Origin of the sequence: Parabacteroides sp. 52 (genome assembly GCF_010500925.1) — a bacterium.
Taxonomy (GTDB): Bacteria; Bacteroidota; Bacteroidia; order Bacteroidales; family Tannerellaceae; genus QVMG01.
In genome coordinates, this window is the sequence record NZ_QVMG01000007.1 from 1 (window position 1) to 57671 (window position 57671).

General features: G+C 41.6%; 50 protein-coding genes, 1 pseudogene and 1 CRISPR repeat array (1 of these 52 running past the window's edge). Of the genes and pseudogenes, 13 read left to right on the forward strand and 38 right to left on the reverse strand.

What is annotated here, in order from left to right:
- The 9 genes and pseudogenes from D0T51_RS05700 to D0T51_RS05740 all read right to left on the reverse strand — a co-directional run.
- Nucleotides 1-566, reverse strand: a pseudogene (locus D0T51_RS05700) (IS21 family transposase); the annotation flags it as partial.
- Between the two features lie 456 nt (nt 567-1022).
- A complete protein-coding gene (locus D0T51_RS05705; RefSeq protein WP_163726442.1) occupies nt 1023-2060 on the reverse strand; it encodes a TIR domain-containing protein in 1038 nt (345 codons plus the stop codon).
- A 111-nt stretch (nt 2061-2171) separates the two neighbouring features.
- A complete protein-coding gene (locus D0T51_RS05710) occupies nt 2172-2453 on the reverse strand; it encodes a helix-turn-helix domain-containing protein (protein ID WP_163726445.1) in 282 nt (93 codons plus the stop codon).
- 13 nt (nt 2454-2466) lie between these two features.
- Nucleotides 2467-2745: a DUF3876 domain-containing protein gene (locus D0T51_RS05715; RefSeq protein WP_163726448.1), complete on the reverse strand. Its 279-nt coding sequence runs from the start codon at nt 2743-2745 to the stop codon at nt 2467-2469.
- Nucleotides 2746-2750: 5 nt separating this feature from the next.
- Nucleotides 2751-3026 carry a helix-turn-helix domain-containing protein gene (locus tag D0T51_RS05720; protein ID WP_203583329.1) on the reverse strand — a complete coding sequence of 92 codons (276 nt, stop codon included), beginning with the start codon at nt 3024-3026 and terminating at the stop codon, nt 2751-2753.
- A gap of 300 nt (nt 3027-3326) precedes the next feature.
- The gene (locus D0T51_RS05725; protein ID WP_163726451.1) at nt 3327-4271 is read right to left on the reverse strand and encodes a DUF5712 family protein; all 945 of its coding nucleotides are present in this window, start codon (nt 4269-4271) and stop codon (nt 3327-3329) included.
- Between the two features lie 3 nt (nt 4272-4274).
- Complete coding sequence (locus D0T51_RS05730) at nt 4275-4901, reverse strand: BfmA/BtgA family mobilization protein (RefSeq protein ID WP_163726454.1); 627 nt, start codon at nt 4899-4901, stop codon at nt 4275-4277.
- Between the two features lie 302 nt (nt 4902-5203).
- Nucleotides 5204-5560, reverse strand: a complete 357-nt coding sequence (locus D0T51_RS05735) for a helix-turn-helix domain-containing protein (RefSeq protein WP_163726457.1) — start codon at nt 5558-5560, stop codon at nt 5204-5206.
- Nucleotides 5561-5718: 158 nt separating this feature from the next.
- On the reverse strand, nt 5719-6105 hold the full coding sequence (locus D0T51_RS05740) for a hypothetical protein (protein ID WP_163726460.1): 387 nt from the start codon (nt 6103-6105) through the stop codon (nt 5719-5721).
- A gap of 359 nt (nt 6106-6464) precedes the next feature.
- Here D0T51_RS05740 and D0T51_RS05745 point away from each other — a divergent pair, with 359 nt between their 5' ends.
- Nucleotides 6465-7229: a LuxR C-terminal-related transcriptional regulator gene (locus D0T51_RS05745; RefSeq protein WP_163726463.1), complete on the forward strand. Its 765-nt coding sequence runs from the start codon at nt 6465-6467 to the stop codon at nt 7227-7229.
- Here D0T51_RS05745 and D0T51_RS05750 read toward each other — a convergent pair.
- The gene (locus tag D0T51_RS05750; RefSeq protein ID WP_163726465.1) at nt 7226-7810 is read right to left on the reverse strand and encodes a phosphoglycerate mutase family protein; all 585 of its coding nucleotides are present in this window, start codon (nt 7808-7810) and stop codon (nt 7226-7228) included. The two genes, D0T51_RS05745 and D0T51_RS05750, sit on opposite strands and share 4 nt — an antisense overlap.
- Before the next feature lie 137 nt (nt 7811-7947).
- Here D0T51_RS05750 and D0T51_RS05755 point away from each other — a divergent pair, with 137 nt between their 5' ends.
- Nucleotides 7948-10008, forward strand: a complete 2061-nt coding sequence (locus D0T51_RS05755) for a UvrD-helicase domain-containing protein (RefSeq protein WP_163726467.1) — start codon at nt 7948-7950, stop codon at nt 10006-10008.
- 418 nt (nt 10009-10426) lie between these two features.
- Here D0T51_RS05755 and D0T51_RS05760 read toward each other — a convergent pair whose 3' ends face one another.
- Genes D0T51_RS05760 through D0T51_RS05770 form a run of 3 tightly spaced genes read right to left on the reverse strand, consistent with a single transcriptional unit; the run spans nt 10427 to nt 16030 of the window.
- Complete coding sequence (locus D0T51_RS05760; RefSeq protein WP_163726469.1) at nt 10427-11815, reverse strand: TolC family protein; 1389 nt, start codon at nt 11813-11815, stop codon at nt 10427-10429.
- A complete protein-coding gene (locus D0T51_RS05765) occupies nt 11793-14966 on the reverse strand; it encodes an efflux RND transporter permease subunit (protein WP_203583330.1) in 3174 nt (1057 codons plus the stop codon). Before D0T51_RS05765 ends, D0T51_RS05760 begins: the two co-directional genes overlap by 23 nt.
- Nucleotides 14963-16030, reverse strand: a complete 1068-nt coding sequence (locus D0T51_RS05770) for an efflux RND transporter periplasmic adaptor subunit (protein ID WP_163726471.1) — start codon at nt 16028-16030, stop codon at nt 14963-14965. Before D0T51_RS05770 ends, D0T51_RS05765 begins: the two co-directional genes overlap by 4 nt.
- A gap of 167 nt (nt 16031-16197) precedes the next feature.
- Between D0T51_RS05770 and D0T51_RS05775 the strand changes: the two genes are divergently transcribed.
- The 5 genes from D0T51_RS05775 (at nt 16198) to D0T51_RS05795 (ending at nt 21954) form a co-directional block, all read left to right on the forward strand.
- Entirely contained in the window at nt 16198-17076 is an 879-nt protein-coding gene (locus D0T51_RS05775) for a helix-turn-helix domain-containing protein (protein ID WP_163726473.1), read from the forward strand.
- A 193-nt stretch (nt 17077-17269) separates the two neighbouring features.
- Nucleotides 17270-19189, forward strand: coding sequence for a molecular chaperone DnaK (gene dnaK, locus D0T51_RS05780; protein ID WP_163726474.1), 1920 nt, complete (start codon nt 17270-17272; stop codon nt 19187-19189).
- Nucleotides 19190-19388: 199 nt separating this feature from the next.
- Nucleotides 19389-19946 (forward strand): helix-turn-helix domain-containing protein, encoded by a 558-nt coding sequence (locus D0T51_RS05785; RefSeq protein ID WP_203583331.1) that lies wholly within the window; start codon nt 19389-19391, stop codon nt 19944-19946.
- 11 nt (nt 19947-19957) lie between these two features.
- Nucleotides 19958-21217: a site-specific integrase gene (locus D0T51_RS05790; protein ID WP_163726476.1), complete on the forward strand. Its 1260-nt coding sequence runs from the start codon at nt 19958-19960 to the stop codon at nt 21215-21217.
- On the forward strand, nt 21214-21954 hold the full coding sequence (locus D0T51_RS05795; protein ID WP_163726478.1) for a hypothetical protein: 741 nt from the start codon (nt 21214-21216) through the stop codon (nt 21952-21954). Before D0T51_RS05790 ends, D0T51_RS05795 begins: the two co-directional genes overlap by 4 nt.
- Nucleotides 21955-22225: 271 nt before the next feature.
- Nucleotides 22226-23036: direct repeats of the CRISPR family, unit length 29 nt; unit sequence ATTTCAATTCCACAAGGTTCAACTAAAAG.
- A gap of 221 nt (nt 23037-23257) precedes the next feature.
- Here the strand turns inward: D0T51_RS05795 and cas2 are convergent.
- From cas2 to D0T51_RS05840, 9 genes are all read right to left on the reverse strand, one after another.
- Entirely contained in the window at nt 23258-23521 is a 264-nt protein-coding gene (gene cas2 / locus D0T51_RS05800) for a CRISPR-associated endonuclease Cas2 (protein ID WP_163726481.1), read from the reverse strand.
- A 4-nt stretch (nt 23522-23525) separates the two neighbouring features.
- Nucleotides 23526-24542 carry a type I-B CRISPR-associated endonuclease Cas1b gene (gene cas1b, locus D0T51_RS05805; protein WP_163726484.1) on the reverse strand — a complete coding sequence of 339 codons (1017 nt, stop codon included), beginning with the start codon at nt 24540-24542 and terminating at the stop codon, nt 23526-23528.
- On the reverse strand, nt 24539-25054 hold the full coding sequence (cas4, locus tag D0T51_RS05810; protein WP_163726486.1) for a CRISPR-associated protein Cas4: 516 nt from the start codon (nt 25052-25054) through the stop codon (nt 24539-24541). Before cas4 ends, cas1b begins: the two co-directional genes overlap by 4 nt.
- 2 nt (nt 25055-25056) lie before the next feature.
- The gene (gene cas3, locus D0T51_RS05815; RefSeq protein ID WP_163726490.1) at nt 25057-27366 is read right to left on the reverse strand and encodes a CRISPR-associated helicase Cas3'; all 2310 of its coding nucleotides are present in this window, start codon (nt 27364-27366) and stop codon (nt 25057-25059) included.
- Nucleotides 27366-28034: a type I-B CRISPR-associated protein Cas5b gene (gene cas5b, locus D0T51_RS05820; protein WP_163726498.1), complete on the reverse strand. Its 669-nt coding sequence runs from the start codon at nt 28032-28034 to the stop codon at nt 27366-27368. Before cas5b ends, cas3 begins: the two co-directional genes overlap by 1 nt.
- 4 nt (nt 28035-28038) lie before the next feature.
- Nucleotides 28039-29124 carry a type I-B CRISPR-associated protein Cas7/Cst2/DevR gene (gene cas7i, locus D0T51_RS05825; RefSeq protein ID WP_163726500.1) on the reverse strand — a complete coding sequence of 362 codons (1086 nt, stop codon included), beginning with the start codon at nt 29122-29124 and terminating at the stop codon, nt 28039-28041.
- A 19-nt stretch (nt 29125-29143) separates the two neighbouring features.
- Entirely contained in the window at nt 29144-30553 is a 1410-nt protein-coding gene (locus tag D0T51_RS05830; RefSeq protein ID WP_163726503.1) for a type I-B CRISPR-associated protein Cas8b1/Cst1, read from the reverse strand.
- Nucleotides 30546-31340, reverse strand: coding sequence for a CRISPR-associated endoribonuclease Cas6 (gene cas6 / locus D0T51_RS05835; protein ID WP_163726505.1), 795 nt, complete (start codon nt 31338-31340; stop codon nt 30546-30548). Before cas6 ends, D0T51_RS05830 begins: the two co-directional genes overlap by 8 nt.
- Before the next feature lie 110 nt (nt 31341-31450).
- Complete coding sequence (locus tag D0T51_RS05840; RefSeq protein ID WP_163726506.1) at nt 31451-32263, reverse strand: hypothetical protein; 813 nt, start codon at nt 32261-32263, stop codon at nt 31451-31453.
- Nucleotides 32264-32704: 441 nt separating this feature from the next.
- Here D0T51_RS05840 and D0T51_RS05845 point away from each other — a divergent pair, with 441 nt between their 5' ends.
- Complete coding sequence (locus D0T51_RS05845; protein ID WP_163726508.1) at nt 32705-35317, forward strand: DUF5686 and carboxypeptidase regulatory-like domain-containing protein; 2613 nt, start codon at nt 32705-32707, stop codon at nt 35315-35317.
- 60 nt (nt 35318-35377) lie between these two features.
- Here D0T51_RS05845 and D0T51_RS05850 read toward each other — a convergent pair whose 3' ends face one another.
- The 8 genes from D0T51_RS05850 to D0T51_RS05885 form a co-directional block, all read right to left on the reverse strand.
- On the reverse strand, nt 35378-36742 hold the full coding sequence (locus D0T51_RS05850; protein ID WP_163726510.1) for an OmpP1/FadL family transporter: 1365 nt from the start codon (nt 36740-36742) through the stop codon (nt 35378-35380).
- 147 nt (nt 36743-36889) lie between these two features.
- Nucleotides 36890-37702: a bifunctional hydroxymethylpyrimidine kinase/phosphomethylpyrimidine kinase gene (gene thiD / locus D0T51_RS05855; protein WP_163726512.1), complete on the reverse strand. Its 813-nt coding sequence runs from the start codon at nt 37700-37702 to the stop codon at nt 36890-36892.
- Between the two features lie 6 nt (nt 37703-37708).
- Nucleotides 37709-38338 carry a thiamine phosphate synthase gene (gene thiE, locus D0T51_RS05860; protein WP_163726514.1) on the reverse strand — a complete coding sequence of 210 codons (630 nt, stop codon included), beginning with the start codon at nt 38336-38338 and terminating at the stop codon, nt 37709-37711.
- A gap of 8 nt (nt 38339-38346) precedes the next feature.
- Entirely contained in the window at nt 38347-39141 is a 795-nt protein-coding gene (thiM, locus tag D0T51_RS05865; RefSeq protein ID WP_163726517.1) for a hydroxyethylthiazole kinase, read from the reverse strand.
- A gap of 28 nt (nt 39142-39169) precedes the next feature.
- On the reverse strand, nt 39170-39913 hold the full coding sequence (locus D0T51_RS05870) for a shikimate dehydrogenase (RefSeq protein ID WP_163726520.1): 744 nt from the start codon (nt 39911-39913) through the stop codon (nt 39170-39172).
- Nucleotides 39914-39925: 12 nt separating this feature from the next.
- Nucleotides 39926-40672 carry a bifunctional demethylmenaquinone methyltransferase/2-methoxy-6-polyprenyl-1,4-benzoquinol methylase UbiE gene (ubiE, locus tag D0T51_RS05875; RefSeq protein WP_163726524.1) on the reverse strand — a complete coding sequence of 249 codons (747 nt, stop codon included), beginning with the start codon at nt 40670-40672 and terminating at the stop codon, nt 39926-39928.
- A 10-nt stretch (nt 40673-40682) separates the two neighbouring features.
- On the reverse strand, nt 40683-41630 hold the full coding sequence (locus tag D0T51_RS05880; protein ID WP_163726526.1) for a phosphoribosylaminoimidazolesuccinocarboxamide synthase: 948 nt from the start codon (nt 41628-41630) through the stop codon (nt 40683-40685).
- Between the two features lie 12 nt (nt 41631-41642).
- Entirely contained in the window at nt 41643-42635 is a 993-nt protein-coding gene (locus D0T51_RS05885) for a PhoH family protein (RefSeq protein ID WP_163726529.1), read from the reverse strand.
- 161 nt (nt 42636-42796) lie between these two features.
- Here D0T51_RS05885 and queC point away from each other — a divergent pair, with 161 nt between their 5' ends.
- Nucleotides 42797-43456 carry a 7-cyano-7-deazaguanine synthase QueC gene (queC, locus tag D0T51_RS05890; RefSeq protein ID WP_163726533.1) on the forward strand — a complete coding sequence of 220 codons (660 nt, stop codon included), beginning with the start codon at nt 42797-42799 and terminating at the stop codon, nt 43454-43456.
- A 142-nt stretch (nt 43457-43598) separates the two neighbouring features.
- Nucleotides 43599-44057 (forward strand): preQ(1) synthase, encoded by a 459-nt coding sequence (queF, locus tag D0T51_RS05895; RefSeq protein ID WP_163726536.1) that lies wholly within the window; start codon nt 43599-43601, stop codon nt 44055-44057.
- A gap of 3 nt (nt 44058-44060) precedes the next feature.
- Here the strand turns inward: queF and D0T51_RS05900 are convergent, their stop codons facing one another.
- The 4 genes from D0T51_RS05900 to D0T51_RS05915 form a co-directional block, all read right to left on the reverse strand.
- Nucleotides 44061-44600 carry an RNA polymerase sigma factor gene (locus D0T51_RS05900; RefSeq protein WP_163726539.1) on the reverse strand — a complete coding sequence of 180 codons (540 nt, stop codon included), beginning with the start codon at nt 44598-44600 and terminating at the stop codon, nt 44061-44063.
- 55 nt (nt 44601-44655) lie between these two features.
- Nucleotides 44656-46422 (reverse strand): RagB/SusD family nutrient uptake outer membrane protein, encoded by a 1767-nt coding sequence (locus D0T51_RS05905; protein ID WP_163726541.1) that lies wholly within the window; start codon nt 46420-46422, stop codon nt 44656-44658.
- 38 nt (nt 46423-46460) lie between these two features.
- Nucleotides 46461-49949, reverse strand: a complete 3489-nt coding sequence (locus tag D0T51_RS05910; protein WP_239056706.1) for a TonB-dependent receptor — start codon at nt 49947-49949, stop codon at nt 46461-46463.
- A 159-nt stretch (nt 49950-50108) separates the two neighbouring features.
- On the reverse strand, nt 50109-51182 hold the full coding sequence (locus D0T51_RS05915; protein ID WP_163726544.1) for a FecR family protein: 1074 nt from the start codon (nt 51180-51182) through the stop codon (nt 50109-50111).
- A 180-nt stretch (nt 51183-51362) separates the two neighbouring features.
- Here D0T51_RS05915 and D0T51_RS05920 point away from each other — a divergent pair, with 180 nt between their 5' ends.
- Entirely contained in the window at nt 51363-51830 is a 468-nt protein-coding gene (locus tag D0T51_RS05920; protein ID WP_163726547.1) for a DUF456 domain-containing protein, read from the forward strand.
- 20 nt (nt 51831-51850) lie between these two features.
- On the opposite strand, the gene D0T51_RS05925 is transcribed toward D0T51_RS05920, so the two are convergent.
- Entirely contained in the window at nt 51851-52477 is a 627-nt protein-coding gene (locus D0T51_RS05925; RefSeq protein ID WP_163726550.1) for an NUDIX hydrolase N-terminal domain-containing protein, read from the reverse strand.
- Nucleotides 52478-52694: 217 nt separating this feature from the next.
- Between D0T51_RS05925 and D0T51_RS05930 the strand changes: the two genes are divergently transcribed.
- Entirely contained in the window at nt 52695-53327 is a 633-nt protein-coding gene (locus D0T51_RS05930; RefSeq protein ID WP_163726553.1) for a peroxiredoxin, read from the forward strand.
- Nucleotides 53328-53587: 260 nt separating this feature from the next.
- A complete protein-coding gene (locus D0T51_RS05935) occupies nt 53588-54886 on the forward strand; it encodes a M64 family metallopeptidase (protein ID WP_163726556.1) in 1299 nt (432 codons plus the stop codon).
- Between the two features lie 287 nt (nt 54887-55173).
- On the opposite strand, the gene D0T51_RS05940 is transcribed toward D0T51_RS05935, so the two are convergent.
- The 3 genes from D0T51_RS05940 to folB form a co-directional block, all read right to left on the reverse strand.
- On the reverse strand, nt 55174-55818 hold the full coding sequence (locus D0T51_RS05940; RefSeq protein ID WP_163726559.1) for a MarC family protein: 645 nt from the start codon (nt 55816-55818) through the stop codon (nt 55174-55176).
- Between the two features lie 12 nt (nt 55819-55830).
- Nucleotides 55831-57267, reverse strand: coding sequence for a monomeric [FeFe] hydrogenase (locus D0T51_RS05945; RefSeq protein WP_163726561.1), 1437 nt, complete (start codon nt 57265-57267; stop codon nt 55831-55833).
- Nucleotides 57268-57393: 126 nt separating this feature from the next.
- Nucleotides 57394-57671 carry the 3' portion of a dihydroneopterin aldolase gene (gene folB, locus D0T51_RS05950; protein ID WP_163726564.1) on the reverse strand. 88 nt of this gene lie beyond the right edge of the window, so only the last 278 of its 366 coding nucleotides appear in the window; its start codon lies beyond the right edge, outside the window; it ends in the stop codon at nt 57394-57396.

The following is a 57671-nucleotide window of genomic DNA, read 5'->3' on the forward strand; positions in this document are numbered from 1 at the left end:
TCCGGCACAATGGCTTGAGGTACACCTTCAAAATAGAAGAATGCATGCTCACAGGCTGTAATCAAATCTTCCTTCTTTTGGCTATGGACCGCTTCTACATAAGTGAGCTGGCTACAAGGGAGAATGGCTACAAAAACCTCTACTTCGCTAATCTCACCGGTGGAACGGTCCACAAGAGAAAGCTTCTTGCCGGCAAAATCAATAAAAACTTTATCGCCCGCTTTATGTTCCAGGTGCATGATGGGGCGGGAACGCTGTTCATAACGCTGAATGTAACTGTTAAAGCGGGAACGGGCGTAGCCGTCAGGGTGAAGAGTGAGGTATTCCGCGTGTAGCATCTCACGGGTAACTCCTTTTCGTTTAAGACGTTTACAGTAAGATGGAAGCAGTTTCTCCAAATCCTGTTGACGTTTACATACAATCTCCTCTGAGGGCTTCTCATGGAATAGTTCTGCCAGTTCACTGTCGCTAAGTTCCAATGCTTCTTCATAGCTCAATTCCAATGTCTGGAACTTTTGAAGATACTTTTTGATTGTGTTACGGGACATACTGAGCATACTACTCATGGCTTTAGTCCCTTTTCCTTGTGCATAACAACGCAGCACTTGTCGAATCTTTTGCANAGCACTTGTCGAATCTTTTGCATACTAATTTGTTTATTGGCCATAAATCATGTTTTCTTAAAATCTGTTTAAAGGAACAACTTTAAGAAGGCTCAATAACAACTAACAAATGACTCTTTCGAGGGGGGGGCAATTTCAATTGGCAAACGGGGTCAATTTCAATTGGCAGAGAGGATCAGTTTTGATTGGCGAACAGGGGTCAACGAGGAGAGGATTTTCCACCATTCAGGGAAAATATGAACTACCCGAAAATGACGGCAAAATCCATAAAATAGGCAGGAGAAATAGACGGTTTCCTGAAAGGGAGGTCAATGAAAATAATATGTAAATGTCCAAAATAAGAGACGGGCTATAAAGATATAATTCCTCTATAGCCCGTTTTCCTTATTTTGCAAAATGTTATTTATTCTGATATTCTGCCAATTCATCAATATATCTCATTAACATATAGGGCATTTCTTTCATATAAATCATATAGTCTTTTTTGCTTCCATACAATTCCCTCATCATTGGATGTTCGAAGGTAAAATCAAGCATTCCTTTAAAATCATGTATTGCGTCTGCTTTTGATTCTTTATCAGTTTTTGACTTTAATATATCTAATAATTCTTTTCCGGCATCGTATATCCAAGGAAAATCCTGTTTAAAGAAACTTAGCGCAATTAAAAAACCATATGGATTCTTCCCTTCTCTCATGCTGATATGAAGCAATTCTTCAACAAACATCGGTTTAAATCTTTTAGAAATTCTATGTATATCCATTTCAAAATTTCTATCTATTCGATTTATATGTTCTTCCGTAATTTTTTTAAGTTCTTCAAGACTTTCATAAACCTTAGTGTCTGGGTTTCTTAATAATCGTTGATTATTTCTTGACAGGTCTAATATTTCTTCTAAAATTTCAGCCGAATGGGATAAAGCGATATTCTGGTCTTTAGGTTCATCGGGGGCTTCTTCAATATTTTTTATTTTGTTCAATTCTTCCTCTAAAGTTGGATACCATACCTCAAACGCTTTATTTAACCGTGCTTCTGGGATATTCCCTTCTCCACAAGCCTTATTTAGTGTTCCTAATAATTTCTTTATATCTTCCTTTTGAAAAATAGTTGATTGAAATTGCAAAATAGGGCCACTTACTTCCGAACGTTTTATATCAAACAAAAACGGACTGACAAATGAGTTGTCAATAGTTTTAGATAATGCTCCTGCCTCAAAAGATAACCAAGGGGCTTCTAAGTTTTCTCTTGTTACACAGAGTATTCCAAATGTAGAATCTTCAAGTTCTTTAGCTATGTCAGTACTCCACCTTGCCCCTTTATCTATATCTTCAGACGACACATACGGCTCAATAGATTGTATTACAGAAGGAAGCCAATCTCTAAAAACAAGTGCAACCTTATGACTTTGATTTCCTGACCAACTAATAAAAACTTTCATATATACTTTATTTAATATCCATTTGCAAAAATAGTCATAAAAAAAGACTTAGAAGTCATTTCCCAAGCCTTTCTTAAAAAGTTCATTTAAAACAGCTTACTATCAGCAATTCTATTTCGCAAACATCTGTTTCAACCATTTCAACACCTCCGATTCCCGATATAAAATTTTCCCCTTAATCTGAATAAACGGAATTTTGCCCGTATCCCGCCAATCCTGTAACGTTCGAGACGAGATTTGAAGCATCCGGCAAATATCACGATTTGAAAGGAACTTTTCTCCATTCAGTTGCGGAGTACAGTTTTTAAGGGCTTGCCCGATAGTATCCAGTAACTCATCCATAGCAGTGAAGAAAGAAGCTATTTCCGTAGATTTTCTATCTAATATTTCCATTGTGGTATCTTTTTTAGTTCCGTATATAGTCGCCCAATGCGGAGATAGTTAATATATCCAGTTTTATGTCATAGCTGATAGCCGTCCGTTTCAGGTTGTAGTTGATAAAGAAACTGTCTTCATCCTCCTGAATTTCATATGTAGCAGGACTTGCCTGTTTACTCGTCTCGTTCATGTGAATAATGCTAAGCAGATAGCTGCTCCCGCTTCGGTATATGATAACTGTCGGATTCAGGTTTATACTCTCCCAATTACCGACCAACCTATCTAAGTTGATATTTTCTGTTTTCATTGCTGTTATTTCTTAATTTGTGACTGGCTGATTAAATTCTCAATATCCGATACCTTGTAATAACATTTACGCCCAATCTGCGAATAAGGCAGAATACCGTTATCCCTGTATGACTGTAATGTTCTCGGCGATATTTGCAAGAGCCCGCAAACATCACTGTTGCCTAACCATTGTTCTTTATCTTGATTCTCCCCGCATAGACTCTTTATCTGTCGGGTAAAATCTTTAAAACGCCCTTTCATCTGCTCGAACGTTTTGCTTTCAATTGCTATTATATCCATACTAAAATCTGTTTTTACTGATTACTGAAATTATCTTCATTGCAATGAATTTCAGGCAAAGGAAAACAGAATTATGGTTAGTTTTAAGAAATGGGGAGCAATGGCGGAAAGTGGCTACGATTGGCATAAATCAGCAGTTCTAAGCGTATTTCTTCTCTTCGTTTCACAACCTCACGGCGGTAGAAGTTATTCTCGTGCCGTTGGTTATTCTCGCGGGCTTCCGCCCTCCAATCAGGCTGGGAAGCCATGAGCGGGAAATAACCGACATAGGCGCGGGAAATAACTTCGGGAACAACCGCACTACCGCCTGAAACCTCGTTTCGGCTTCTTCTTTATTTTCTTTTTCACAGGAATTTGTTCTTCCTCTTTGCTATTGGTATCAGGAGTAAGCAAGCCTAATGCAGAGGATAAACCCAAATCAGGAAGATTGAAAGATTGTTTATCTTCATTCTTATTTTCTTGATTTACAGACTGTATATTTGAAAGGTTGTCATCTTGTTTATATGCAAACTTGTTTTCAGTCTGGTTTGTCTGCATATCTGCATTTTTTCTTTCATCGGCTACCTGTCGTTCTTGCATGTTGAGTTGTTCGGAGATACTGCCGTTCTTCATCGTGTTGTAGTATTCAAAAGATTCGGTAAGTTCCCGCTTGTAGCCGAATAGCCTGTCAAATCCCTGCTCTGCCTGTTGGAACAGGTTCTTTCTGTCAAAACCGCCCTTAACCGTTCCTTTCTTAGTGTTCTTGTGATTGGTAAGCGGGGATAGTTTTTTCTTATTGGATTGGTCTTTTCGGCTGACAATCAAATGACAGTGCATATTTAGTTCGTTGTTTGACCTGTCACGGCTGAAATGTATCTTACCGTAAAACTTTATATCCTCTGCCGATAGTCCTTTGTTGAAGTTCTTAGCATATTCAGGAATAACCACTTCCCGAATATACCGCTTCATAGCTTCGGCTTGTTCCTGTTCGGTATTGCCCATTGCCCGAAGTTCCTTTTCTGACGGGCTGACATGGATAGCATAAAACTTGGCATCCGTTTTCATTAGTTGCCCGATATTACTGTCTATATCTCTTATAACCTGTGATTTGTAGACATTATCGTCTGTCAGATTGAAAAAGCCCTCTGTATAGATTCCCTGCTCCATGCGTTCCATATCTTCATGTTCTAAATAGTTGCATAGCTTTCGGCTATTGCCTGCATTATTATATGTGCCTTTGGACGGTGGCGGAAAATCTATATTCATGGGTTACTCGTTTATCAGGTCGTTAATCTCGGTTCTTAGGTTCTCTTTGCGTTTACCGTCCATTACTCCGCAGGTTGCCAGTTCCGAATACAGGGAGATTAATTTCAATAGCTTCTGATTATTCCTTTGTTGTACCTGGGTTTGGCTATTAATCGTCTTGGAATGATTGTCAATAGTAGCAGATAGTTTATCAAGGCTTGCGGACTGGTTATTTATTACTACTGCTATTTTGCCGAAATGTTCGTCTAACTTTTTCAGAACATTGACAAGGTTATCTTTTGAGGTGTTTATTTCTAAATTTACTTTTTCCGTCAGGATTCCGACAGCCGTGTCGAACTTAACGGCGATTGAATGGCTTGTTCGTATCATAGGGTTGAGTTGTTCTTCTTCGTAGTGGCGAATGAAGCGGATAATATCATCCTGCCGTTTGTTAATCTTGGATAGTTCCGATTTTACCGATTCGGGAGCATCCGCAGGATTGATATGTGCCTTATCGATGTACCCGAATGCCAGTTTTACAACTTCACTCTTTTTCAGCGAATAGCGTTTACATATCTTTTCTACTAAACGCCCTGTTTCCTTATCTATGGAAACAGTAGTATATATTATCTTTTGAGCTTCATCTTTCATGATAATTACTTTTTAATGGAATTTCATGTTATTAAAAGTCTGATAATTAGCGATAAATACAAAAGGCTAATTATTGGACTAATTATAGCGGTTTAGCATAAAACGCTAAAGCCGAAGGCTTTGCCCCGCAGGGCAAGAGGAAGAACAGGACGAAGTCCAGTTCCCTCTTGCTTAATTTAGCAAAACAAACAGAGCCGATAGGCGAAGTCGTTTCTGCTAAATGCGGAGCTACTTTGAAGGCATAAACTTAAAACAAGCCTTCATTCGCTTGCGCTATTCTGCTTAGAACATAAAAAGCAGAATTATTCCTCTTTTTCGTCTTTTTTATTCTCGTCTTTGGGCTTTGGGCGCTTCTTTTCAAAATCCTGATAGGTTTGAAAATCCATGTGCGAATGCACAAACTCCCGAACATCAGAAGTGCGGTAATAGGTTTTGTGGGCTATCATAAAGAAAGGTAGTTTTTTACTAGAACGATACCGCTGGAGCGTACGATACGACACTTTTAGGAGAAAGGCTAAATCTTGGTTATCGAGCAGTTTCTCGTCTTCGTCAAATACTTCTTTGGTGTTAATGAGCGATTTCAGGTCTTGACCTATACCGTTCAACTTCTTGGACAGCTTTGCCATCCATTTTTCAAAATCTTCATTATTTATATACATGATTTACTTCGTTTTGAAATTAATACTACTTATTTTCAATGCATTGACGAAGCAAAGGAAGGCAGAACGATGAAATAAAAATAGGGGAATAGATCATCTACTCCCCTACATATTATTTATATTTACCTGATTATTAGCAGGTATCAAAAGTGTTAAAATTAAGACTTATACCCCTTATCACTACTTTTCTTATGAATCAAACTCTTTAGTTTGTCTAAAAAACCAGTACGTTTTGTTGGTAATCTCTGCAGAACCTCTTCCTCTTTTTTATAGGTATCACTAATTTGGAAGTTTAGAAAACGTTCAAACCTATTAGTAAGGCGACTTAAAGAAACACTCTTGCCATTAGAGGTTTTTATTCCTGCGAGATAAAAGAGCCCTGTGATAACCTCCATAATATCAACATAGGAAATGATATCTGTATCTAAATATAAATCCGATGTTGAGGAATTACTCTTTGTATTAAAGAATTTTGGATACATCATTTGCTTCTCCAATAACGCCAACTCAGAATTTACAAAAGTAATGCCCTTTTGAATATACATTTTTTTAATTGCATTTTCCCCCCTGCCCGCAAAGAGGTGATGATCCTAACGAATCAAACTCGATACGAGAAAGATTCAATATCCGAAAAAAATCAGAGTAGTTTAGTTCGGATTGACTAAGGGTTACTACTTGTGTTACAAAATCTTCATAGGCGCTTTGCATTTCTTCGTTTGTGACTTGTGAAGGTTCAGACAATAGCCTGAATAACTCCAATTCTAAATGTTTCCACATAAGCAAATTATTTATAAGGTGAATAAATCTGATTTTATATGCTTGTCAGTGGATTTTTTTAGTGGCACTTCAAATATATTATAAGTTTTCCACCCAATAAATGGCTATTTGTAGCTATCTTTGCACTATGATTTCCAAGAATATAACACCCGGAGAACTATGGTCAAGACAGCAAATCAGCAGTCTTGATGTTGACTATGATTTATGGAGTAAGAAGCGGAAAGCTATACAGGAATTTTCCCGGATGAGCCAAAGCTGCATCTTTACCGTGGATGTATTTAAGGAGAGATATGATTTTGCTTCTGATAATTTCTCTACTGTTTTAGGATATAACCCAACATGGATAAAAACGATAAGGAAACAGGGTGATGTGTTGGAAGATAGAATACATCCGGATGATCGCGTTCAACTATTGGAATACCAAATTGAGCATGGACAGTTTATTTATTCGCTTCCACAGGAAGAAAGGAATGACTATCAGCAGATGTTTCAGTATAGAATACTGAATGCTAAAGGGCAGTATGTAAATGTAATCAGCCGACAGCAGGTTCTTGAAAAAGACAGGAATGGTAAGGCTTGGATTATTATGGGAGTTGTAGATATATCTCCCGACCAGACATTTACCGAAAGAATCAAGCGAACGGTTATTAATAGTAAGACTGGCGAGATATTTGCTCCGGCATTCACTCCGGCAGAGAAACAGTTAACTAACCGGGAAAAAGAGATACTTCTGTTAATTCGTCAGGGTTTTCTAAGTAAAGAAATTGCAGATAGACTGAATATCAGTATTTATACGGTTAATAATCACCGAAAGAATATATTGGCTAAACTGGATGTTGATAATGTGATGGAGGCGATTAATACTGCACGCGATTTTGGCATCATCTATTAAGGCAGCCAATCCAAACTATTTGTCAACGGGTTGGTTTTTCTCCATTGCTCCAGTTCCTCATACGTTTTCACTCCACCCGTAAAAACAGCATGGTATATCTCTATGCCCGGAATAAGTACACCCTCCGGCACATCGTATTTGATTTGAAGAATAGTTTGTCGGATTTCAGGTGTTAGCTTATTGATTATAGCATTGGTTACTCGCTCTACCGTGCCATCATACTTGGAGCCTCGGCGTATATGAATCATGTCGAACTTCCATGTGTTCCCTTTCCTATCTTCATATCGGGCGTGCCATTCGATGCATTCTTCTTCGGTATTTATCCCGTTTATATATTGGATTTCTTTCAGAGGGAGACGTTCTGCTAACTCCTGCATGACAGAGAAACTCTCTATTATATTGAGATGGTCGGTATAGATGTGCATATCTATATCCCTGCTTTTCATCAACAAACCGGATTTAAGCGACCCGATAATATTAACGGTTGCACCAATGCGTTCCCATGCCGGGATAATACGAGTATCTTCCAGTATTTCCCATGCGGCTTGCTGATTCTGTTCTGCGAGTTTAAGAATATCCATCTTTCTTTTTATTGGGGTGCAAAGATACAAAACAAGCTCGATATATAGCTATAAATAGCCATTTCATACACCATCTTGATGCAGTAATTTTGCGCACCCTTTTGTGTCTTTTTTAATGTATTAACAAGGAGTGCTTTATGATATTTAATAAAACAGAGAAACAGGAACGTGATTATTTACAGCAGGTTATCAATTTACTGAATAAGACCATTAATAGTACGGATGTGTCAGTGAAAGAACATGTCGATACACTGGCAGAGTATAAGGATTACCTATGGTCAAATAAGGATATTGACCCGCACGAGATACGTTCGATGAGGGAAAGTATCTTGAACCATTTTGCATTGGGCGAAAATGTGATTGATAAACGCAAGCGATTGGGTAAGATACTGGATATTCCATACTTCGGTCGGATTGACTTTAAGGGAAGAGAAGACGACGGGAAAGTTTTGCCTGTCTATATTGGTGTTCACTCGTTCTACGATTCGGATAGTAAGATGAGCTTTATTTATGACTGGCGTGCGCCGATTTCGAGTATGTTTTATGATTATGAATTGGGAGAGGCTTCTTACGAATCTCCGGCAGGCGAAGTGACGGGAGATATTACACTCAAACGGCAATACCGCATTCGTAAAGGCAGGATGGAATACATGATTGAGAGTTCACTGACTGTTCATGATGATATTCTTCAAAAGGAATTAAGTTCCAATGCGGACGATAAGATGAAGAATATCGTTGCTACCATTCAGCGGGAGCAGAACCGGATTATCCGTAATGAAGATGCCCAAACGATCATCATACAAGGAGTTGCCGGATCGGGAAAGACTTCTATTGCCCTGCATCGCATCGCTTACCTGCTTTATGCATTCAAGGGTACTATTTCATCAAAGGACATATTGATAATCTCACCCAACAAGGTGTTTGCCGATTATATTTCTAATGTACTTCCCGAACTTGGCGAAGAAACCGTGCCTGAAACCAGTATGGAGCAAATACTTTCCGGTGTATTGGATAACAAATATAAGTTCCAGACCTTCTTTGAACAGGTGAACGAATTACTCACAAAACCTGCTCCGGGCTTCACAGACCGCATACAGTATAAAGCATCGTTTGATTTTATTTCCCAACTCGACCGATTTATCCTGCATATTGAGAACAACTACTTCAAAGCGGTAGATGTAAAGCTAACAAAGTATGTTACTATTCCTGCTGAATTTATTGAGGAACAATTCAGGCGTTTTGACCGCTATCCGATGCGGCAACGTTTTGAGACGATGACTGATTATATTTTGGATATGGCACAAGTCCAATATCATATTACAGTTACCACTGCCGAGCGAAATATGCTCAAAAAAGAAATAAGGAATATGTTTGCCGGGAACAATGATATTCAGGTCTATAAAGATTTCTTTGAATGGATTGGTAAGCCCGAGGTGTTTAAGATGCGTAAGAATCGAACACTTGAATATGCGGATTTAGCGCCATTGGCTTATATCCACATTGCATTGGACGGGAATAATGCAAAATCGCCGGTCAAACACCTTTTGATTGATGAGATGCAGGACTACTCACCTATACAGTATAAGTTGATACAAAAGCTATATCCTTGTCGAAAGACCGTTTTGGGCGATGCAAGCCAGTCGGTTAATCCTTACGGTTCATCGAATGCGAATATGATTCGGAAAGCACTCATTACGGGAGAAGTGATGAAGCTATGCAAAAGTTATCGTTCAACCTACGAGATAACCGAGTTTGCACAACAGATTCGGAAAAACGAAGTGCTGGAACCTGTCGCCCGGCATGGAGAGAAACCGCAACTTCTAAAGTTAAAAAAGGAAGAAGATGAGATTTCTGCAATTGCGAACTTGATTTCTACATTCAAAAAGTCGTCCTATAAATCACTTGGAATTGTTTGCAAGACCGAATTACAAGCAAAAGCCATAGCAGATAAGTTAAAAGCATATACGGATGATGTTTACTTCCTTTCAAATCAAAGTTCCGCTTTCGTGCAAGGCATTATTATCACATCAGCTCACATGGCAAAAGGGTTGGAGTTCGATGAAGTAATCATTCCGCAAGTGACTGATAAAAATTACCAATCGGAGATTGACCGGAGTATGCTCTATGTGGCAGTAACAAGGGCAATGCATAGGTTGACGTTGACTTATTCTGGAGAAAAAAGTGAATTTATTCGATAATTCTCGATGCATTCTGATATATTTAAAAGAATTGCTTATCTTCGCAATAGAGTTATTTGTAACAATGGTAAACCAAAGCAGAGCAAAGAAGTTTGCTCGTTTCTATATCGTTACCCATTGTTATTCTTCCTTTCTTTAATTATCTGTTTCTCAACGGATAAAATTCAAGTTTTCTATTGCTTTACAGGATTTACTCCCAGCCAATATCGAAAAATGTATCTGAAATAACCCGAAAAGTCCCTATTTTCACATCTCAACCAATCGGAAGTTTATATGTACAATGCCTCTAAATAAAAGTGCCGATAATTGTCGACACTTGTGCTGATAATTGTCGACACTTGTGCTGACATATATCGGCAATTGTGCTGATATATGTCGGCATTTTTATTTCCCCACAAAAAAAGCGAAATCAGAGGGGTCACAATTTTCCGATTGCCTTCAGATAATACGTTTTATTGTATTGAAACAAAGCTTTTGCCTGGATGAAATCCGCACTGGCTTTTTGCCAGATTGTTTGTGCTTCCAAGTGATCGGCTAATGTTTCCATACCGGCTTCATACATATTCCTACTGAGTATCCTGTTTTCTTCGGCTTGTTCGAGCGAGCGGGCTGTTAACCTTATTTCCAGTTGGGCCTCTTCCAGGGCGTTGAATGCCTGAGCTGCTTCAAGTGTCATTTTCTCCGCAGCATCGTGTTGTTGCAGTTGGGAAATATGTTCTTCCGCACGGGCGGCACGGACTTTGTTTACTCCTTTGCCCCATTCGAAAAGAGGGATGCGGAGGGAAAGCAGGGCTGAGAAGGCACCGTCTGCGACCCTCTTTTCACCGTTCAGTTTCAAACCGTTCATATAGTTATAATTGGCCTGTAGACCGAGCTGGGGAAGAAAATCACTGCGTGTAAGTTTGGTCTCTTGCTTTTTCAAGGCCGTCTGATGGGAAAGGATGTCGTATTCGGGACGATGAGTTATATCGATCGGTTCCAAAGGCATATCGGTTGTTTCAGGAAAAGAAGCAGAGACAGCTACATCCGTATCGAGGGGGAGACCGATGATATGACACAGGTTCATGCGGCTCAGCCGTATGGCATTTTCCGCCCGTTTGATTTGCAGCTCTGCCTCATTCCATTTTACCTGCACTTTCAACACGTCATTTTTTTGTTTCAAGCCGACAGCCTGTGCGTTCTCCACATTCCGGAGCAATTCGGTAATAACTTCTTTGTATTGTTGGGCCGACAGATGAAGTTCGCGTGCTTTGACACAGTTCCAATAAGCCTCATCGGTTTGCACAAGGATTTGGGCACGGGTCAGGTTTCGGTTCAAGTCCGCCATCTCTTTCCCGAGAGTAGACATGCGGTAGGCGGCACGGATCTTCCCGCCCGCATAAAGAGGCTGTTCCAGCTGAACGCCACCCAGGAAGGTATTACTCAGGCTGAACTCCAATGGCATATCCGGCATATAACTATATGCTTTAAAGACAGGGGCACTTTCGGTACCCGGAACAATGTTGGGGACAAGGTTACCGGAAGCATCCGGAACAAAGGTGGGCAAATAACCACCGGGAATCGTCTCCCGCATCTTTTGGGTGGTATAGAGATAGGTACCGTTAGCCGAAAATTTCGGGAAGAAATGAGCCCGGTAGGTGTTTACCTCATAATTTGCTTTCTCGAATGTTTTACCGGCAATGGCTGCCTGTTTATTGTTTTCCAGCGCCATTTCACGGCATTGCTGCAAGGAAAATAGGTGTTGTGCTTCCATCAGACAGGGAAGCAGGCAACAGAACAGGAGACTATTGATTCTTGTTTTCATCATCAGGTGTTTCATTTACAGGTTTTACTTTCTCCGGTTGGACGGAGATACGAAAGAAGACAGCATACAAGACAGGAATAAACAAAAGGGTGATCAGTGTACCGACCAGCAATCCTCCCATGATGGTAACCGCCAGTGAGCCGAACATATCATCCGACAATAGAGGAATCATCCCCAGGATAGTGGTAAGCGAGGCCATCATCACCGGGCGGAAACGACTGGAGGAACTATCTAACAGCGCCTTTACAGGCTCTATTCCTTCGGAAAGCTGGAGATTGATTTCATCCATCAATACAATACCATTTTTTACCATCATACCAATCAGCCCCAATACACCGACAATAGCCACAAATCCAAAAGATTTACCGGACAAAAGAACGCCAAAAACCACACCGACACAAATCAACGGTATACAGCAGAATATAATTATCGGTTTCTTATAGTCCTTGAATAACATGATTAATATCGCAATCATCAAAATAATGGCCAAAGGAAAGTTCTTGAACAAATAGTTTGTCGCCTGACTGCTTGCTTTATGTTCTCCTTCCCACTGAAGCGAATAACCGGCAGGAAGCGGCAAGGCTTCAATCTGTTCTTTTACACTTTGTCGGGCTTGTTCGGCTCCGACACCAAAAGCCGGATTACATTGGGCACGCATGGCACGCTGTCCATTGTACCGAACCACAACAGGGTCTTCCCATTTCAGTTTTATCCCTCGGGTTGCCTGGCTGAGAGGTACCGTTCGCAATATACCGGCCAACACATCTTCTTCGGACACACTTCCGGTTATCAGCCCTTCCAATGTCCTTTTGTCCAGTTGTTGCAAAGGAGGAATCATACTGAAGACGGGGGTATTTTCTAAGGATTCTACCGGTTCACCCTGGGCATTGACACATTTGAGATAGATGGTCTGTGGATGGTGTCCTTCAAAAAATACACCGGTAGGAATTCCTCCGGTAGAGGAAAGAACGGATATTCCGACATCCGAGCGGGTAAGTCCTAAGTTACGGGCAATAGGTTGGGCGTAATCAATCATCAGGCTAGGTGTTTCGGGCTCCCAATCATTGCGAACCAACATGATATCTTCACTCCTTTTCATAATCTCTTCCGCCTGTGCCGTCAGTTGTTTCAGGACAGTGGGGTCCGGTCCGTTGAATTGCACCTCCACCGGATATTTTTTATACATCAGATTATACCGCTTAAGCCGTACATAGGCTTCGGGGTACTGCCGGGACAGATAGTTCTGTATCTCTTGCATGGAAGAGACCAAGGCCTTGGAAGAGACATAGTCAATGATTAACTCCCCATAAGAAAGAGAGGGATCGGCAATACTGCGTACCAGATTATAGCGACTGGGAGTACCTCCGATAGAGGTGGTAACATGTGTCACGTCTTCCCGATTCAACAGATACTCTTCTATTTCAGTCAGGTCGGCTTTCACTTGTGTGCTGTTAGCCCCTTCCGGTAGTTTGTATTCCATATAAAGCTGGTCGTAATCCATATCGGGGAAAAATTCCTGTGGCAGAAAACGATAACAGAAACCACTTAATGCAACAAATAATACTGCAAGGCCGATGGTGAGTGTTTTATGACTTAAAGTCCATCGCAATACGCCGCGCAATGCCTGGTAATATTTACTTCCATACGGATCGATACTTTCTCCTGCCGGAGAAGATGTCAACATCTGGTCGGCCTGGATAGGCACCTGCGTAAGCGCCAGTATCCAACTCAACAATAAAGACACTGCCAGAACGATAAATAAATCGCGTACATACACCCCGGCAGTATCAGGAGAAAGAAAGATCGGAAAAAAGGCCAGGATGGCAATAACTGTCGCTCCCAGAAGAGGAATAGCCGTTTTCCGCCCGATAGCTGTCAGGGCTTCCTTTCGGTTTATTCCGCGCTTGAGGTCGACCAGTATACCATCCACAATCACAATGGCATTGTCTACCAACATACCCATTGCCAGGATGAAGGCTGCCAGGGAAACCCTTTGTAGGGTTCCGTCCGCCATATTGAGAATCAGAAAAGATCCCATCACAATCACCACCAGGCTGATACCTATAATAAGCCCGCTTTTGAATCCCATGGTGAAGATCAGAACAACGATCACGATAATAACTGATTCAATCAGGTTGACCAGGAAAGTGTTCAAGGCCTTGTTTACCCGCTCCGGTTGATAAAAGACTTTGTGGAATTCAATACCGGCAGGAATACGTGTTCCTTTCAATTCGTCTATTTTAGCCTCCACTATTTTGCCTAACTTCGTGATATCCGTTCCGCTTTGTGCTGCGATGGAAAGCCCGAAGGCTTGTTTTCCATCGTAACGCATTTCATTTCGGGTTGGATTTTCATAGTCGCGGGATATATGTGCTATATCTTTCAAACGCAAAAGATCGTCTTCATGGCCTTGCAATAACAGGTTTTCTATATCTTCTACTGTTTTGTATTTATCGTTGACCGAGATACGGATACGTTGAAGGCCACTTTCATAATATCCGGAATAAATAGTTTGGTTTTGTTTGTTAAGTGTAGAGAGTACTTCTGCCGGATGCACACCCAGGCTGGCCATTCGGTCTTGGTATAGTTCGATATGGATACATTCGCTGCGCCGACCGAATATCTCGACCTGGGAGATACCTTTTATATGCTGAATCTCCCGTTTGACCATTTCCATATAATCCCCGGTTTCCCGATCGGAAAACCCATCCGTAGTCACAGCATAAAACATACCGTAAACATCTCCGAAATTATCTATTACCTGTGATGTCCCGGCACCTTCGGGCAATTTATTTTGCACATCATTGATTTTTCGGCGCAGGATATCCCAATGTTGTTCTATGTCCTCATCCGGGACCGTCGTGACAAGTTCTACGGTTATCATGGATACATCGTTCATCGAACGGCTTTGTACGTTATCCACATTATTCATCGAACGTATACTCTTTTCGAGTAAATCGGTCACCTCCAATTCAACCTGATGAGCCGAGCCTCCCGGGTAGGTAGTGACCACCATAGCCTGCTTCACCTTGATCTCCGGGTCTTCCAATTTACTCATATCATAGAAAGAGAGGATACCTCCGACAACCAATACGACAAGAAGAAAGTAGATCAACTTTCGGTTGTTTAATGCCCATTTACTTATGTCTATCATAACAAGCCTCCTGCGTTAGTAGGTGATACGGACGGTAACAATTCAACAACCTGCCCCTCTTCGAGGGAGTGTACCCCGGCAGTCACCACAATCTCGTCCGGCTGGAGCCCGTCGGAGATAACCATGGTTCCGTCCGTTTTTACTTCCATCGGTTTGACAAAACGAACGGATACGGTTTTATATTCCGGGTTGTATATCCAAACAGCGGAATTTCCATTGTTACTAAAGACAGCCGTAAGGGGTATCTGCGTCAGCATAGATTCATTCTCCCGGTAATGCAAGGTCACCGTGGCGCTCATACCCGGAGTCGGAAAAGCTTGTTCCGGTAATTGTCTTAATCGCAATCGCATGGTGTATAGTTGGTTCATATTGGCTTTGGGGGTGATGCCAATCAGTTCCAGCGGGAAGATCACATCCGGATAGATATCGACTGAACAGGAATAGGAATCGAATGCATGACGTCGGATGTATTCGGAGGATGGAATATTGATTTCAACTTCCGGCGACCCTGTATTGATCATCGAGATAACAGAGAAACCTGCACTGACGGTCTCGTTGGCTTCGAAATAGCGCTTCTGCACATATCCGTCATAAGGTGCATATAAACGGGTGTCTTTCAAAGCATTCTGGTGCGCATTGTATTTAGCCGTTATCTGCTGAAGTCCGTAAAGAGCCTTGTCATAATCGTTGGGAGTCACACTCTGTTGCTTGTAAAGGATAGAGATACGCTCTGCCTCGCTCTTTATCTGATTATATTCTGCCTCGGTAGCTGCTAGTTGTATCTCATAATCGCGCGGATCTATTTCTGCCAGAAGTTGTCCTTTACGTACGTAAGTTCCTGCATCCACCGGTACCCGCAGAAGGGTACCACTCACCCGGAAAGCCAGATTGACATCCGCTGCCGCTTTTATCTTGCCGGGAAATGTGACGACAAGCTCCTGCCCGTACCTGCGAACGGTATCTGTTTTTACTGTACTGATCGTTTCTTTCGCTGTTTTACCTGACGAACAGGAAGAGAGAATAAACAGAGTTATTCCCATTAACCCAATCCATTTTTTTTTCATTTTGCCTACTTTAAAAGTAAATACCTCAGGCTGCAAAAGTAGAAAGAATGAAAGAGGAGATGCAGTCCTCTTTGTAGGATAAAATGTTTCAATTAGGAACAATACACGTTTTTTACGCTGCAAAACAAAGAAATAATGTTTATTTTTGGATTTACATTTTAGACAGAATGGTAAAACAAACAAAAACAACAGCCATTGAATCGATCTCTTTTGAAGAAGAGAGCAAATTGTTCGACAGCTTCATGATTGAAGGAGGAGAAATGGATATTTTAGGTCTGGGATCAATTCCCAAACTAATCAATGCTGCCGCCCTAAACATCATCCTGCAAGGTGAAGCGGAAATAGCGTTGGACGGGAGAAGTTATCGTATCGGGAAAGGCAACCTGTCCGTGATCTTTCCACATACCGTAGTGCAGGTTTTTCGAAAAAGTGAGGACTTCCAAGGTTTTACCCTGGGAGGGGCTACGCGTTTTTTACATAATATAAACATCCCCTCTTCCACCTCTTATTACCTATATATAAAAGAGAACCCCTGTATTTCGCTGAATGAGGAAGAACAAAACACCCTTCTCTCCCTCTGTGATATGTTGAAAGAAAAAAGCGCACGTGAGAAACATCTGTTCAGACAAGAAATATCGGAGCAATTGTTATCGGTGCTCTGTTATGAGATCATAGAGATTTACCAAAAAAATAAACCGATAGCACGGCAACACTATTCGCGGAAAAACAGACTCTTTTTTAAATTCCAGCAATTGCTTGCCACACATTACCAAACACACCGGGATGTGGAATATTACGCAGATAACCTATGCATTACCCCACGTTATCTTTCTGCCGTCACCAAAGAAATAGCAGGCTTGACGGCGGCCGAAGCAATTATACGGGTGGTTATATTGAATGCCCGTTTATTACTCACCTCAACCAATCTGACGATTCAGCAGGTCTCGGACAAACTGAATTTTCCTAACCCTTCGTTTTTCAGTCAATACTTCAAGAAGAATGTGGGAATGCCCCCCAAAGAGTATCGGGATCAATACAAGTCATAGACAAAGCTTTTACGCCATATCCCCCGACAGGATTAGAGAACAGGAGGCTTTCTGCCGTATTGTCATATTTTTTGTCAGGTCTGAATTTGTTACCCGGCAAAACAACTTTGGCACAGCATTTGTTGAATACTAAGTGAATTCCCGCAGGGGAATACAACGAATGAATAGATAACAATTTAAAATATAATGTAATATGGGAAAAATTATTGGTATTGACTTAGGAACAACCAACTCTTGTGTGTCCGTTTTGGAAGGCAATGAACCGGTTGTTATCACAAACAGCGAAGGAAAAAGAACAACCCCTTCTATCGTGGCCTTTATTGAAGGTGGCGAACGCAAAGTGGGTGATCCTGCCAAACGCCAGGCAATCACAAATCCGGAAAAAACGATCTTCTCTATCAAACGTTTCATGGGAGAAACCTATGATCAGGTGACAAAAGAGATCGGCCGGGTACCGTATAAAGTAGTGAAAGGAGATAACAACACACCACGTGTAGATATCGACGGACGTTTATATACCCCTCAGGAAATATCCGCAATGGTTCTTCAGAAAATGAAGAAGACGGCAGAAGATTATCTGGGACAAGAAGTAACCGAAGCGGTTATCACCGTGCCGGCTTACTTTAGCGATGCACAACGCCAGGCAACAAAAGAAGCCGGTGAAATCGCAGGTCTGACCGTACGCCGTATTGTAAACGAACCGACTGCCGCTTCCTTGGCTTACGGTTTGGACAAAACAAATAAAGATATGAAGATCGCCGTATTCGACTTGGGAGGGGGTACATTCGATATCTCTATCCTGGAATTAGGCGACGGTGTGTTTGAAGTGAAATCAACCAACGGAGATACTCACCTGGGCGGTGACGACTTCGACCACGTGATTATCGACTGGTTAGCCGAAGAATTCCAACGGGAAGAAGGACTCGACCTGCGTAAAGACCCGATGGCTCTGCAACGTCTGAAAGAAGCTGCTGAAAAGGCTAAGATCGAATTATCAAGCACTACAAGTACAGAAATTAACCTGCCATACATTATGCCGGTTGACGGAGTGCCTAAACACTTGGTGAAAACATTGACTCGTTCTAAATTTGAACAGTTGGCTGACTCACTGATCCAGGCTTGTATCGAACCTTGCCGTCAGTCTTTGAAAGATGCCAACCTGAATACCTCCGATATCGACGAAGTGATTCTGGTAGGTGGATCTACCCGTATCCCGGCTATCCAGGAGATCGTTCAGAAGTTCTTCGGCAAAGCTCCGTCAAAAGGTGTGAACCCGGATGAGGTAGTAGCTGTAGGTGCTGCAATTCAAGGTGGTGTATTAACTGGTGAAGTGAAAGATGTTTTGTTGCTTGACGTGACTCCGCTTTCCTTAGGTATCGAAACCATGGGTGGCGTAATGACCAAATTGATTGAATCAAACACTACCATCCCGACCAAAAAGTCAGAAACGTTTACAACGGCTGCCGACAACCAGCCTTCTGTTGAAATCCATATCTTACAAGGAGAACGTTCCTTGGCACGGGATAATAAATCGATCGGTCGTTTCCACTTAGACGGTATACCTGCCGCCCAACGTGGCGTTCCACAGATTGAAGTAACATTCGACATTGATGCAAACGGTATCCTGAATGTATCAGCCAAAGACAAAGGAACCGGAAAAGAACAAAGCATCCGTATCGAAGCTTCCAGCGGCTTGAGCGACGACGAAGTAAAGCGCATGAAAGAAGAAGCCTCTGCCAATGCAGAAGCCGATAAAAAAGAAAAAGAACGTATCGACAAAATCAACCAGGCAGACAGTACCATCTTCCAGACTGAAAAACAATTAAGCGAACTAGGAGACAAACTGCCAGCCGACAAGAAAGGCCAGATCGAAGCCGCCCTTGCCAAATTGAAGGAAGCTCACAAAGCCCAGGATATCGATGCTATTGACACCGCCATGACCGAATTGAACACCATATTCCAGGCTGCCAGCCAGGAAATGTACAACGCCGGTCAGCAACCCGGTGGCGCCCAACCCGGCCCCGACTTCGGCGCCCAACAACCCGGCGGAGCCCCCGGCAACGACAAGCAGGATGGCGGAGTGACGGATGTTGATTTCGAGGAAGTGAAGTAAAAGGCGATTAGAAACAATAAATAAATAGTAGAAAATCCCTGTAAACAAATGGTTTACGGGGATTTTTATTTTTGTGAATTTGTAGATAGCTATTGTTTTTGATGGTTTTTTATCATACATTTGTACCATTATTGTACCGGAACTTAATTAGTGATGAAGTGGAACTTATGAGCACTTATGACTACTAATGAGTACTTAAATGGCGATAAAGATACCGATGAATAAGATTCAGAAACAATGTGCAGTGTGTGGACAGCCTTTCGTTCCGAAGACGGTTGATTCTGTTTATTGCTCTAAAACATGCGGCAATGCAGCATATCGTGAAAAGAAACGGCAAAAGCGAAAAGAAGAAGAAAAGCAAGCGGTCGTAGCTAAAATACCAGATGATCGTCTCTATATTTCCGTTCCTGAAGCAATTGCACTTTTCGGTGTTGCCAAGAGTACGCTCTATCGCCTTATTCGGCAAAAGCGAATTCCTGCTATCAACTTAGGAGCTCGCCTTGTTCGGATTGACCGAGCAGCGATAGAGGAAATGTTTCCTATTCGCCAAACACCTCTTAAAAAGGAGAAACCGACAACAAAGCTCTATAGTCTTGAACCGCAAGATTGTTATACAATCGGCGAGATTGCCAAAAAGTTTGGTATATCGGATAGCACGGTATATAAGCATATCCGAAAATATTCTATCCCAACTCGACAGATTGGCAACTATGTTTACGCTCCAAAAACTGAAATAGATAATTTGTATAATCAATAACAATATACCACATGAAACAGCTCTCCAATACAAAAGTAACTGTTCGGCTTCGTAAGGCGGAAGACCGTAAAGAGTGGTATGTTTATATTGAAAGCTATCCGGTTTATGTTCCCGGCAAGCAAACTCCGCAACGTGTTCGTGAATATTTGAATCGTTGTATTACTACGGTTGAATGGGACAAGAAGCGTACTGCCCGCACCGATTCGGACGGAACAAAAACCTACAAACCCAAACGTGATGATAATGGAATAATCGTTTGCCGAAGCGAAAAAGACCAAGAAACTATGCTCTATGCTGATGGAATCCGCAAGCTTCGCCAAAGAGAATATGACAATACTGACCTATATAGTGATACAGAAAGTGCACAAGTTGAACAAAAGGAGCGTGCGCAGCAGAATTTCATAGAGTATTTTAACGTCACGGCAAAGAAACGCCATGCACAAAGCTCCGATTCTATCCGTGTAAACTGGAAACGAACCTACGAATTAATAAAGCTCTTCGCTGGAGACACATTGCCTTTTGCCAAAATCGACAATCGCTTTGCTGAAGATTTTAAGTTATATCTTTTATCCGCTCCATGTGGAGGTAATAAAAGCGGAACGATCTCCCGCAATACCGCAGTAACTTACTTCTCCATTTTCAAGGCGGCATTAAAACAGGCCTTTGTTGATGGATACCTGACAACTGATTTATCAGCAAAAATCAAAGGAATACCGGAACAGGAGTCAAGGCGTGAATATTTGACCGTTGAAGAACTTAATATCCTCGCTGGAACGCCATGTGAAAGAGATGTTCTAAAAAGAGCAGCATTGTTTTCAGCTCTTACCGGCTTACGCCATTGTGATATTCAAAAATTACGATGGAAAGAAATCAGCATGAATGGCGACCAAGCACAATTGCATTTCACACAACAGAAAACAAAAGGTGTGGAATATATGCCTATTTCGCAACAGGCACTTGATCTGTGTGGCGAACCTCGTGAGCCGGAACAGCTCGTTTTCGAGGATTTGCCCGATCCTGCTTGGATTTCCAAACCTTTGAAACGCTGGATAGAAGCCGCCGGAATCACGAAGCGGATTACATTTCATTGCTTTAGACACACATACGCAACTCTTCAATTATCCAGTGGCACAGACATTTACACCGTCAGTAAAATGCTTGGGCATACAAATGTAAAAACCACACAGATTTACGCAAAAGTTGTGGACGAAAAGAAGAGCAAAGCGGCACAAGCAATTCAGTTGAACACTCTTAATAATACAGAAGAATGAAACAGAACAGTCTTTTGCAGTACATTATATTATATGCGATCGTAGCTTGCGTTGCTTTGGCGATTGCAGCATTGGCACGCATGTTTACTATTTCGGTTGGCTTTGATAGTTTTACAGCTTTCATAGTCTTTATTGTAGTATTGGCTGTTCAGGTTGTAGTATATTTGAGTATCCACGTGGTACTGCAAAATATGATGTTGCCGTGGATCGGGAACGGATTGGCTAAGATCCCCTATTTCCGCAAGAAGATAGAACAAAGACAAGTTTCTCAGATTGTTGCTGAACCACAGATAGAAGAAAAGAAATTTGAAATTGATATACTGGAATCGAATGTCTCTTTAGACGATATTCGGAATGAACAGCAGAAAAACATAGCCAAAGAACAGGAGGAGGTACTGAATATCGCTTTAGATTATACCAGAAAGTCGTTTGCTCTCTACCTTTCCGATGAAGACCTTGATATCCTTTTCCGGAATGTCCGTGCATATATGAACAGGTTAGATGAGAAAGAATTGAAGCCGGTTAAAGTCAAAGAACTATCAGCCCTTGATCTTCGTCATTACGGTTGGAATATCTGGAACTATTTCAAACCGAGAAACCAGATGGATATTGCCAGTTTTCTGAAAATAGTATTCCCAGATGTTTTTAAGGGAGTAGAAGTGAAAAGCATCAAGCGGCATTTGAAGGATGATGAATTAAAGGGAATAATTAAGATACAGGAGAGTATTTTAGGATAGCAAAATAAAACTGAAATGGAAAAACTTAATGTAAATAAAATACTTGTAGTTGACTTGTATAGTGGAGAGTATGCGAGAAAACATATAGGTCATGAAGACTTAAATCTAATAGAAAATCCAGTAGATGGCAACTTTTATGGCTATTGCCCACCGTGGGATGGTGTTGCGATAGGTAAACTTGGTGCAAAAAAAGATGCCGAATATATAGATGATATCACGGTTGTTTATGTTAGAAAAAGAGAAGGTAGTAATAATTGGGAGTTATTCAAAAATTTCAATTCCACAAGGTTCAACTAAAAGTCCAAGGCTCAGTTAGACAGACAGCGCATAGACAAATTTCAATTCCACAAGGTTCAACTAAAAGCCTGTTCGTTTTTCGACACCTCGGTGATAGACTTACATTTCAATTCCACAAGGTTCAACTAAAAGAATTCTGTTTTGCGCGTTGGTGACAGCCAGGTTTCTTATTTCAATTCCACAAGGTTCAACTAAAAGAAGAGCGTATATAACACCGAAAACCCCTACATTGAATTTCAATTCCACAAGGTTCAACTAAAAGATACTTTTCGTCCGTGATCGGTGGGATCTCCGGGAAATTTCAATTCCACAAGGTTCAACTAAAAGTCTTGACAAACAGCACAATTACCAATTCATTAAGATATTTCAATTCCACAAGGTTCAACTAAAAGCGTTGACGATTTAAAGTCCTTCTTCTCTCGTTGTTCATTTCAATTCCACAAGGTTCAACTAAAAGCATTCACGCGCACAGAGAAGGCAGGGTTTAGAGTAGTATTTCAATTCCACAAGGTTCAACTAAAAGCGGTAATTGCCGCCTTATAATTATCAGATGTTAGACATTTCAATTCCACAAGGTTCAACTAAAAGGCGCGTTATCTTTAATTGCTGCTTGTAGGCTTTTTCATTTCAATTCCACAAGGTTCAACTAAAAGTTTTTATCTCGTTAAGAGACTTCGCGAGTTCTCCCGTATTTCAATTCCACAAGGTTCAACTAAAAGACTCCAAGGCTCAGTTAGACAGACAGCGCATAGACAAATTTCAATTCCACAAGGTTCAACTAAAAGCCGTCGCAAATTTCATATAATTTGACGTAAAACCAAGGTTTTAAATGAAAAAAAGAGTTGTTTCTGTATGAAAAAGTTGTCGATCTGCAATTGTATAAAATTACCCGAGGAACGACAACCATATATAAACATCTGATTTTCAATAAATCAAAGACCTATTTGGAGAATTCGGCTAATGGATGAGATACTGTGAAGTGCCATTTCTCTTACATCGACAACATTCACAAAAACTGATCCAGGCTATTCTTCTCTTTCCCAACGACTTGCTTTTCCATCCAATGATTTTGTCGACTGGTAAAAAGAATGACACTGTCATCTTCTTTATTCATGATTTCTTTTGCCAATAAAATTAATTCTTTTAGCCTAACTTCAGTCAACTCGCCTTCAAAAACAGAGTTCTGTATCCAATTCAAATATCTCCGGCAAAGACGCAACATCTTGCCAACGCGTTTTTCTCCTACATCATAGACTAAAATGACATACATAATCTTACCACCACATTTTAAAAGGTTTGTATTCTTCCATACCCAATAAGTGCTTACTCAATTTATAGCACTCCAATTTAATCAAATGCTTGTAACTCACATTTCTCTTCAAGCTACGGTGTTTGATCGTTTCCGTCATCCGTTCTTCAATTCCTTTGACAAATATCTTTTTCCCATTTTCATTCAGGACACATTTATTGAGTGTTGTATGAAAGTGCTTCTCCTGGATTTCTTTTCTATTCAACACCTTAAATATTACCCGATCAACAATAATCGGTTTGAATATTTCTGCCACATCTAAGGCCAATGAATAGCGCCGTTCCCCTGGAGTGTGCAAATAACTAATCGTTGGATTTAACTGTGTCTGATGGATAGCCCTTAAACATAAACTATAACACATCATATTACCAAAAGAGATCAAAGCATTCACCTCGTTCTGAGGAGGTTGCTTACTACGTCCATCCATATTGAAATCATTCAATATCAGGTCAAACGCGTCATAATAGGCTTGCCGGATATTGCCTTCCATCCCCATCAGTTCCGGAACAGCTTTTGCCAGCGGTATCTTTTCTCTATAAGCACTCATCATCTCCATGATCGGTTCCATATCTTTTCCTCTTCGATTGTAGTATTGTAAGTTCTTTATCATATTATAAGCCGCTCCATCAACAAACTTACGCGCAATAACCAATCGTTTCTCGATATCTTCATAATGTCTTGTCTGAGCCAATAACATCTTACCGGAAAGAAGAGAATCCTTCGGCATAAACGATCCGGTATAATTCTCATAATAGTCAAAGAAATGAAGAGCGATATCCTGTTTCCCCATAAAATTCAACAGGGCACTATTAACATCCAACGAACCGAACACATAGAATTCGTTCACTCCTTCAACCGGTATATAACGAGGTTGCCCGTCATGAACAATACCATTCTCATCCTCTGTCACAGGCACAAATTTCAACGTATTATCCTTACGGCTCAACCTTCCGGGATTAAACAGATAATAGGTCTTTTTCATACGATATCCTCTTCGTTAATAAAACAGAAATCATAATAACTACAATTACGACAAATACTTTTACGTTCAAAAGGTGGGCAATCCTCCTGATTGATAAGCACCCTGATTGATGCAACAACCTCCTCTATATACGCTCTGTCGTGATCCGATAAAATAACCGGTGTCGTTTTCCTCAACGTCGGATATTCCAGTATTCCTTTCACTCCTTCCACACCGTTTCTTTCCAATACATAGAGATAATACTTCAATTGCCATTCATGTGCTTCTTCCACTTTGTCTGATTTCTTTATCTCGTGCACTACCTTATTACGCGCATCATAGAAATCTATCTTTATCCCATCTATTTCCAGTTCTTCAAACCGCTCCGGTCGTTGAGGATAAGAAGTCTCATGAATCAATTTACCCTCATAAACCAGATCGGAGGTCTGTTCAAACCTGATACCGTTGGCATGCAACCATAACTCACGTTTGCATACATGGTAGAGATTAAAAAAGGTGGCAATAATTTTCATAACTATAAAAAATCAGATTCTACCCAATAATCCTCTTCATCCATTAGTAAACCAAGTTCAGAAGAGTATGTTTTATTCGTCATGTAATAACGGTTTTCTATGATTTTATCTTTTTTAGAAGTATGCACACTACCTAAACGGACAAAATCATTCATTATCCAGTATTTAAACCTTCTGCTGCTAATTGACACTTTGTAACTCTCAGCAGAGATATAGTCAAATTGGTTCATACAAGTGGTATACTCACCTACCAGCGATTGTGGTAAAATCTTAACTCCATCAAACTGTTTGTAAAAATCTTCTTCTTGAACTTTGTTCTTTTGCATTGGGGCAAGAAGTTTAATTGCTTCATTTAGATAGAAGTATTGTTTGTCAAATTTTGTTTTCCCATCTTCACCCCATTGGTCATACACAAAATCGATACTGTTTTGCAACAACGCTTCATCCACAACACCTCCTTTTTCATGTATAATCTGTTCCAATGCCTGAATAGTTTTGTAAACTATTTCTGTAGGATAAATAAACTTATCTGAGTTATTTGCTTCTCTAAAGACGATACAGTCACAAATCTCTTTCTCACGCTTGCGATTCACACGCCCAAATCGCTGAATAAGAGCGTCAATTGGAGCAGGCTCTGTAAAGATTATATCATAATCAATATCCAAACTTACTTCAATAGCCTGTGTCCCTACTAACAAGCGGATGTCATTTAGCTTTAACATTTGTTCTTTAAGGCTTCGATCTTTACCAGTAAACGAACTGTGCAATAAGACTGCCTCATCTTTACCGACATACTTGCATAAATCACGAAAGACATTTTGAGCAGAGAGTACAGTATTGCAAACTACCAAGACTTTCATATCCCTTTGCAAACAATCAATAATATTGCTTGTAGAATCTGCTAATAGCCCTTCCTGTAATACTACCCGATGACGTACAAATTTCTTATAAAGGTCTATATCTGCCTGAACCAGTTTGGGACCTTTTATGCTCTGCTCCAATTCTGCTTGCAGAAATTTCGGCATTGTTGCTGTCATTATTAAAACATGCGAATTCAAATACTTTTGAGCAAATTCTAAAAGAACTTTGATTTGGGCAAATACATCCGGACTATAAGCATGAATTTCATCAAAAATGAGATAACTACCAGCCATTTCGAAAAACCCCTGCTCGTAACCTTTTAACCCAAATATATGCTTGAGTAATTGAAACGGTGTAACCACTTTAACGGATGTAGTCAAACTACGAAATTTACTTCGTATCTGTTGAATTTCTTCCTTTTTAGTACCCAAGTCATATTGTGCATCTTCAAAATAATTATTCAGATAATCTGATAATTTACCATGCAGCATTCCAACCATTTCTTTTTCCTTACCAAAATATTCGCTCAGTCGTTCATACATTGCATTGATGGAAGCAGTAAAAGGGAGAATATAGTAAACACGTCCCGTCTGCCCACTTTGTTCCATCTGCTTTCGAGCCCATAATAATGCAGCTTCAGTTTTGCCCGAACCTGTTGGTGCAGTCAATACGACATTTCCTACTGTTTGTGAACAAACAAGTTGATGTGCATAAAAATCATATCCTTGCTGACAAAGTCTTGCACGCTTGGAATCTAGAAAAGAAAAGTCAGACATATGTAAAACAGGGATATTACTGACCATAGCTGACCCCAAATGATCACACCATTTTAGTCCGCCAAAAAGAAGAAATAGAAGAAGTGATTTGTCATTATCCAACCGACATGGTCTGCTTATATATTGATGTATCCATTTACTTACCGATTTCGGCATAACAGTTTCTATTGTTATCTCAAATTCATTAAGAACTTGTTTAACGCCGTCAATATCTACATGATTTTCAAATGCGGCAGAAAAGTTCTCCGTTTCATCCAATCCTGATAATCCTCCAAAAGACTCTATCTCATAAAAACTAATTGCGTTACGCAACGTTTCATAGTCTTTGTGATGTCCCAGGATTACGAAACGAATAAGAGACAGTATTTCTTGATCTTCACTCGTTAATGCATCCACAAAAGGTATTGAGAATAACTCGTGTCGCTGGTTCTTCCATTGATTTGGCTTCTCATGCAATAGTTTTTGAAATTCAATATGTGCTTTTCCTAAGTCATGAAAAATAATGCATTGTCGCAATATATCCCAAAAACGCCCCCCTATACCCGATACAGTCGCCACTTCCGGGAAAGCAAACTTTATCCGCTCCCACACTAAAAGACATGCATTAATATGCTCTGTTAGTGTTTGAGCGGATATGTTACTCTTTGAATCTTTCGACTTTGCCAACAATGTCATTACTTCTCAAAACTTATAGAATGAAAATAAATATCTATCTCCTTCCCGTCAGGTAATTTGTCAGTAAAAACCGGCACTTTGCCCGATACATAATCTTTATGATTAATGACAGAGAAAGGCCTTGTTCCTACATTTTTACGTGGAAAATCATCCGTGAAATAAATAGGCAAAGCTTGTATTTGGCCCGGTAACCGATATTCAAATGGAATGACTTGTCCGCATATTTTATCCGCATATTCTTTCCCGTTTAACACTTTCTTTTCCGGTTTACTCGAAACGGCCGCCAAATCATTCATTCTTCCAAGCAATAAAGGATAGTATGGTTGTTCGAAATAATCGGCTATCTCTTTCTCCGGTGTATAAATCCTCAAGTAGTTATTATACAAAAAACGACGAGAAATGATATTTGATTTTGCTTCATTTGTCGGCCTTCCTTCTTTACTCTTTATCTGATAGATCGTCTCCAAGTCTTCCCCTTCCATTTCATACTGGAAGTAATAACCAAGCTGAAAAGATTTGTGTTGCACAAGAAATCCGGCAGCCGCATTGATTAGCCCCAATACCGTACTAATAGGCGGCACCTCCAACGTCGGTTGCATCCCACTAATCAAGTTCGGATATCGAAAACTGGCTGTCCAACTTCTAATATCAACTACATATACTTCCATACCATTAAGGTATTTGTGTTGTTACCTGTTCGCAATATTGGTCTATCGCTTGGTTCACTGTTAACACACGTACATTTGGGAAGTCTGCCTCTAATGCTTTTAATTCCGCATCATATTCATCCATAAAACCACTTCTTTTGCCTATAAATATAGTTCCTTGGAATTGATCATGATAATCACTTATGACTTCTCGCAAGCCTTCCACATTCAACAGCGCTCTTTCTGCACGTACTCCATCGTTTTTGACAATATGAGAGAACGGATGATTCCCAGAGTTCGTTGTGGCTAATACGATAAACTTTGGAGTGACATCTGCCATATTATTTGTTTGCATAGCACCGCCGGAGATGTTTTTCAATGCTGCGATTGTGTCGACTATGCGTTGAACACGGATATTTCTTGGTAATTGAATCATCCTTTTTGATACACCATTGGTATCCCTAACAAATGGATCCTCAACAATGTTAAAACCCTTTTTAATAGCTTCGTCCATCGCTTTTTCTGTCAGATTCTTAAAACCTGTTTTGTTGTATGAAGAAAATGTACCAACTTGAAACAAATCCAGTGAGAACATACCCTTCATTATGGCAGAATATTCTTCTTTGCCATAAAGCGCACCGTCCCCTTCTTGACGTGCCATGCTTGACAAGTGTGTAACCGGACTGGTTGATGCAACAGATACAAAAACTGAATTTTTTAAAGGAGATATACGCGTTAAAGTATCTTTGTTTTCTCCTTCAACTTTTATGTCAGTATCAGCTCCTTTTTTACTTTTTTTCTTTTCTTTCTTGGGCGCTCTCATATATCCAAACAGATCATCATCAGGATATACGAATGGGTTCGCTTCTGTAAAAGCGATCTTACTATCTCTAGTTATCGGTGATAGTTGCCATGCAAAGCTGTTTTTAAGTGTTTCACGCCACCAATATCTCCAAGCTTGACCAGAAACATAAGTATACGAACGACCATCTTTGTAGATTTTCTTTGTCTCTACATTATTGTCATTACTGTTTGCCTTACTTATTCCTGCATTGTTTAATGCAACAACATCTACATCTAATAGGATAAACCCTTGTGTTTTTAGATTCATATCTTTTGATTATTAGTGATTAGTCATTTGTGTCTTCATCCTCATCTTCCCCTTCATCATTTGTTTCTATTTGCAAATTCCTTTTATGAAGCTCATCATATATAGCTATCAACAGCAAATTGCGAATATCTCTCCAGGATGTTCCATCAGGGAATAAGTAGTAAACATATTCTTCTAATGTAAACAGAGGTGCCTTATTTCCCAGCTCGTAGTTTTCTTTAAGCAATTTGATTAAAGATCTACTCAATTCGCTACTAGTCTTGGCAAGGTTAATATTTTTCACATTATCCTTAATTCCATCCTCGTTTCTTTCGTCAACAACAAAAAATGCAAGTTCTTTGATTTTGTCTAAAGTTCTCTTATCCATATGCATTATATTTATTTGATATATTTCTACTATTTTGAAACTGAAAGGATACAGCTTTATATACTTCAATATATATTTGAGTATTGACTTCTCTTCTGTCAGTTTGTCAAAAATATTATTTCTCCACACCTTAAATGTTTGGTAATCAACAGTTTCCTTCGGGCTACTCCAGCTTTCGCCAACTTCGTTATAGGTAGCATTTTTAAATTTAGTATTCCAATAATTGCGGTACACAAAATCTTGCCATTCTTTTGCATGATGTATAACGCAGTATTTGTAAAAGAAAAATACGGTCGCCGGAAGCCTATACAAACTAATTGTTGGTTTTGCTCCAAAGTTGGTAAAATGAAAAAGATTTAACGTTATTTGCTCTTTGGGAATATACTCATCCGCATCTACGATTGCTGTGTCTATATTATTGATACATTGCAAAGCATAATCAAATAACGCATTTGTCGGGTTTGAAAAGTCTGACTTTAGAATACTTTTGGACATTCCACTTCCCAAGTTTCGTATATTGCTGTCAACATTCTTCCTAACAAAAAAGCGAGTCACTTCTTCTTTGTTACTTATGATTGCTGCAACTTTGTCTCCTAACTGCTCAACACCAAGAGGGACAAAAAAGATACGGATAAGCGCCTCTTTGGACAACATAATACCCGCTTCATAACCATGATGAAAGTTTATTAACGTAGCAGAACCCGACATGATATGATTATCCCTTGCAGCTGGAAACACTTCCCCTTTCTGTCCGGTAATACGACAATAACCTTCAACAGCACCCACCTCATCAATTAGCCCTTGATAATACCCTAAGGTTTTATCTATTCCTTTCTGCCCCTTGTTAGAATTATGAGTGATTGTTGAATTTAGAAAAAAACTATGGAGGTTATTATCCCAGTTCCCCACATATATATGTGTAACCTTTCGAATCATTTCCATAACAGACAGATCAGGCCATAACTCCATAAGGTACTCGAGTACATATCCGCCAATGTCTGCGAAGGGATCTCCTGTTGGTGTGGTTAACCAATACCGATCAATATTCTCTATTTTACTCATTCCTATTTATTGTTTTGTTGCATACTCTTACCATCCCAAACCCCTGAGACCCTTTGGAACCAACACCAGACTCATACATAATCTCCATCAATTCTTTCGGGAGACTTATTTTAAACTTGCAATGATATCCTTTAACTCGGGTTTCCATAGGCGTACCAATTTTGAAAGTTGCCAGCTTGGGCTTAGGAGTATTAAGTAATTCAAATGCACAAGACGAAAGATCTCCCGAGAAAGGAACACCTTTGATTATTCTATATTTCTCCGTCAAGCTGTAAAGCATTATATCTTTTGCAGAAGGATCACCCGGCGAGATATAAGTGGTTTTCCCATTTGCCTCAAGACGAGTAAGACATATCGGTGACAATGTCTCAAACGTCATCTGAGAAGAGTATGTCGGTGAAGGAAGCGCCTCTACATTGAGAACTTTACATTGAACCTTACTTTTCTTATCGCCAATCTGAAAAACACGATCTGAAAACACCCCCCGAATAAAGGTTTCTGTAGAACGCTCCGGCAGAAATGTAATATACCATTCCATTTGATCGCTTAAGACAAATAAACGATCATCTACTACTCGATAAGAAGGAATAAGAAAAGGAGAATAGTTAAACAGTTTAAACTTTTTACTTCCTATATTATATCCGTTCTCGTGCAACCAATTGGTATACTCTTCATCTCCCAATGATAAAATACGGTATATAACAGCACTCTGCTCATACATATAACTGATCGGAAGAGCATTACCGTAGTTTTTTTTACCTACATTTATCTTTAACTTAAACCTCATTTAATCTCTTTTTTTGCTAAAGATATAGAAACAATTCCTTATTCTATGTATTGAATAAATATTTTTCAGAAAATAGTAGTATTTGATTTTTAGTTATTCTATACATACCCCTACTTCTTTTTCCCTAAAACGATTCCGAGGCCGAGGCAAATATTTAAATTTCTGCCGGCGGTTGTGGTTTGGTAGGAGAGTTTTTGGGGGGCTTTTTCGGAGGAGGAATAAATGAGGTAGGCGGAGGATTTTTGGAGGGGTTGTTGGAAATTGGCGTTGAGGGAAAGATAGGTATTGGGGGATATAAAATAATGGGCAGAAAGGCCTAAGTTCAAAAAGAAAAAGGAGGCATTTTGTTTATAGAGGACATTTTCCTGGTCGCCATTTTCATTTTTTTTGCCTCTTTCTGATTTACGATCAGGCAAATAACAGCCATATCCCCAACCGATTGCAGGATAGAGATTCCATTTCTTTTGTTCGATGCGATAGAGGACGCCTGCATGAATAGAAGGGCGCATTGTGGATACCGGCCAAAAAAGTTTATCGACTAAAGCTTCCCCTAAATCTCCCAGATGACTGGTATTCAGATAAGGTGATTTTTTTTCTTTATAAAAACTCATTTGTAAATCGGCATACCATCCTATTCTTTTTGAAAAAAGATGGGTTAAACGTACACCTAATACCGGAGCAATATCTGCTCTTGATCCGAGTAATTGAGAAAGAGAATTAGAAGTTGAACTAGGTAAATCAATATTTACTCCGGAAGAAATATGAAACAGCCAAGCTTTTTCATAGGAATAAACGTTTTTTACGTTAACTTCTTTCCCATTTTGAGAATAAGAAAAGGAACAATAAAGAAGGAATAAGAATAGTACTTTAATTTTCATAACACATTTATTTAAAATCCATAAAAACACAATCAAAAAGAACACACAAATGAAAACCTTAAAGAGACTGCAATAGTATCTCTTTTTTTTTCAAAAACACAATATATTATTTCTTTTTTCATCCTTACACAAATAATCAGTTCCATTATTTTTGCATATATAAACAATACTTCGCGCCGATTATTTAATGGCTTTCATTCGGAAATACGAAAAATATTATTCGATAAATCGAAGGCAGTAATCTATTACCGATGGGCTTCGGCAGTATTGCCGATGCTGTTCAGCAATATTGCCGATGGGCATCAGCAATATTGTCGAAGCCCATCGGCAACAGAAATTCCCTTAAGACATGCTCTCACACACAACCTTACTTTTTCTTCTTCAATAGACATTATATAACTATCAATAAGCGTAAATTAACTTCTATTTATTTCAAAAAGAGCTGTTGCTACGTACTTTTGCGCTAGATTTTAACATTCGACTTATATGAGAACATATTACCTATTCTTTCTTTTTCTGTGTATGCTTGTTTTATCTCCCCTATCTGCTCAGAACGTAAAAGGGAAAGTGGTTGATTCTTCTGGAGAGCCGGTTTTTAACGCTTCCGTATACATCCGGGAGATAGCCCAGGGTATTATGGCCGACGACCGGGGAGAGTTTCAGACGACCTTGCAAGCAGGCAATTACACGATTGAATGCAGTTCGTTGGGTTATGAGCGCAAGAGCCTGTCGGTGGCAGTTGGAGAGGAGCCTGTATCCTTAACTATTGAATTACAGATAAAAGCATACAGCATTCGGGAGGTAGTGGTAAATGCCAAAAGGGAGGATCCGGCCTATAGTATTATGCGTAAAGCCATCTCTATGGCTCCATTCTATTTGCATCAGATCAAACGGTACGAATCGGAAATATATCTGAAAGGAACGCTTAAAGTAGAGAAAATACCGCGTCTGCTCAAGATACAAGCCGGAGCCAGTCAAGAGGAAATTAAGAACATTGAAAACAAGCTTTTCCTGATAGAGTCGCAGAACGAAGTCATTTTTACAGCCCCTAACACCTACGATCAACGGGTGGTTGCTGCCACCTCCAACATTCCATCGGATGTAGATGTGGCCGATGCCATGGATGTTATCACGACCAATATATACGATCCCAACGCGATGGGACGCATTTCTCCGCTTTCCCCCCAGGCTTTTACCTATTATAAATTCACCTGGGAAGGGGCAGCTAGTGATGGTACACACTTGATAAACAAGATCCGCGTTCAGCCTAAAAAGAAAAGCCCCAAATTGGTGACCGGTTGGTTGTATATTATTGCAAACAGTTGGAACGTACAAAGTGCCGATCTTTCCGCCACGGAGTTTGGGATTACGATTCGGTTCACAGCCACTTACAACGAAGTTAAGCCCTATGCTTTCCTGCCGACAGCCTATGATATGGATCTGAAGGTGGATATTATGGGGGTAAAAGCTACGGGCAAATATTATTCTTCCATACAATACAAAGAGGTTGAGATAAACGAGGCCCAAGGGGTGATCCGGAAAAAAGAAGAGCAGGTCGTGCCCGTCTTGACCGAAAAACCGAAAAGTAAAAAACAACAAAAGGCGCAACAGAAATTGGATATTCTTTCCCAAAAAGAGAACCTCAATAACCGGGATGCCTACAAAATGGCTCAACTCATGAAAGAGGTTGTCGAACCGGAGGAACAGCGGAAAGCTCACGAGTCGCTGGAGCTATTATCCAATAATTCGAGTGTGAGAATCACCGTCGACTCCCTGGCGAGTAAAAGGGATTCAAGCTATTGGACCAATATACGGGATCTGCCTCTGCGTCCGGAAGAAGTGGAGAGTTATAAAATGAAAGACAGTCTCAAATTGGCCAATGAGTCCGGCGAAAGAAGCATTACTATCAGTACCGGTGCTAACAGTGACGGGATTTTAGGAAAAATAACCGGAGGACATACATTCTCTTTGGGCAAAGGCATAAGTCTGGGATACAACGGGTTGATAGGCGCTGTTCCGGAATACAATTTTGTGGACGGGGTATGGCTTGGCCAACGCCTGACGCTGCATAAAAAGATAAAGAAAGGCTCCGAGATCAAGATCTCCCCTTCGGCCTATTATGTAACCGGCCGTCAAACCGTGAACTGGGAGATAAACGGGGACTTCACTTATGCCCCTCTCAGAAACGGGAATCTTACCCTCTCCGGAGGAAATACGACTGCCGACTTCAGCAATGAAGGAGATTTACGCTTTATCAATTCGCTTTCTTCTTTGTTCTTTGGGAAAAACCCTATTAAGTTTTATCAGAAAAAGTTTATTAAAGTGATTAACAAAGTCGATCTGGCCAACGGTCTGAATCTGACCCTCGGTTTTTCCCACGAAGACAGGAACACATTGGAGAACAATCTCTCTTTTCATATTTTCGGAAAGCATCCGGAAGCGAATATACCGGGAAACAGAGACATATACATGCCCAATAACAGTACGACCAAATATGCGGTTCATCTGGAATATACACCCCGCCACTATTACTCGATCGAACGGGGGAGAAAAGTCTATATGCACTCTTCTTTCCCGACCATCTCGGCCAGCTATGTGAGAGGGATAAATAAGCTGGGCAACTACCATTGTTGGGATGCGGGCATTCATCAAAACATTCCATTGAATGAATTTGACAATATCACCTATGCGGTGCACGGAGGTTTCTTCTCGCAGAACGACCCTGTCGCCTTCCCGGATTACAAACATTTCCGTACCAATGAATTGTTTATCACCGGAAATGCGCTGGCATACAGCTTCAACCTCTTAGATAATTATGTTTATTCCACGAATAAACGCTGGTTGAATGCGCATCTGAACTACACATCGGCCTATTTATTATTAAAACACATCCCTTTTCTACAGAGTTATATGTTTAATGAATCTTTGCATCTGAAGACATTGTGGATCCCTCATAAAAACCATACGGAGGCAGGATATTCGCTGGGCATCGAGGATGTAGGCAGGATAGGCGTCTTTGTCGGGTTGGAGAGAGGTAAATACGACTCGGTAGGTTTTACGGTCAGTATTCCGATTCTATGGGGGATGGGGGTGAAATAATTAAAAAAACGGCTAAATACGCGAGGTACTTAGCCGTTTTTCTTTTTTCTTTTCCTTTTATCAGAAGGCATAACTTATTCCCAAAGAGGGCATAAAGGCATGTACGTCATAATGACCTTCTAGTTTATCTCCGGAAAGTTTATCCGTATACGACCCATCTCGTCCAAAACCAGTGATATAGGTAAACGCCATATCGACAGATAAGTTCTCCAAAGGACGGAAGCTAAAACCGGTAGACAGTCCCAATTTATTCATACTGGGTGTTTCCGGATTCAGATAATCTGTCCGTACAGGTGTTTCATCATAATAGGCACCCAAACGTATATCCAAACGATTGGTAGCAGCAAACTGTCCGCCCAGACGGTATATACGTGTATTTTTATATTCTTTAGGGGCTTCAATATTATATCCTCCCAATACTTCCTGAGAGAATTGTACATTCAAAGTCTTATAGGCTCCCCAGCCAACAAATTGCACTTCACCGGAAACCAACCAACGATCATTCGGTTTATAAGTAAGCCCTACATTGAAATTAGAAGGCAATGGCAATTCCGCATCGAAGGTTCCTTTATCCAATGGAGGCACAACGATTTCTTTCTGCTTGTTGGCTACCAGGATCGGATTGACAAGAGCAAGAAGTCCTCTCAATTCCGCTTCGTTGGCATAATCCATAACCGCATGTCCTTCGGGCACTCTCATTTTCACCTTTGAACGGTAAGAGACACCTAAGCTTATCTGATCGGTAACATCAAACATAGCTCCTATATTATATCCTAAACGTACACCGGCATCCCCTGATAAAGAAGCTGAAGCAGCCGGAATATCTTTATATTTATCCAATATAGCATTCACCTGCGGACTTTGCAATACGCGTAACTTCTCCAACCCACCGGCTGGGATCAAGGCACGTCCCAAAGTGAAATCTCCAAACATAACCATCATACCCGCTCCCAGGCTCAGACGGTCAGTCAATTTCCAAGCGATAGTTGGTTGAATTGAAAATGATTTCAGAGAGATGTTCTGTACAAAGGCTGATCCTCTCCAATTGAGTCCCCAATCCATCGAACTGCCGTATGGGTTGGTCACGCTGATACCCGCAGACAAGAAATCATAAATTTTAAATGCTCCATAGAAATAGAGCGGTGTACTCGGATCATTATCTGATTGATGTTTGTATCCATCAGGTTGAGAGAATTTGGCTTTCGCAAAAACGCCTGTCATTCCGGCGGACAAATCTACGCTCTTGTTCAGGAATCCCAAGCCTGCCGGATTGAAATGCATGCTTTCTGCACCTAATTTCATAGAAACCCCGACATGCCCCATGGCTGCTTGTTTGGTACTTTGCGCATTGACCTGATATCCTTCAGCGGACGCATATGTGAATGGAAGCATAGACAAACAGGCAAGAGTAATAATTTTCTTCATAAAATAATTATTAATTAATAGCTTAATCGTAACCCCTCTGCGAGGTTTACGGGCGCAAAGATATATACTTTTGTTAAAAAACCGCACACTTTATATACAAATGTGCAGTTTTCGTTTTACAAAAGCATCGTAGCAAACGAAAAAAAGCTATTCCCAGAAATCAAAAAAATGATGCACCGGTCCATGTCCTTTCCCTATTTCGTATTGGGAACCGGCGATGAGTGCCTGATTGATATAAGCTTTGGCTTTGGCTACAGCTTCGTTTAAGGAGACACCATGTGCCAGGTAGGCGGCAATGGCGGAAGATAAAGTACAACCTGTTCCATGTGTATTCTTTGTATGGATACGCTGGGAAGGGAGTTCGATGATCTCATCCGTTTCAGCATTGTAGAAAATATCAATCAACAAATCGTCATGAAGATGTCCTGCTTTCAATAATACCGATACCGAACGGTTACAGGAAAGGTCTTTGATCACAACCGGCAGTTCCTCCTGCTTATAGATTTTGTGACCAAGAAGGATTTCGGCTTCCGGAATATTGGGGGTGATCACACGCACAAAAGGGATCAATTCATTTTTCAAGGTATCCACAGCCTCCTTCTGCAGTAAATTATCCCCGGAAGTGGCAACCATTACCGGATCAAGAACGATATTACGTATCGGATAACAAGAAAGGGTTTCTTTTACCGCACGAATAAGTTCAGAGGAATGAAGCATACCGATTTTAATGGCATCTGCCCCGATATCATCCAGTACAGACCGGATCTGACCGGCAACAAAAGAAACCGGAACCGGATGAACCCCGGTTACACCAACTGTATTTTCATCGACAACAGCGACAATAGCCGTGGTACCAAAACAGCCACAGGCTGAGAAAGTCTTCAGATCCGCCTGGATACCTGCCCCCCCACTGGGGTCACTTCCGGCAATGGTAAGGGCTCTTTTATATTGTTTTTTCATTGTGTATCATTTAGATGGAGAGAGATGAATGATTTGTTTCAATTCAGCGGCAGCCTTTTGCGGGTCTGTTGCCGACATAATCGCCGAGACCACTGAAATACCTGTAGCCCCAGCTTCCACAATAGCTGCCGCATTGGAGGCATTTATCCCTCCGATACCCACACTGGGATGAACCGACAGGCGGGTTATTTCACGAACACCTTCCAAGCCAAGGGCAGTAGCCGTATCCGTTTTTGTTGATGTATCAAACACCGGAGAGATGCCAATATAATTGACATCCAAGGCATTTGCCTGCTCCACATCCGAAAGATTCTCGACAGACAAGCCGATAATCTTATCGGCTCCCAACAAACGACGGGCTACCTTATAAGGCATATCCTGTTGACCGATATGCAATCCTTCCGCATCACAGGCCAGGGCTATATCCAAGCGATCGTTGATAATCAGGGGTACGCGATAAGGCTGTAAACATTTCTTCAAAGCGATGGCAAGGGAAAGAAACTCACCGGTCGGACAATCTTTTTCCCGTAACTGTACCATTGTCACTCCTCCTTTCACAGCCTCCTCAACCACCCAGGAAAGAGGACGGCCCTGGGAGAGAGAACGGTCGGTAACCAGGTAAAGACGTATATCCATCACTCTTTTTATACTTTTAGATGTTTTCGAATTGTTTCTATTTGCATGCTATAGAGCTCATCCAGAAAATGAAGTTGCAAACTGCCATTTCCGGCGGAACGGGCAGCTGCGATTTCTCCGGCTATGCCCATAAGGGCCATACCATGTGTTGCCGCTTCCAACATATTCTTGTTGACAGCCGCAAAAGCCGCCACTACAGCCGTGGCAGTGCATCCCATACCGGTAACACAGGCCATCATCGTATTTCCATTTTGAACGGTTTCTACCTGTTCACCATCCGTTATATAATCCGTTTGTCCACTGATTACGACAACGGCACCAGTCTGGCGAGCCAGTTGTTTGGCCGAGTCCAATGCAGCATGAGAGCTATCGGTGCTATCTACCCCCTTTGTTTGTGTATGTACATGACATAAGGCCATGATCTCAGAAGCGTTTCCACGGATAATATCAGGTTTGCACCTTTCGATGATTTGCCGGCATACATTGTTCCGATAAGGGGTTGCCCCCGCTCCTACCGGGTCAAAGATGAGCGGTTTGTTGTTGACCAACGCCGTCTGTCCGGCTATAAGCATGGCTTCTACCCATTCCTCATTCAATGTGCCGATATTGAGAACAACAGCGGAAGCAATCTTTACCATATCAGCCACCTCTTCCACGGCATGCGCCATAACCGGAGAAGCCCCTATTGCCAAGAGGGCGTTGGCCGTATTGTTCATCACGACATAGTTTGTGATGTTGTGTATAAGAGGAGAGTTCTGCCTGATGCGTATCAGGTCTTGTTCTATATGTGTACAATGAATCATTTCAATCTGTTTAAGTTTCTTCCCGAGATTACTTCTGCCAGATATCCCAGGCTGCAAATGCTTGCAAAAGCAACATCTCCAGTCCGTTTTTCACAACAGCCCCTTTCTCTTTGCCTTTTTTCATGAAAAGCGTTTCATCCGGATTGTAGAGAAGGTCGTAGAGCAAATGGTTGGGAGTCAACAGATCGTAAGGGATATGAGGGCATTCATTTACATGCGGATACATACCGACAGGCGTCGTATTGACAATGACAGTATACTCTTTCATGATCTGCGGGGTAATATCTTCATAGGTGATGCCAAGTTCGTGAGGCGTACGGGAGACAAGGGTGGAAGCCAACCCCAATTGTTTCAGTCCTTGAAATACAGCTCGCGACGCACCTCCGGTTCCCAGTATCAACGCTTTCCGGTGAGAGGAATTCAATAAAGGGTCGATCGATTGTTTAAATCCGATGATATCCGAATTGTATCCTTTCAACTTCAGCTTGCCAAACAGACCTTTGGTAAACTTAATCACATTGACGGCTCCAATCGCCCGGGCATCCTCATCAATATCATCCAACAAAGGGATCACTTGTGTTTTATAGGGTAAAGTAACATTTAGTCCACGCAGTTCGGGATTCTCTTTGAGTACGTTCTTGAGTTCTTTTACCTGAGGTATCTCAAAGTTGACATACTCTGCTTCGATCTTTTCTGCTGAAAACTTCTGATTAAAGAAGGTTTTTGAGAACGAATGTCCAAGAGGATAACCTATTAAACCGTATTTGTCCATAATAGAGTCGTATTATTTTTCTTTTTTTCCTGTGTATAGTGAGCAAATGCCAAAGGTAAACGTACGCACCTTCACTTCCGTAAAACCGATCTTACGTAATAAATCTGCCATAACCTCTCCCTGGGGAACCACCCGGATAGAAGCCGGCAGATAGGTATAAGCTGATTTCTCCCGGGAGAACAATCGTCCCACCAAAGGAATGACTGTTCCGGAATATATTTTGTAGAGTTGTTTCATGGGGAACCGTTCCGGCGTTGTCAATTCCAGGATCATCACATGGCCTTCGGGCCGCAGTACACGGTACATTTGCGAAAGGCCTAATTCAATATCTCCAAAATTACGCACCCCGAAAGCCGCAGTGACAGCATCAAACGAACCGTCTGCATACGTAAGAGCTAGGCTGTCCTGATAGGCAAAAGAGATATGCCCGGCATATCCGGCATCCGCCACCTTCTTACGCCCTACGTCCATCATTCCTTCCGATATATCGGCACCGACGATATGTTCCGGTTTCAGGGAACGATACATGGCCATAGCCAAATCCCCTGTACCGGTGGCAATATCCAGGATTTGTTTAGGGGCATACGGTTTCAGGAAAGCGATTCCTTTTCTGCGCCATCCTTTGTCCAGTCCCAACGACAATATATGATTCAGTTTATCGTAAGCACCGGCAATCGCATCAAACATACGTTTGACCTGCACCGTCTTCTCTTCCTCCTTATTGTAAGGAAGAATCTTTTCCGGACCATACGTTGTCATAGGAATAAATTCAGGCGTTCAGATAGTCTGTCACATTCTTTTCGATGCGACTCAACAAATTATCCGTATTCTCTTTCACAAAAGTCTCACCGGTTATATGTTCATACAACTCGATATAACGTTCGCTGATGCTTTCAACGATAGCCGGAGTCATTTCCGGAACCACCTGTCCTGTTTTTCCCTGGAAACCGTTTTCCATCAACCACTCCCGCACAAACTCTTTCGAAAGCTGTTTCTGAGGTTCATTTTGGGCAAAACGTTCTTCATATCCTTCCTGATAGAAATAACGCGAAGAGTCAGGCGTATGGATTTCATCAATCAGATAGATTTTACCATCGCGGTGGCCAAATTCATATTTGGTATCCACAAGGATCAACCCCCGTTGTTTCGCTATTTCCGTTCCACGCATAAACAACTCCATGGTATATTTCTCCAACAAGAGATAGTCTGCTTCAGACACCAAGCCTTGCTTCAAGATCTCTTCCCGGGAAATATCCTGGTCGTGCTCCCCTATTTCCGCTTTGGTGGTCGGAGTTATAATCGGTTCGGGGAAACGTTCATTTTCCCGCATACCCTCCGGTATCTTTACGCCGCAGATCTCGCGTGCGCCGGCTTTGTAAGCGCGCCAGGCACTGCCCACAAGATAGCCCCGCACAATCATCTCAACAGGAAATCCGGTACATTGTACACCGGCTGTTACCATCGGATCGGGAGTAGCCAGCTTCCAGTTCGGACAAATATCCGCTGTCGCATCCAGAAATTTAGCCGCAATCTGGTTCAGCATCTGTCCTTTATAAGGAATACCTTCGGGCAGAACCACATCGAATGCCGAAATACGATCGGTAGCCACCATGATAAGTTGCTCGTCGTTGATATTGTACACATCACGTACTTTACCATGGTATACACTTTTTTGTCCCGGGAAATTAAAGTCTGTTTTTGTCAGCGCCTTCTTCATATCTTTATTCTTTTAGTTTTTTTCTTTTTCTATCTTATCCTGCTTTTTTGCCAATATCTCTTTTTTCTTAGCGGCATCAAACTTATCATAGGCCTCAACGATTCGTTGTACCAGTTTATGACGGACTATATCTTTTTTATTGAATTCAATCTTACCAATGCCTTTCACCCCTTTCAGGATATGCATGGCTTGCACCAAGCCGGACGTGGCAGTAACCGGCAGGTCTATCTGGGTAACATCTCCAGTAATAATCATCTTGGCACTCATCCCCAACCGCGTAAGGAACATTTTAATCTGGTGCGTAGTCGTATTCTGTGCTTCATCCAGGATAATCACCGCATCGTTCAATGTGCGTCCGCGCATATAAGCCAAAGGAGCAATTTGTATCACATTGTTTTCCATATATTCCTTCAACTTGGCTGCCGGGATCATATCTTGCAAGGCATCGTACAAAGGTTGTAAGTACGGATCCAGTTTGTCTTTCATTTCACCCGGTAAGAATCCCAGTTTTTCACCGGCTTCAACGGCCGGGCGGCTCAGGATAATTTTCTTTACCTGTTTATTCTTCAACGCACGGACAGCCAAAGCAATCGCCACAAAGGTCTTTCCCGTTCCGGCAGGTCCGAGGGCAAAAACAAGGTCATTCTCATCAAAGGCTTTCACCAGCAACTGCTGGTTTTCGGTACGTGCCGTAATCGGTTTTCCATTCATACCATGAATGATCAGGTTCTCCTGTTTGACAACGACAGGCATCTTTCCTTTCACAATATCCAGAATCACCTCTTCATTCAATGAATTATACTCTTCACAATATTTCTCCAGCTCCCGGATCTTCTTGAGGAAGAGTTCCGATTCCTCCTCCTCCCCGATCACCTTCATCACATTCCCACGGGCTACAATACGCAATTTCGGAAACAGCGTTTTTATCAACTGCATATGGCTATTATTCACCCCATAGAAAATCACCGGATCCACATTTTCAAGTATGTATATACGTTCAATCATTCACTTCCTTTCGTATACTTTTCATTAAGTATGCAAAAGTAAGAATATTCTCATTCAGTTGGACGTATACATTTTAATTTCTTTATTTTATTTACCTTTGTCCCCGAAAGGATTTTCCTTTCCGTGTGCTTGCTTAACCACGTATTAAAAACAAGAAACGTATGAAACATAAAAACGCTGCCCTGGTCTGCTTTTCCGGCGGACAGGACTCCACTACCTGCCTTTTCTGGGCATTGAAACATTTCGCCGAAGTAGAAACTGTTTGTTTCACCTACGGTCAAAAACATTCACTTGAGATTGAAAATGCACGGACAATTGCGGCAAATGCCCATGTCCCTTTTCAGTTACTGGACATCTCCCTGCTTAGTCAACTGGCACCCAACTCCTTGACAGACCCATCCATCGTCATGGATGAAGAGAAGCCGTCCGACTCTTACCCCAACACTTTCGTCCCGGGACGCAATATGCTCTTCCTTACTTTCGCTGCCATCCTGGCACGTAGCAAAGGCATATATCATATTGTAACGGGGGTGTCCGAAGCAGACTACAGCGGATACCCGGATTGCCGGGATACTTTTATCCGCTCATTGAACGTCACATTAAACCTGGCCATGGATGAGCAATTCGTTCTTCATACCCCATTAATGGACAAGGACAAAAGCGAAGTATGGGAATTGTCCGACACTTTGGGAGTCTTCGACCTGGTACGCGAACACACACTCACCTGTTACAACGGTATACCGGCAGAAGGTTGCGGACATTGCCCGGCTTGTACCTTACGCAGGGAAGGCTTGGAAACCTATTTGCGCAGGCGTAAATAGAGGAATATTTTAGTGTTGATAGCTATCATTACTACTGACGACAACTATCGTTACTACTGATGATAGCTATCGTTACTACTGACGATAGCTATCAACAGTAAAATACCCCCTGAAAAAATAAAAACTAAATACAAGAAAAAAGATGAAAAGAGAAGACGAATTAAGCCTGTTGGGAAGTAAAACGGAATACAAACAGGATTATGCCCCGGAGGTGCTGGAGGCATTTACGAACAAACACATAGAAAACGATTATTGGGTACGGTTTAATTGTCCGGAATTCACCAGCCTTTGTCCCATCACCGGGCAACCGGATTTTGCCACCATCCATATCGATTATATCCCCGACATAAAGATGGTCGAAAGCAAAAGCCTGAAGCTATACCTGTTCAGCTTCCGGAATCACGGTGCTTTCCATGAAGATTGTATCAACCTCATCATGAAAGACCTGATCCGCCTGATGGATCCGAAGTATATCGAAGTCACCGGCATTTTCACCCCCCGGGGTGGCATCAGCATCTACCCCTATGCCAACTATGGCCGCCCGGGAACGAAGTACGAGAAACTAGCCGAGAAACGTCTCTTCAAACACAATCGGTTCTGAGACTTACCTGATCTCCAGAAAGAAAAGTGTGCGTAATTTGACAAGCGAGCGGTGCAGCATATTTTTGCTGGATTGGTTATTTATTCCCAGGAGATGAGAAATATCGTCATGTCCCATTTTACAGATATAATACAGATAAATAATCTTTTTTTGTTTGGCTGACAGCTTTTTATACGCTTTATACATCTTATTGATCTTTTTATCCAGGATGTGCGCTTCGTCGTTTATATCAGATATGTCCGGCAGATCCGAGAGATCGTCTATGAATAGAATTTGTTTGTTTTTATTGGCGGCAAACAGCCGTCTGCGGAAAGCCAGGAAAAGGTAGGCGTTTACATTGTCAAGGTGTGGTAATCTTTTATAGTCCGTCATAATTTTCACGAACAGGTCCTGGATAATATTCTGGACTATGTCTTTATCTGTGGTCATCTTGCATCCATAGGCATAGAGCCGAGGATAATATCTTCGGTATAACTGTTCGAAAGCTTCATTTTTGCTTTCTAAGCAGTTTTCCCATAGTATTTTATCACTAAGGTTATTCATTGTTAAAAGTTCTGCTCAAAAAGAGCAGAACTTTTTTTATCGTTTTAAATGTGTATTAATAATTTTCCCAACCAGGAGATTGTATCAAATTCGGATTTAATTGCAATTGATGTTTGGGAATAGGCATATAATAGAATCTATTTTCCCATTTCCGGTTTTCGCTTGTTACAAACTCCAAATATCCTGATTTGCCGTCAGCCGAACTCAAATAAATACTTGTTCTGTTTCCATTGCTGTCATACAAATATTCTTTTTCGATTTTCGCCTGAACAGCTGCCGGTAAATGAGCAATCGGACTTAAATCATCTGCATCATGCAAAATAGCCACATCCGGTTCTCCATCGCCTGTCACATCGAATGCTCCGTAACCATGGATATAAATACCTTGTGGTCTTTTGCCCATAAGCTCTTCGCCTTTAGCCCAACGTTTAACGTCGTCCAAACGAAAACCTTCACAAGCCAATTCAATCCTTCTTTCCCGACGGATATCCTCCAGAACATTTCCTGACAAATTGATTTTCGGCATACTCACACGTGCTCTTATTTGATTCACTGACTTATCCAAATCGGCCTGTGTCAAGGAACCATTTTCCGCTTTGGCCTCTGCATAAATCAGTAAGACTTCCGCATAGCGGTATAAAGGCAATGAGGTATAATTCATATTCCAACCTACACGTTGTGAAGTCTGCTTGGGATAGAATTTGATCTGGTCAAGTCCTCCGTAAGTCGTTTTAGGAATATAGTCGCTATTGCCTGCAATCTCCGGGGAGATGTTAAAGCCCGGATAGGCAAATGTTTCTTTGAAGCGCGGATCGCGGTTTTCAAAAAGTTCCAGATACGATTTATGGGTACCGTCTGCTTTCAACGGATTGAAAGCGGTACCGTCTTTCATCTGGTAATCTTCCATCAGCGAGCGGGTTAGCCCCCAATACATACCCAATACAGTATGCGTATTATTCCCTTTCCCTAAAGTCTGGTCACACTCCATAAACATAAGGATCTCTTTATTATCTCTCAATTTAGGGGAGCAGAACAAGGCAGCATAGTCAGCGGCACTCGAACCATAGATTTCGAACTGTCCGGAATTCATGATCTTTTCACAGGCACTGATTGCTTTTTCCAGGAAGGTGTTCGCAGATGCTGCCAAGCCTAATTCCGTATGATACTTACGATAAGTCGCTTCATGCAGACACACACGGGCCAATAAAGCCAATGCGGCATATTGATTCACACGCGTACGTTGACCTAAAGCCGGTTTAATATGCGTTGCGGCAAACTCCAGGTCGCTGATAACAGCATTGACCACTACTTCGCGTGAGTCCGACGTTTTGTAAAGATCTTCATCCGTATCAACCATCGCTTTGTCGTAATAAGGAACGGCGGAATAATTTTTTACTTTTTTGTAGTAATAATCTCCGCGAAAAAATTTGGCAAGGCCGATATAATGATTCAGGTCTGCTTCTGCGATAGTCATTTCTTCCGGGTGAATATTATCCAACATATAATTGATCAGACGTAACTTTTCCCAGTCGGATTTATCCCAACCACCCACATTGCTGGATGAAACACCATTACTATTCACCATGGTATACATCGTATTGGCGTTGGTACTGATTGTCACATTATCGGAACCTACATCATCGATAGGAACCGAGATGAATGTCTGATAAAATCTATTGGTATACGTTTCCAGGTCGGATGCTGTTTTGAAATAATCCTTGGCTGTAATCTCTGTCAGAGGGCTTCTGTCCAGAAAATCCTCACAAGAGACAAATAAAAACAGGCATATGATTCCGAGAATTCCTAATATATTTTTTTTCATCTTATTCATTGTTATAATTAAACATGCATTCATATTAATCAGAATGTAAGATTTACCCCCATAGAGTAAACCCGTTGCATCGGATAGGTACCACTATTGAATCCATTATATTTATCAATAATTTCAGGGTCCAGGTCAATTCCTTTATCCAAATTGCTTATCGTGAACAGGTTTTCCGCACTCAGGTAAAAACGCAAGTAGGAAATTTTCAGTTTATCCAATACGCTCTTGGGCAAAGTGTAACCGATGGTCAGGTTTTTCATGCGTAAGTAAGAAGCATCCTGCAGATACTTCGTCTGTGCCGCAGCCAACTCCATATTGGCATCCTCTGCCGCATAGGCTTTGATACGCGGGAAGTAGGCATTCGGATTCTCTTCTGTCCAGTGATCCATATTTTTCTTTGTCACATTGGTCCAGGGCTGTGCATAAATACCCCAGAAATAGATACTGGCACTTCCCGGATACCAGTCGCGTTTGCCCACTCCCTGGAAGAATGCACGTACGTCAAATCCTTTCCAGTCGGCAGTCAGTTCAAAACTGTATGGGAAACGAATGGAGGTATTACCAATCACTCTTCTGTCGCCCGGGTTAGCCAATGTGTTATCTCCGAAAGTAATTTTGTTGTCACCATCCAGGTCTTTCATCTTGATATCACCTACCTGGAATACATAACCGACGTCATCGGTACCGATGTCTCTCTGGTTCAGTGCATCTATTTCAGCCTGTGTTTTGAAGTATCCGTCTGTGATAAATCCCCAGATCTCACCGATTCTCTTTCCTTCGTAATATGAATTACCACTTTTTCCGAAGTTATAATTGGCATTGTCATATTTAGTGATCGTAGAGCGGCTGTCTGAGATCATAAATTTAGCTGACCAGTTGAAAGGAGAACCTTTCAAGGTGAAACGATCGCGATAGCCAACAGACAATTCCCAACCGGTGGTTTTCAGGTCAGCCGCATTGGTTTGAGGAGGAGTAGCGCCGAATACAGCCGGCAACTCTTTACTCTGGGTCAACATATCATCCGTATAACGGGTATAATAGTCGAAGTTTACATCCAATTTATTGAACAAACCGATATCAATACCTCCATTGATTGTGCGTACATTTTCCCAGGTCAATGTAGGGGAAACAACACCCGGTTGATTCATCATCATCGGCTGCGAGCCATCCAGAATATACGACATCTTACTCGATGACATATAAGGGATAGAAGGATAATAAAGCTGACCGCTGCTATCCACCAACACCTGATTACCCAAGGCACCATAAGAACCTCTAAGTTTCAGGTTCGTAATACGCAATTTTTCTGCCGGAGTTTCAAAAAACTTTTCATTGATCACCGACCAGGCAACCGAAGCCGAAGGGAAAAATCCGTAGCGATCCCCTGCGGGGAAACGGGAAGAGCCGTCATAGCGTCCGTTTACTTCAAAAATATAGCGGTTGTCATAAATATAATTCAATCTGCCGAATATACCTTCCAGCGCCAGCTCGCGGCGGGTATTGGAGGTACTGGCATCTCCGGTCGAGAGATTGATCTCCGGAAGAGAAGTCGTAATCAGACCGGTTTTAATCATTTCATAATAATAATTCCGTACATATTCCCGGTTATATCCGACCATGGCATTGAGGAAATGTTTGTCGGCAAAGGTTTTTGTGAAATTCGTGTACACATTAAATACACTATACAGGTTTTGCCAATTGTAATAGCGTATGTTGTTTACAGAATTACCACTTCCTCCTCGTTCACCGAAAGTCGGTTGCAGGGGTTGGTCGGGACCGATACGGTATTGTACGGCCAGGTTCTGTTGATCACGTCCTTTATCCGTGAATCGGATATTTACATCGGCATTTACTTTCCATATATCTTTGATAATATCGAATTGGGTCGTGAAAGAGGACTGAATTTCATTGGTTCTATCCGTACGACGTCCCCCTTCGTTTAATACTCCCAATAGGTTTGCACCGGCTGTTGTCCAGGTACCATCCGGGTTTCTGGGCATATCCAACGAACTGGTACGGTTTACCTGCCAGTAGAAATAACCATCCAAAAACGTAGGAGAGTCATAATCCACATGGGTATAGGAGATATTTGCCCCCAGCTTCCACCATTTGGTTAGTTTAATATCCGCTTTCGAACGAAAGTTGTATCGTTTCAAAACGTCATTCCCATATTTCAATAAGCCATCCTGTTGATAATATCCTCCGGATACATAATACGACAGGTTATCCGTCTTTTTAGAAATATTCAGGTTAGCCGTATAGGTCGCTGCCGTATTTTTATGGGTTTCACTAAACCAGTCGGTTTCTCCATAATATTGCCAGGCATTGGGATTGGCCGGATTCGTAATCACCCGGTCAAGGCCTGGGTTTGCCGTAATCTGCGAAGCGTATTCAAGCTGTTGCGCTGTGAACATAGCAGACAGGGGATAACGAGCAGCTGCCTTCATATTCATCACAGTCTCTACATCCGTCTCGATACTGGGCTGAAGACCTCGGTCTCTGATGGCATAGTTTCCGCTGAAGTTGATCTGCAACTCCCCACTTTTAGCCGCTTTGGTGGTGATAAGTACAACCCCAAAAGCCGCACGGGCACCGTAGATGGCTGCTGCAGAAGCGTCTTTCAACACCGACACATTTTCTATATCATCCGGATTCAAACGCGCCATTTCCTCCCGGGAAACCGGCATATTATCGACAAGGATAAAAGCTTCTCCATTCGTATCATTAATGGATGTAAAGCCGCGGATGTTAATAATAGGCGCATCATCGGCACGTCCACTGCCTATCTTGACATTCAAGTTCGGCACCGTACCTTGCAAACCACTCCCTACATTCGAGATAGGGCGGTTGGCTAATACCTCCCCACCTACAGCCTGTACGGCACCGGAAAGGTTCACTTTCTTTTGTACCCCATATCCGACAACCACCACTTCATCCAAGGTTCCGACATCTTCTTTCATCCGCACTGTCAGGTTGGTCTCTCCTTTGAGGGACACTTCTTGTGGCAAATATCCGATATAGCTGAAAACCAAGACAGCGTTAGGATTAGATACTTTCAGGGTAAAGAAACCATCTACATTGGTAATCGTTCCGTTGGAGGTGTTTTTCTCCATCACATTCAATCCGATAAGCGGCTCCCCGGTAGAGTCAACGACCGTCCCTTGAACGGTGGTCGTTTGTTGGGTGACCGAACCGGCTGTTGCCGAGGCATTCGCGGCAAGAGTTTTTTCGTTTTTATGCAATACAATCTGCCGGTCTTTTATCGTATAAGTAATCTGTTCATCCTTGAATAAGATATCCAGTACTTCCTGTACACTGCCATTGGAGAGATCCATCTGTACTTTTTTATTCAGGTCGATATCATTTTTTCGATACAGGAATATAAACTCACTTTGTTTTTCGACAATATCCAGCACTTCTTTCAATGTCTGATTGTTTGTTTTGATTGTAAATGTCGCTTGTTCGGCATAAGCCAGTGGTTGTGGATTGGCATAAGCTACATTCTGTACAAATAGTAACATCATAGTTATTGTCAGACAATAAAACATGAAAGTTCTACTTCTTAAGATGTATTTCTTCATAAATATTAAATTTTTTGTTAACAATTAATTAATCTACTAACGAAATCTCTCTTTCCGAGGTTTTTACATATCCATAGGCGCATCTGTTTAAAAGTAAATAATTTATTTCAATCGCACATAATACACTCCTTCGTTTTCCACATAGGTAAATTTGCCCAATAGGCTTACTGCGTCCAAAGCGTCTTCTATGCATTCACAAAAATCCAGTTTTCCTCCTATCGATATATGTTGAACATCTGCATCATATTGGATAGTCACATTATACCGTCGCGCTAGTTTAGTAAGTATTTCTCCGCAATTTTTATAATTCCCCAAATAAAGGATATTGTCTTTCCAAAGTATATACTCATTGACATCTACTTCGGCGATAGAGATCCTTTCATCGGCAATAGTCATCTTCTGTCCGGGCTGCAATCTGACATTGGTGTTTTTTTTATTGACCATCTCGACCGAACCTTCCACTAAGACAATCGAAGATTCCACCTCTTCTTTATAGGCACTGACATTAAAAGAGGTACCTAAAACTTTGATGTCGAAATGTTCCGTTTTCACATAAAACGGACGTTGCGGATCGGGGGCCACTTGCAGATAGGCTTCTCCCTGGAGATATATTTCTCTTTTATCATCTGCAAATGTTACCGGATACATGATTTTTGTGCCGGCATTAATTGATAGTTTGGTTCCGTCGGTAAATACCAGGTAAGAACGTTTGCCATAAGGAACAATAATCTGGTTATAAGAAGGGGTTTCCTTTTTGGGTTCTTTTTTCTTTTTGTCTGCAGAAATGACTTTTTCATTGATTAAGACATTACCTTCCTGGTTATATTCCACCCGGGCTTCATTCTCTAAGACGACATTTTCGGTAGGAGTCAAGAGGGTTACTTCTTTGACATCCTGCATAGAACCGGTTTCAAACAAAAGACCCAAATGATCCTCCACAGGAAGATGCATTTGATAGAGAAGATAACTCATAAAAACCAGTCCACAGAAGAGTGCAGCCACACTGCTTCGTATCATATACATACGCCTTTTCCGCCGCACACAAGCTACGCGTTTTGTGACCTCTTCCCAGCTCGCCTGGGTGGCAGTATCAGATACAGGAGGCCTATTCTCTAAAAAGGAAATACACTTTTCTCCGGTTTGTTTGAACATTTCCTTTTCTACACCTTGTTTCATCTCTTATGCGTTTAATCTTTCTTTCTCAACAATGGCTTCACACACACTCTCTATAAATAAGACATAAGAGAATGAAAAGGTACTCATCTTTTTTCTCTTTTTTTATATCTTTCCTCCTGAAGTGATAAACCTTACTCGACTTTAACTTATCTTTGCCGCTAAGCACAACTCTTTTGAACCATGGATATCGTATTAATCATTTTAGCTTATGTCTGTGTATTACTGGGCATTGCCGGATCCATTCTCCCCGCCATTCCCGGGCCTCCTATAGCCTACCTGGCCTTGTGGCTGGCCCAATGGAGTCATTACCAGAATTACTCCACCCCTTTCCTGATAGGAACGGGCATCTTTATGCTTATTATCAGTATAATAGACTATCTATTACCTGCCTATATCACTCAAAAGACGGGTGCTTCCCGATACGCTACAATCGGCTCTATTGTGGGGATGATAATCGGACTCTTCTTCACAGTCATAGGTATGTTGATGGGCATGCTTCTAGGCGCCTTTATCGGCGAACTTATTTTTGCCAAAAACGATGCCAACAAAGCTCTCAAAGCGGCCTTAGGAGCTTTCGCGGGTTTCTTATTAGGGACGGGGATAAAATTGATTTTTTGCTTTTATATCTTTTACCATCTCCTCTTTTAATGTATAAAAACAGGGAACGATCAGTCCAGATAGACAGGGATATCCGGATTTTGATAACGGGCATACATCTCTTTTATCTGCTCCGGCAATACCCGTTCCAAAGATAACGAAGGCAGGTTTTCGACACAGAAGAAGCCTTTATCCAAGATATCAAAGGCTTCTGTGAAAGAGCCACCCACGGGTTCACACAGGATAAAAAACTTATAAACATAAAAAGGGATCGGGGGATGCGGCTGTTTGGCCATATCCATCACGGCCAACAGGCGGTCAGCCCGCACATCCAATCCGGTTTCTTCTTTCACCTCTTTCACTGCCACTTCGCTGGGAGAAAAGCCTACATCGGACCAACCGCCCGGAAGCGACCAACATCCATCAGCTTTTTCCTGCACCAATAACACCTCCCCTTTTTCATTAAATACCACTGCCCGGATATCGACTTTGGGGGTAACATATTCTTTTTCCTGAAGATAAAGCCGGCTGATGTCTTCTACTTCATGCGCCGTCGTTAGCGCAAGGAGCGTGTCACTGATCTGAACAAGTTCAGTATAACGCTCAGTATCGTATGCGTTCAGGGAATAAGTCAAACCCGTCTGGGAAAGGGCACGGATACGTTGTGCCAACAGGATCAATTCTTTGTTTATTTGCATATCTTCGGATAAAAAGGTGTATATAATAGAAACTGTTATTAGAACGAATAAAGAATAGACTTATTATCTTACCTCTCTTTATGTGAATATACACTTCGTCTTGGATTGATAAACCGGGTTTATATCCCTATCAATTTTATCCATAAAAAAACGGGGAGATAGCTCCCCTAGAGTACCTACCTTTGTCTATACAAAATCAATCAAAAAAAAGAGTATCATGAATGTATTTATAGGTAAAAAAGCGCCGGTATTCCATGCTCCGGCAGTCATTAACGGCCAAGAGATTGTAGCTGACTTCTCCTTGGAACAATATGTAGGTAAAAAATATGTCGTCCTTTTCTTTTATCCGATGGACTTCACATTTGTCTGCCCAACCGAGTTACACGCATTTCAGGAAAAACTGCCGGAATTCGAGAAACGCAACGTAGCCGTTGTCGGATGCTCTGTCGATTCCGAATTTTCACACCTGGCTTGGCTGCAGCAAGAAAAGAAAAAAGGAGGCATACAAGGCATTACCTATCCGATTGTATCTGATTTCTCCAAAACTATTTCTATGAACTACGACGTTTTAGCAGGCGATTACGATACAAACGAAGAAGGCGAAATGATAGCCACTGGCAATCCCGTAGCTTATCGCGGCCTTTTCCTGATCGACAAAGAAGGAAAGATACGGCATTATGTTATCAACGACCTCCCGCTGGGACGAAACGTAGATGAAGCCATTCGGATGGTCGACGCATTACAGCACTTCGAAGAGAACGGAGAGGTATGCCCGGCCAACTGGAGCAAAGGCAAAGAAGCCATGCAAGCGACGAATGAAGGTGTTTCAGGTTATCTAAGCCATCACTAAATTCTAAACAACGCGTGAAGGCTGTCGGGAAACCGGCAGCCTTTTTTTATCCCTTACCCCGGTCTTACAGGCTGACAAATAAAATTGCTGACGATCGTCGGCAATTGTGCTGACATATGTCGGCAATTGTGCTGATATATATCGGCAATTGTGCCGACGTATATCAGCAATTTTATTTCCCCGCAGAAAATAAGTAATTACATTTGCATAAGATAAACACGTCTTCCCCTCCTAACGGAAAGACTTAAAACAATATATAAATGAAAAAACATCTATTCTACCTATGTATCCTCACCTGCTTCTTTATACAAGTGCGGGCTGAAAATGTATACAATACGTATTTTGAACAAAAAAGCCTGCGGATAGATTTTGCCTTAAGCGGCAATGCCCAATTCCAGGCAGCAGCCCTCCAGCAATTACGGAAAGAACCGTTATGGGCCGGGCCGGTGAAAAATCGGATAGATGAGTTTCACTACGGCGGGTATTATGTGAAAGTGTATGACAAAAAAAGCCAACAGCTCATCTACTCGCGGGGATTCAACACCTTGTTTGAAGAATGGCGCACCACTGAGCAGGCGTTGACTGAAACCCAATCCTGGACAAACAGCGTATCCATACCTTTTCCCAAATCCATAATCACCCTCGAAATTGCTGCCCGGGAGAAAGAAGACATGCAGTTTCATTCTTTATTGAAGATGGATATCGATCCGGCAAGTATTTTTATCGACAGAAGCCCGTTGAAAAAGAATACGGTTTCTCCCATCCAATACAAAGGAGATCCCTGCGGCAAAGTAGACCTGGTCTTTTTGGCCGAAGGGTATACCCTGGAGGAACAGGATAAATTCCTTGCCGACGCAAAGCGTTTCACCGAATCCCTCTTTGCGACCCCGCCTTTTACGGATTACCGGGAAGACTTCAACGTTTGGGCTGTGAATCTGATATCCGAAGAATCCGGAACAGATATCTCCGGCGAAGGAATTTTCAAACAAACGGCTCTGCATACGGGCTATTACACCTTCGGCATAGATCGTTACCTGACTACACCGGACATGAAATCCATTCGTGACGCTGTCTGGGATGTACCTTCTGACGCCTTGTTTATTTTGGTCAATACCGACTCCTATGGAGGCGGAGGTATGTACAATTTTTATGCCATCGGCACAGCCGACAACATCCGTACACCTGTTGTATTCGCTCACGAATTCGGACACAGCTTTGCCGGATTAGCCGATGAATATTTCAGCTCCGAAGTAGCCTACAATGACTTTTACAATCTAAAAAAAGAACCCTGGGAACCCAATATCACGACCTTGGTCGACTTCGCCGGCAAATGGGAAGATCTATTACCCAGCGGAACCCCTGTCCCTACCCCACTGCAAGAAAGATACAAAGAACAGCCGGGCGTTTTTGAAGGAGGAGGATACCTGGCCAAAGGGATTTACCGCCCTATGGACCATTGTATGATGCGTGACTACGCTCCGTTTTGTCCGGCCTGCAGCCGGGCGATCGAACGTATGATCCATTTTTTATGTGACAGACAATATAAACAAGAAAAGTAAAATATATCATTTTCTATCAAAAGGAAGGATGATAAAGACAGGAAATCACATATGTACGCTCACCAGAATCGTATGTGACAAGAGTATACGATTCGTTCGTCTTTAATTACAAATTACGCAAATAATAATTTTCAAATACTCCTTATTTGCTACATCTATACCGATTAATAGAAATACCTTTGTCGAACACATTGAAACAGTTATGGCGCAAAAAAAACTGTAAGAAAAGGGAGGGCTTGAGACAAGTCCTCCCTTTTAGGTTTTAGATCTTTCTTTTCTCTTTCCGATTAAAAATGCGACTCTTGCAAAATACGGATTAATATAGGGCGTACGCCACTGACAAAACATTCTACGGCAATAACCATCAGAAGCAATCCCATCAAACGCATCATCACATTATTTCCCGTCTCGCCCAGCAACTTGACCAGGCGCGTAGAGGCTCTGAGTATCAGGAATGTGATAAAATAAACAAAAGCAATCGTTCCTATCAATACCGCTTTCATCGAAAAAGAAGAAGCATCGTCCATCAACATAATGCCTTGGGCAATAGCTCCCGGTCCACACAACATGGGGATACCTAAGGGAGTGATAGAGATATCATCCGCGTAGGTTTTGATCTCTTCTTTGTTTAGTTTCACATTGGTATAACGGGCCTGCAACATATCATAGCCTATCGCAAAAATAATAACCCCACCGGCTATACGAAACCCATCTGTTGAGATACCAAAAAATTTGAATAACAACTGCCCGGAAAAGGTAAAGACCATCAAGGTCACAAAAGACACAAGGGTCGCCCGCTTCACAATGGATTTGCGCTGCTTATCATCCAAACCTTTTGTCATGGTCAGAAAGACAGGCATCGTACCCAAAGGATTGGTCAGGGTAAAAAAGGAGGTAAAGCATAAAAAGGCAAAAGGCAACAAAGTTTCCATAATATATAACGTTTAAGATTTGACAGCCCCCTTTGCCGACTGTTTTTGCGCAGAGGTTCTTTCCACAAAGGTACAAGGTCCGGTGACACAGCCACCTTCACAAGCCATTACTTCAATAAACTGCGCCGGCACTTTTCCGGTTTTTGCATAAGCTCGCAAGAGAGCGACGTTTTTCTTTGTCAGGTTGGCTACCTGAACAGCATTCACCGTCTCGTCCTGCAAATACGATTTGACAGCATTGATAACTCCCCCGGCATAAGCAAAGCCATGGGCTTCGCGCACGGAAGTGTATAATACGGAAAAAGGAGTCGAATTTTCGATCTGAATATCCAAGCCGTTCATTACGGAAGCCATCTCTTCGAAGGTCATGATAAAGTCGACATTCGGATCGTTCTTTACCTCTTTGCGTTTTGCCACACAGGGACCGATAAAGACGATTGTTGCATCCGGGTACTTTTCTTTTACGATCTCTGCCGTATAATACATCGGAGAGGCAGTGGTCGATATATACTTTTTCATATCCGGGATATGCTTTTCCGCCAATTGTATATAAGAAGGACAACAACTGGTCGTCATAAACGGTTGCCCTTCGTGTAACCTTTCCTTTAATTCGTCCGCTTCCCGGCGGGTGGTCTCCATAGCTCCCTGGGCCACTTCGACAACGTCGGTAAATCCCATCGATTTGATCGCTCCGTATACATTTTCTATGGGTGCCCTGAACTGTGAGAGAATAGCCGGTGCTACGATAGCGACCATTTTCTCTTTATCCCGCAGGCGTTGTAAAATATCAAAAACCTGGGATATCTCAAAAATAGCGCCGAAAGGACAGGCGTTTATACATTTACCACAATAGATACATTTGGATTCGTCGATATGTTCCACTCCATATTCATCCTTACTGATAGCTTTTACCGGGCAGACTTCTTCACAAGGGATAGGAATATATACAATGGCATGGTACGGGCAGCTCTGATGACATTTCCCACAACTGATACAAATGTCATGATCGATCTCCGCCTGTCCGTTTTTTTTGAAATGAATGGCTTCTTTGGGACAATTCATATAACAACTGCGGGCCACACATCCCCGGCAAAGATTGGTTATTTCATAATTCACCGAGACACAGGAGGAACAGGCCTCATCAATGACACACATCAGATTGTCTTTCTGATTCTCCCCTCGCAATAAGGCACGTTTGGCATATTCGGACAGAGGGGTTAGTTCGTCTTCTTCATCCGTCATGTCAAAACCCAACAAAGGCAGTGATTTATACTTCCAGACAGCCCGTTCTTTATGCACACAACAACGTCCTTGCACCTTCATACCACGGGGAGTCAACTGGATAGGCAATCGGTCTATTTCACCCAATAGGCGGTTCTCCTTCCAGAGTCGCACTAAGCGCGCCAATAGCTCGTGGCGCACGATCATTACATTATTCGTAAATGCCATAAAAAACTTAATCTGTTTGAAGGCACAAAGGTAGTGAAAGCTACGCGCAATCCGAAAGGAAAATTCATTTTCCATAGAGGATTACCAGAGCCAATCCTCTTTTTTATAAAGATAATAAAAGTTAATTCAGGAAAGATAGGTTTCCGACAGAAGAACGGCCGCACTACGGACATCTCCTCCAAAAGGGGGTGTTTGTTTAGCCAGCTTGATTTCGATAGCCAATAATTGCGGGAACTGCCTTTTCAAACCCGTCAAAATACGTCCGGCGGCATGTTCCAATAAACGGGAGGGCACAGCCATTTCCTGCTTCACAAGGGCGTAGACGGTCGCATAATTAATCGTGTCCTTCAGGTCATCACTCATAACGGCTTTCTCCAATGGAGCCGTTAATACCAGGTCTACGA

Bases quoted from the DNA above. Each gene is read 5' to 3' on its own strand.
- D0T51_RS05705 (WP_163726442.1), bottom strand. From the start codon at position 2,060: ATGAAAGTTTTTATTAGTTGGTCAGGAAATCAAAGTCATAAGGTTGCA.
- D0T51_RS05710 (WP_163726445.1), bottom strand. From the start codon at position 2,453: ATGGAAATATTAGATAGAAAATCTACGGAAATAGCTTCTTTCTTCACT.
- D0T51_RS05715 (WP_163726448.1), bottom strand. From the start codon at position 2,745: ATGAAAACAGAAAATATCAACTTAGATAGGTTGGTCGGTAATTGGGAG.
- D0T51_RS05720 (WP_203583329.1), bottom strand. From the start codon at position 3,026: ATGGATATAATAGCAATTGAAAGCAAAACGTTCGAGCAGATGAAAGGG.
- D0T51_RS05725 (WP_163726451.1), bottom strand. From the start codon at position 4,271: ATGAATATAGATTTTCCGCCACCGTCCAAAGGCACATATAATAATGCA.
- D0T51_RS05730 (WP_163726454.1), bottom strand. From the start codon at position 4,901: ATGAAAGATGAAGCTCAAAAGATAATATATACTACTGTTTCCATAGAT.
- D0T51_RS05735 (WP_163726457.1), bottom strand. From the start codon at position 5,560: ATGTATATAAATAATGAAGATTTTGAAAAATGGATGGCAAAGCTGTCC.
- D0T51_RS05740 (WP_163726460.1), bottom strand. From the start codon at position 6,105: ATGTATATTCAAAAGGGCATTACTTTTGTAAATTCTGAGTTGGCGTTA.
- D0T51_RS05745 (WP_163726463.1), top strand. From the start codon at position 6,465: ATGATTTCCAAGAATATAACACCCGGAGAACTATGGTCAAGACAGCAA.
- D0T51_RS05750 (WP_163726465.1), bottom strand. From the start codon at position 7,810: ATGGATATTCTTAAACTCGCAGAACAGAATCAGCAAGCCGCATGGGAA.
- D0T51_RS05755 (WP_163726467.1), top strand. From the start codon at position 7,948: ATGATATTTAATAAAACAGAGAAACAGGAACGTGATTATTTACAGCAG.
- D0T51_RS05760 (WP_163726469.1), bottom strand. From the start codon at position 11,815: ATGATGAAAACAAGAATCAATAGTCTCCTGTTCTGTTGCCTGCTTCCC.
- D0T51_RS05765 (WP_203583330.1), bottom strand. From the start codon at position 14,966: ATGATAGACATAAGTAAATGGGCATTAAACAACCGAAAGTTGATCTAC.
- D0T51_RS05770 (WP_163726471.1), bottom strand. From the start codon at position 16,030: ATGAAAAAAAAATGGATTGGGTTAATGGGAATAACTCTGTTTATTCTC.
- D0T51_RS05775 (WP_163726473.1), top strand. From the start codon at position 16,198: ATGGTAAAACAAACAAAAACAACAGCCATTGAATCGATCTCTTTTGAA.
- dnaK (WP_163726474.1), top strand. From the start codon at position 17,270: ATGGGAAAAATTATTGGTATTGACTTAGGAACAACCAACTCTTGTGTG.
- D0T51_RS05785 (WP_203583331.1), top strand. From the start codon at position 19,389: ATGGCGATAAAGATACCGATGAATAAGATTCAGAAACAATGTGCAGTG.
- D0T51_RS05790 (WP_163726476.1), top strand. From the start codon at position 19,958: ATGAAACAGCTCTCCAATACAAAAGTAACTGTTCGGCTTCGTAAGGCG.
- D0T51_RS05795 (WP_163726478.1), top strand. From the start codon at position 21,214: ATGAAACAGAACAGTCTTTTGCAGTACATTATATTATATGCGATCGTA.
- cas2 (WP_163726481.1), bottom strand. From the start codon at position 23,521: ATGTATGTCATTTTAGTCTATGATGTAGGAGAAAAACGCGTTGGCAAG.
- cas1b (WP_163726484.1), bottom strand. From the start codon at position 24,542: ATGAAAAAGACCTATTATCTGTTTAATCCCGGAAGGTTGAGCCGTAAG.
- cas4 (WP_163726486.1), bottom strand. From the start codon at position 25,054: ATGAAAATTATTGCCACCTTTTTTAATCTCTACCATGTATGCAAACGT.
- cas3 (WP_163726490.1), bottom strand. From the start codon at position 27,366: ATGACATTGTTGGCAAAGTCGAAAGATTCAAAGAGTAACATATCCGCT.
- cas5b (WP_163726498.1), bottom strand. From the start codon at position 28,034: ATGGAAGTATATGTAGTTGATATTAGAAGTTGGACAGCCAGTTTTCGA.
- cas7i (WP_163726500.1), bottom strand. From the start codon at position 29,124: ATGAATCTAAAAACACAAGGGTTTATCCTATTAGATGTAGATGTTGTT.
- D0T51_RS05830 (WP_163726503.1), bottom strand. From the start codon at position 30,553: ATGAGTAAAATAGAGAATATTGATCGGTATTGGTTAACCACACCAACA.
- cas6 (WP_163726505.1), bottom strand. From the start codon at position 31,340: ATGAGGTTTAAGTTAAAGATAAATGTAGGTAAAAAAAACTACGGTAAT.
- D0T51_RS05845 (WP_163726508.1), top strand. From the start codon at position 32,705: ATGAGAACATATTACCTATTCTTTCTTTTTCTGTGTATGCTTGTTTTA.
- D0T51_RS05850 (WP_163726510.1), bottom strand. From the start codon at position 36,742: ATGAAGAAAATTATTACTCTTGCCTGTTTGTCTATGCTTCCATTCACA.
- thiD (WP_163726512.1), bottom strand. From the start codon at position 37,702: ATGAAAAAACAATATAAAAGAGCCCTTACCATTGCCGGAAGTGACCCC.
- thiE (WP_163726514.1), bottom strand. From the start codon at position 38,338: ATGGATATACGTCTTTACCTGGTTACCGACCGTTCTCTCTCCCAGGGC.
- thiM (WP_163726517.1), bottom strand. From the start codon at position 39,141: ATGATTCATTGTACACATATAGAACAAGACCTGATACGCATCAGGCAG.
- D0T51_RS05870 (WP_163726520.1), bottom strand. From the start codon at position 39,913: ATGGACAAATACGGTTTAATAGGTTATCCTCTTGGACATTCGTTCTCA.
- ubiE (WP_163726524.1), bottom strand. From the start codon at position 40,672: ATGACAACGTATGGTCCGGAAAAGATTCTTCCTTACAATAAGGAGGAA.
- D0T51_RS05880 (WP_163726526.1), bottom strand. From the start codon at position 41,630: ATGAAGAAGGCGCTGACAAAAACAGACTTTAATTTCCCGGGACAAAAA.
- D0T51_RS05885 (WP_163726529.1), bottom strand. From the start codon at position 42,635: ATGATTGAACGTATATACATACTTGAAAATGTGGATCCGGTGATTTTC.
- queC (WP_163726533.1), top strand. From the start codon at position 42,797: ATGAAACATAAAAACGCTGCCCTGGTCTGCTTTTCCGGCGGACAGGAC.
- queF (WP_163726536.1), top strand. From the start codon at position 43,599: ATGAAAAGAGAAGACGAATTAAGCCTGTTGGGAAGTAAAACGGAATAC.
- D0T51_RS05900 (WP_163726539.1), bottom strand. From the start codon at position 44,600: ATGAATAACCTTAGTGATAAAATACTATGGGAAAACTGCTTAGAAAGC.
- D0T51_RS05905 (WP_163726541.1), bottom strand. From the start codon at position 46,422: ATGAAAAAAAATATATTAGGAATTCTCGGAATCATATGCCTGTTTTTA.
- D0T51_RS05910 (WP_239056706.1), bottom strand. From the start codon at position 49,949: ATGATGTTACTATTTGTACAGAATGTAGCTTATGCCAATCCACAACCA.
- D0T51_RS05915 (WP_163726544.1), bottom strand. From the start codon at position 51,182: ATGAAACAAGGTGTAGAAAAGGAAATGTTCAAACAAACCGGAGAAAAG.
- D0T51_RS05920 (WP_163726547.1), top strand. From the start codon at position 51,363: ATGGATATCGTATTAATCATTTTAGCTTATGTCTGTGTATTACTGGGC.
- D0T51_RS05925 (WP_163726550.1), bottom strand. From the start codon at position 52,477: ATGCAAATAAACAAAGAATTGATCCTGTTGGCACAACGTATCCGTGCC.
- D0T51_RS05930 (WP_163726553.1), top strand. From the start codon at position 52,695: ATGAATGTATTTATAGGTAAAAAAGCGCCGGTATTCCATGCTCCGGCA.
- D0T51_RS05935 (WP_163726556.1), top strand. From the start codon at position 53,588: ATGAAAAAACATCTATTCTACCTATGTATCCTCACCTGCTTCTTTATA.
- D0T51_RS05940 (WP_163726559.1), bottom strand. From the start codon at position 55,818: ATGGAAACTTTGTTGCCTTTTGCCTTTTTATGCTTTACCTCCTTTTTT.
- D0T51_RS05945 (WP_163726561.1), bottom strand. From the start codon at position 57,267: ATGGCATTTACGAATAATGTAATGATCGTGCGCCACGAGCTATTGGCG.